At 64.3% G+C, this 54,864-nt stretch carries 56 protein-coding genes and 4 tRNA genes (1 of these 60 only partly in view); 55 read left to right on the top strand and 5 right to left on the bottom strand.

What is annotated here, in order from left to right; all coding sequences use genetic code 11:
• The 3 genes from pth to ABE543_RS09070 form a co-directional block, all read left to right on the top strand.
• On the top strand, positions 1–576 hold the 3' portion of the coding sequence (gene pth / locus ABE543_RS09080; protein ID WP_346475599.1) for an aminoacyl-tRNA hydrolase. The gene continues 3 nt to the left of window position 1, outside the view; only the last 576 of its 579 coding nucleotides appear in the window; the start codon falls outside the window, past its left edge; the stop codon is at positions 574–576.
• 102 nt (positions 577–678) lie between these two features.
• Positions 679–1,770, top strand: coding sequence for a redox-regulated ATPase YchF (gene ychF, locus ABE543_RS09075; protein WP_053520317.1), 1,092 nt, complete (start codon positions 679–681; stop codon positions 1,768–1,770).
• Positions 1,771–2,381: 611 nt separating this feature from the next.
• The gene (locus ABE543_RS09070) at positions 2,382–3,077 is read left to right on the top strand and encodes a hypothetical protein (protein ID WP_193396241.1); all 696 of its coding nucleotides are present in this window, start codon (positions 2,382–2,384) and stop codon (positions 3,075–3,077) included.
• Positions 3,078–3,151: 74 nt separating this feature from the next.
• Here the strand turns inward: ABE543_RS09070 and ABE543_RS09065 are convergent, their stop codons facing one another.
• Entirely contained in the window at positions 3,152–5,890 is a 2,739-nt protein-coding gene (locus ABE543_RS09065; RefSeq protein ID WP_346475598.1) for a TonB-dependent receptor, read from the bottom strand.
• A 169-nt stretch (positions 5,891–6,059) separates the two neighbouring features.
• On the opposite strand from ABE543_RS09065, the gene ABE543_RS09060 reads away from it, so the two are divergent.
• The 47 genes from ABE543_RS09060 (at position 6,060) to ABE543_RS08830 (ending at position 42,626) form a co-directional block, all read left to right on the top strand.
• Positions 6,060–7,082 carry a cyanophycinase gene (locus tag ABE543_RS09060; RefSeq protein WP_053520321.1) on the top strand — a complete coding sequence of 341 codons (1,023 nt, stop codon included), beginning with the start codon at positions 6,060–6,062 and terminating at the stop codon, positions 7,080–7,082.
• Positions 7,083–7,170: 88 nt separating this feature from the next.
• Positions 7,171–8,187, top strand: coding sequence for an isoaspartyl peptidase/L-asparaginase (locus tag ABE543_RS09055; protein WP_065182867.1), 1,017 nt, complete (start codon positions 7,171–7,173; stop codon positions 8,185–8,187).
• A gap of 137 nt (positions 8,188–8,324) precedes the next feature.
• A tRNA-Tyr gene (locus tag ABE543_RS09050) sits at positions 8,325–8,410 on the top strand.
• Between the two features lie 25 nt (positions 8,411–8,435).
• Positions 8,436–8,509, top strand: a tRNA-Gly gene (locus tag ABE543_RS09045).
• Positions 8,510–8,557: 48 nt separating this feature from the next.
• Positions 8,558–8,633: transfer RNA gene (locus ABE543_RS09040), tRNA-Thr, on the top strand.
• Positions 8,634–8,672: 39 nt separating this feature from the next.
• Entirely contained in the window at positions 8,673–9,863 is a 1,191-nt protein-coding gene (gene tuf / locus ABE543_RS09035; protein ID WP_065176003.1) for an elongation factor Tu, read from the top strand.
• A 103-nt stretch (positions 9,864–9,966) separates the two neighbouring features.
• A tRNA-Trp gene (locus ABE543_RS09030) sits at positions 9,967–10,042 on the top strand.
• 48 nt (positions 10,043–10,090) lie between these two features.
• Positions 10,091–10,504 (top strand): preprotein translocase subunit SecE, encoded by a 414-nt coding sequence (secE, locus tag ABE543_RS09025; RefSeq protein WP_053519951.1) that lies wholly within the window; start codon positions 10,091–10,093, stop codon positions 10,502–10,504.
• Positions 10,505–10,514: 10 nt separating this feature from the next.
• Entirely contained in the window at positions 10,515–11,078 is a 564-nt protein-coding gene (gene nusG, locus ABE543_RS09020) for a transcription termination/antitermination protein NusG (RefSeq protein WP_053519952.1), read from the top strand.
• A gap of 231 nt (positions 11,079–11,309) precedes the next feature.
• Positions 11,310–11,738, top strand: coding sequence for a 50S ribosomal protein L11 (gene rplK / locus ABE543_RS09015; RefSeq protein WP_004145248.1), 429 nt, complete (start codon positions 11,310–11,312; stop codon positions 11,736–11,738).
• A 4-nt stretch (positions 11,739–11,742) separates the two neighbouring features.
• Positions 11,743–12,441: a 50S ribosomal protein L1 gene (gene rplA / locus ABE543_RS09010; RefSeq protein WP_004154350.1), complete on the top strand. Its 699-nt coding sequence runs from the start codon at positions 11,743–11,745 to the stop codon at positions 12,439–12,441.
• Positions 12,442–12,830: 389 nt separating this feature from the next.
• Positions 12,831–13,361, top strand: coding sequence for a 50S ribosomal protein L10 (gene rplJ / locus ABE543_RS09005; protein ID WP_053519953.1), 531 nt, complete (start codon positions 12,831–12,833; stop codon positions 13,359–13,361).
• Positions 13,362–13,424: 63 nt separating this feature from the next.
• The gene (gene rplL, locus ABE543_RS09000) at positions 13,425–13,793 is read left to right on the top strand and encodes a 50S ribosomal protein L7/L12 (protein ID WP_053519954.1); all 369 of its coding nucleotides are present in this window, start codon (positions 13,425–13,427) and stop codon (positions 13,791–13,793) included.
• 321 nt (positions 13,794–14,114) lie between these two features.
• Entirely contained in the window at positions 14,115–18,269 is a 4,155-nt protein-coding gene (gene rpoB, locus ABE543_RS08995) for a DNA-directed RNA polymerase subunit beta (protein ID WP_053519955.1), read from the top strand.
• Positions 18,270–18,358: 89 nt separating this feature from the next.
• On the top strand, positions 18,359–22,582 hold the full coding sequence (rpoC, locus tag ABE543_RS08990; RefSeq protein WP_053519956.1) for a DNA-directed RNA polymerase subunit beta': 4,224 nt from the start codon (positions 18,359–18,361) through the stop codon (positions 22,580–22,582).
• 333 nt (positions 22,583–22,915) lie between these two features.
• A complete protein-coding gene (rpsL, locus tag ABE543_RS08985) occupies positions 22,916–23,290 on the top strand; it encodes a 30S ribosomal protein S12 (RefSeq protein WP_004145320.1) in 375 nt (124 codons plus the stop codon).
• Positions 23,291–23,302: 12 nt separating this feature from the next.
• Positions 23,303–23,776 (top strand): 30S ribosomal protein S7, encoded by a 474-nt coding sequence (gene rpsG, locus ABE543_RS08980; protein ID WP_053519957.1) that lies wholly within the window; start codon positions 23,303–23,305, stop codon positions 23,774–23,776.
• A 138-nt stretch (positions 23,777–23,914) separates the two neighbouring features.
• Entirely contained in the window at positions 23,915–26,056 is a 2,142-nt protein-coding gene (gene fusA / locus ABE543_RS08975) for an elongation factor G (protein WP_049470847.1), read from the top strand.
• Between the two features lie 52 nt (positions 26,057–26,108).
• Complete coding sequence (gene tuf, locus ABE543_RS08970; protein WP_065176003.1) at positions 26,109–27,299, top strand: elongation factor Tu; 1,191 nt, start codon at positions 26,109–26,111, stop codon at positions 27,297–27,299.
• 333 nt (positions 27,300–27,632) lie between these two features.
• Complete coding sequence (gene rpsJ / locus ABE543_RS08965) at positions 27,633–27,944, top strand: 30S ribosomal protein S10 (protein ID WP_005408208.1); 312 nt, start codon at positions 27,633–27,635, stop codon at positions 27,942–27,944.
• 11 nt (positions 27,945–27,955) lie between these two features.
• Positions 27,956–28,606 carry a 50S ribosomal protein L3 gene (gene rplC, locus ABE543_RS08960; RefSeq protein WP_004145336.1) on the top strand — a complete coding sequence of 217 codons (651 nt, stop codon included), beginning with the start codon at positions 27,956–27,958 and terminating at the stop codon, positions 28,604–28,606.
• Between the two features lie 12 nt (positions 28,607–28,618).
• Complete coding sequence (gene rplD / locus ABE543_RS08955; RefSeq protein ID WP_053519740.1) at positions 28,619–29,224, top strand: 50S ribosomal protein L4; 606 nt, start codon at positions 28,619–28,621, stop codon at positions 29,222–29,224.
• Positions 29,221–29,520, top strand: a complete 300-nt coding sequence (gene rplW / locus ABE543_RS08950) for a 50S ribosomal protein L23 (protein WP_004145338.1) — start codon at positions 29,221–29,223, stop codon at positions 29,518–29,520. Before rplD ends, rplW begins: the two co-directional genes overlap by 4 nt.
• A gap of 10 nt (positions 29,521–29,530) precedes the next feature.
• A complete protein-coding gene (gene rplB, locus ABE543_RS08945; protein WP_053519741.1) occupies positions 29,531–30,358 on the top strand; it encodes a 50S ribosomal protein L2 in 828 nt (275 codons plus the stop codon).
• 6 nt (positions 30,359–30,364) lie between these two features.
• The gene (rpsS, locus tag ABE543_RS08940; RefSeq protein WP_005415413.1) at positions 30,365–30,634 is read left to right on the top strand and encodes a 30S ribosomal protein S19; all 270 of its coding nucleotides are present in this window, start codon (positions 30,365–30,367) and stop codon (positions 30,632–30,634) included.
• 12 nt (positions 30,635–30,646) lie between these two features.
• Positions 30,647–30,982, top strand: coding sequence for a 50S ribosomal protein L22 (gene rplV / locus ABE543_RS08935; RefSeq protein ID WP_080375339.1), 336 nt, complete (start codon positions 30,647–30,649; stop codon positions 30,980–30,982).
• An 18-nt stretch (positions 30,983–31,000) separates the two neighbouring features.
• A complete protein-coding gene (rpsC, locus tag ABE543_RS08930) occupies positions 31,001–31,735 on the top strand; it encodes a 30S ribosomal protein S3 (protein ID WP_004145350.1) in 735 nt (244 codons plus the stop codon).
• Positions 31,736–31,740: 5 nt separating this feature from the next.
• On the top strand, positions 31,741–32,154 hold the full coding sequence (gene rplP, locus ABE543_RS08925; protein ID WP_053519743.1) for a 50S ribosomal protein L16: 414 nt from the start codon (positions 31,741–31,743) through the stop codon (positions 32,152–32,154).
• The gene (gene rpmC / locus ABE543_RS08920) at positions 32,154–32,339 is read left to right on the top strand and encodes a 50S ribosomal protein L29 (RefSeq protein WP_004154487.1); all 186 of its coding nucleotides are present in this window, start codon (positions 32,154–32,156) and stop codon (positions 32,337–32,339) included. The genes rplP and rpmC overlap by 1 nt, the downstream gene beginning before the upstream one ends.
• An 11-nt stretch (positions 32,340–32,350) precedes the next feature.
• Positions 32,351–32,620 (top strand): 30S ribosomal protein S17, encoded by a 270-nt coding sequence (gene rpsQ / locus ABE543_RS08915; RefSeq protein ID WP_053519744.1) that lies wholly within the window; start codon positions 32,351–32,353, stop codon positions 32,618–32,620.
• Positions 32,621–32,632: 12 nt separating this feature from the next.
• Positions 32,633–33,001 carry a 50S ribosomal protein L14 gene (gene rplN, locus ABE543_RS08910; protein WP_010483978.1) on the top strand — a complete coding sequence of 123 codons (369 nt, stop codon included), beginning with the start codon at positions 32,633–32,635 and terminating at the stop codon, positions 32,999–33,001.
• 16 nt (positions 33,002–33,017) lie between these two features.
• Positions 33,018–33,335, top strand: coding sequence for a 50S ribosomal protein L24 (gene rplX / locus ABE543_RS08905; protein WP_053519745.1), 318 nt, complete (start codon positions 33,018–33,020; stop codon positions 33,333–33,335).
• 11 nt (positions 33,336–33,346) lie between these two features.
• The gene (gene rplE / locus ABE543_RS08900; protein WP_053519746.1) at positions 33,347–33,889 is read left to right on the top strand and encodes a 50S ribosomal protein L5; all 543 of its coding nucleotides are present in this window, start codon (positions 33,347–33,349) and stop codon (positions 33,887–33,889) included.
• 18 nt (positions 33,890–33,907) lie between these two features.
• Positions 33,908–34,213, top strand: coding sequence for a 30S ribosomal protein S14 (gene rpsN, locus ABE543_RS08895; protein WP_053519747.1), 306 nt, complete (start codon positions 33,908–33,910; stop codon positions 34,211–34,213).
• Between the two features lie 257 nt (positions 34,214–34,470).
• Complete coding sequence (gene rpsH / locus ABE543_RS08890; protein WP_005415417.1) at positions 34,471–34,869, top strand: 30S ribosomal protein S8; 399 nt, start codon at positions 34,471–34,473, stop codon at positions 34,867–34,869.
• Between the two features lie 18 nt (positions 34,870–34,887).
• Positions 34,888–35,412: a 50S ribosomal protein L6 gene (rplF, locus tag ABE543_RS08885; RefSeq protein ID WP_053519748.1), complete on the top strand. Its 525-nt coding sequence runs from the start codon at positions 34,888–34,890 to the stop codon at positions 35,410–35,412.
• A gap of 31 nt (positions 35,413–35,443) precedes the next feature.
• On the top strand, positions 35,444–35,797 hold the full coding sequence (gene rplR, locus ABE543_RS08880; protein ID WP_053519749.1) for a 50S ribosomal protein L18: 354 nt from the start codon (positions 35,444–35,446) through the stop codon (positions 35,795–35,797).
• 160 nt (positions 35,798–35,957) lie between these two features.
• On the top strand, positions 35,958–36,500 hold the full coding sequence (rpsE, locus tag ABE543_RS08875; protein WP_005408213.1) for a 30S ribosomal protein S5: 543 nt from the start codon (positions 35,958–35,960) through the stop codon (positions 36,498–36,500).
• Positions 36,493–36,684 carry a 50S ribosomal protein L30 gene (gene rpmD, locus ABE543_RS08870; protein WP_004145412.1) on the top strand — a complete coding sequence of 64 codons (192 nt, stop codon included), beginning with the start codon at positions 36,493–36,495 and terminating at the stop codon, positions 36,682–36,684. The genes rpsE and rpmD overlap by 8 nt, the downstream gene beginning before the upstream one ends.
• 6 nt (positions 36,685–36,690) lie before the next feature.
• The gene (gene rplO / locus ABE543_RS08865) at positions 36,691–37,134 is read left to right on the top strand and encodes a 50S ribosomal protein L15 (RefSeq protein WP_053519751.1); all 444 of its coding nucleotides are present in this window, start codon (positions 36,691–36,693) and stop codon (positions 37,132–37,134) included.
• Positions 37,135–37,141: 7 nt separating this feature from the next.
• Entirely contained in the window at positions 37,142–38,509 is a 1,368-nt protein-coding gene (gene secY / locus ABE543_RS08860; protein WP_005415420.1) for a preprotein translocase subunit SecY, read from the top strand.
• 347 nt (positions 38,510–38,856) lie between these two features.
• Positions 38,857–39,213: a 30S ribosomal protein S13 gene (gene rpsM / locus ABE543_RS08855; protein WP_004154500.1), complete on the top strand. Its 357-nt coding sequence runs from the start codon at positions 38,857–38,859 to the stop codon at positions 39,211–39,213.
• 11 nt (positions 39,214–39,224) lie between these two features.
• Complete coding sequence (gene rpsK, locus ABE543_RS08850) at positions 39,225–39,614, top strand: 30S ribosomal protein S11 (protein WP_004145443.1); 390 nt, start codon at positions 39,225–39,227, stop codon at positions 39,612–39,614.
• Positions 39,615–39,629: 15 nt separating this feature from the next.
• Complete coding sequence (gene rpsD / locus ABE543_RS08845) at positions 39,630–40,259, top strand: 30S ribosomal protein S4 (RefSeq protein WP_004145446.1); 630 nt, start codon at positions 39,630–39,632, stop codon at positions 40,257–40,259.
• Between the two features lie 55 nt (positions 40,260–40,314).
• Positions 40,315–41,313 carry a DNA-directed RNA polymerase subunit alpha gene (rpoA, locus tag ABE543_RS08840; RefSeq protein ID WP_004145453.1) on the top strand — a complete coding sequence of 333 codons (999 nt, stop codon included), beginning with the start codon at positions 40,315–40,317 and terminating at the stop codon, positions 41,311–41,313.
• A gap of 191 nt (positions 41,314–41,504) precedes the next feature.
• Complete coding sequence (gene rplQ / locus ABE543_RS08835; protein WP_053519752.1) at positions 41,505–41,888, top strand: 50S ribosomal protein L17; 384 nt, start codon at positions 41,505–41,507, stop codon at positions 41,886–41,888.
• A 231-nt stretch (positions 41,889–42,119) separates the two neighbouring features.
• The gene (locus tag ABE543_RS08830) at positions 42,120–42,626 is read left to right on the top strand and encodes a disulfide bond formation protein B (protein WP_053519753.1); all 507 of its coding nucleotides are present in this window, start codon (positions 42,120–42,122) and stop codon (positions 42,624–42,626) included.
• Positions 42,627–42,689: 63 nt separating this feature from the next.
• Here the strand turns inward: ABE543_RS08830 and ABE543_RS08825 are convergent, their stop codons facing one another.
• Complete coding sequence (locus tag ABE543_RS08825) at positions 42,690–44,816, bottom strand: TonB-dependent receptor (RefSeq protein ID WP_346475597.1); 2,127 nt, start codon at positions 44,814–44,816, stop codon at positions 42,690–42,692.
• A gap of 219 nt (positions 44,817–45,035) precedes the next feature.
• Between ABE543_RS08825 and ABE543_RS08820 the strand changes: the two genes are divergently transcribed.
• Together ABE543_RS08820 and ABE543_RS08815 are read left to right on the top strand one after the other, a co-directional pair.
• Positions 45,036–46,427, top strand: coding sequence for a 3-deoxy-7-phosphoheptulonate synthase class II (locus tag ABE543_RS08820; protein ID WP_053519755.1), 1,392 nt, complete (start codon positions 45,036–45,038; stop codon positions 46,425–46,427).
• A 515-nt stretch (positions 46,428–46,942) separates the two neighbouring features.
• Complete coding sequence (locus ABE543_RS08815) at positions 46,943–48,085, top strand: mechanosensitive ion channel family protein (RefSeq protein WP_053520335.1); 1,143 nt, start codon at positions 46,943–46,945, stop codon at positions 48,083–48,085.
• A 61-nt stretch (positions 48,086–48,146) separates the two neighbouring features.
• Here ABE543_RS08815 and ABE543_RS08810 read toward each other — a convergent pair whose 3' ends face one another.
• The 3 genes from ABE543_RS08810 to typA are packed head-to-tail and all read right to left on the bottom strand — an operon-like array spanning position 48,147 to position 52,134.
• On the bottom strand, positions 48,147–49,769 hold the full coding sequence (locus ABE543_RS08810; protein WP_346475596.1) for an amidase: 1,623 nt from the start codon (positions 49,767–49,769) through the stop codon (positions 48,147–48,149).
• 41 nt (positions 49,770–49,810) lie between these two features.
• Positions 49,811–50,278, bottom strand: coding sequence for a DUF2127 domain-containing protein (locus tag ABE543_RS08805; RefSeq protein ID WP_065176006.1), 468 nt, complete (start codon positions 50,276–50,278; stop codon positions 49,811–49,813).
• An 8-nt stretch (positions 50,279–50,286) separates the two neighbouring features.
• Positions 50,287–52,134, bottom strand: coding sequence for a translational GTPase TypA (gene typA, locus ABE543_RS08800; protein ID WP_053520332.1), 1,848 nt, complete (start codon positions 52,132–52,134; stop codon positions 50,287–50,289).
• Positions 52,135–52,383: 249 nt separating this feature from the next.
• On the opposite strand from typA, the gene ABE543_RS08795 reads away from it, so the two are divergent.
• The 3 genes from ABE543_RS08795 to ABE543_RS08785 all read left to right on the top strand — a co-directional run bounded on the left by ABE543_RS08795 (position 52,384) and on the right by ABE543_RS08785 (position 54,685).
• Positions 52,384–52,875: a peptidylprolyl isomerase gene (locus ABE543_RS08795; RefSeq protein ID WP_053520333.1), complete on the top strand. Its 492-nt coding sequence runs from the start codon at positions 52,384–52,386 to the stop codon at positions 52,873–52,875.
• Between the two features lie 118 nt (positions 52,876–52,993).
• The gene (locus ABE543_RS08790) at positions 52,994–53,980 is read left to right on the top strand and encodes a malate dehydrogenase (RefSeq protein ID WP_005415428.1); all 987 of its coding nucleotides are present in this window, start codon (positions 52,994–52,996) and stop codon (positions 53,978–53,980) included.
• A 90-nt stretch (positions 53,981–54,070) separates the two neighbouring features.
• Positions 54,071–54,685: an RluA family pseudouridine synthase gene (locus tag ABE543_RS08785; protein WP_111187031.1), complete on the top strand. Its 615-nt coding sequence runs from the start codon at positions 54,071–54,073 to the stop codon at positions 54,683–54,685.
• The last annotated feature ends 179 nt before the right edge of the window (positions 54,686–54,864 follow it).

Raw genomic sequence — 54,864 nt, 5'->3', positions numbered from 1 at the left:
GCAGGACTGCGACTGATCGTCGGTCTGGGCAATCCCGGATCGGAGCACGCCCGGACCCGGCACAATGCCGGGTTTCATTTCGTTGAGGCCCTGGCGGAAAAGGCAGGGGCGCGATGGAACGTGGACAGCAAGCTGTTCGGCGAGACCGCCAAGGTCGAGATCGCCGGGCAGACGGTATGGCTGCTCAAGCCTGCCACTTTCATGAACCTCAGTGGCAAATCGGTCACCGCCGCGCAGCGGTTCTGGAAGATCGAGCCCGAGGAAACCCTGTTGGCGCATGATGAACTGGACCTCCCGCCCGGTGTGGCGCGGCTCAAGTTCGACGGCGGTCATGGCGGCCAGAATGGCCTGCGTGACACCATCCGCCTGCTGGGTCACGGCAAGTTCCATCGCCTGCGCGTGGGCATCGGCCATCCCGGCCACAAGGATCGCGTGGTGGGCTGGGTGCTGGGCCGCCCGTCCAAGGACGACGACCTGCTGATCGCGCGCGCCATCGACGATTCGATCGACGTGATGCCGCTGGCCGTGCAGGGCGATTTCAATGAAGCGATGAAGCGCCTGAACACCCCGAAGTAGCTGCCAACCCCGGTTGGCACCCGCAATGATCGATTGAAACAGCTTGGGAAAGCGGCGCGCGCGCTGTTTTCCCAATCAATTTCACCCCAGAGGTTGTCAAAGATGGGTATCAAATGCGGCATCGTCGGCCTGCCCAACGTCGGCAAGTCGACCCTGTTCAACGCGCTGACCAAGGCGGGCATCGCCGCGGCGAACTTCCCGTTCTGCACCATCGAACCGAACGTCGGCATCGTGCCGGTGCCGGACCCGCGCCTGAACGAGCTGGCAGCGATCATCAACCCGCAGAAGGTCATTCCGACCGCCGTGGAATTCGTCGACATCGCCGGCCTGGTCGCCGGTGCTGCCAGCGGCGAAGGACTGGGCAACAAGTTCCTCGCGCACATCCGCGAAGTCGATGCGATCACCCACGTGGTGCGCTGCTTCGAGAACGCCGACGTCATCCATGTCAACAACAAGGTCGATCCCATTTCGGATATCGAAACCATCGATACCGAACTGGCCCTGGCTGATCTGGACAGCGTCGAGAAGGCGCTGAACCGCGCCGAGCGCGCTGCCAAGGGTGGCGACAAGGAGGCCGCCGCGCGCAAGCCGGTGCTGGCCAAGCTGCAGGCTGCGCTTTCTGACGGCAAGTCCGGCCGTTCGGTGGGTCTGGACGAGGAAGAGAAGGCGCTGGTGCGCGACCTGTTCCTGCTGACCCTGAAGCCGGTGATGTACATCGCCAACGTGCTGGAGGACGGGTTCGAGAACAACCCGCACCTGGAAGCCGTGCGCGCGCACGCTGCCGCCGAGGGCGCGCAGGTGGTACCGGTGTCCGCCGCGATCGAGGAAGAACTGTCGCAGCTTGACGACGAGGATCGCGACACGTTCCTGGCCGACCTGGGCCTGAGCGAGCCGGGCCTGAACCGCGTGATCAACGCGGCTTACAGCCTGCTGGGCCTGCAGACCTACTTCACCGCCGGCGTGAAGGAAGTCCGCGCCTGGACCGTGCGCAAGGGTGCCACTGCCCCGCAGGCCGCCGCGGTCATCCACACCGACTTCGAGAAGGGCTTCATCCGCGCCGAAACCATCGCGTATGACGACTTCATCAAGTACAAGGGCGAAGCCGGTGCCAAGGAAGCCGGTCGCCTGCGCCTGGAAGGCAAGGAGTACCGCGTGCAGGAAGGCGACGTGCTGCACTTCCGCTTCAACGTCTGATCCAGCGGCATCGGATCGACCCCGGACGCCCCGCCCCGAGCGGGGCGTCCGCGTTTCCGACATCCGTCTCTGCGCTGGACAAAAATTGACCATGCTCTGAAACGCCTGCGGCGCAACGTTCGCACACACTTGTCCACATCAAACCCCCACCGCTTTCCACGCGCGGTGTGGAAAACCCAGCGTGCCGCTGTAGCGCCGAGCCCATGCCCGGCTGATGCGAGCCGGAGCCGAGCATGGTCTCGGCTCTACAGAAGCTTGTCCGCACGCCGTGGACAAAATTTCACCGCGCTTGGAAACGCCTGCGCGACAACGCTCTCACCCACTTGTCCACATCAAGTTCCCATTGCCTTCCACGCGCCGTGTGGAAAACAATCGCGGCCGTGGACAAAAAATAACCACGCATGGAAACGCCTGCGGTACAAGGCTCGCACCTACTTGTCCACACCAAGCCCCCATCGCTTTCCACGCGTGGTGTGGAAAACCACGGCCAACAGCAGATTCCGATTTCGGACTTGTTGCATGGTGCGCGGCGCGGTGCTGCTTCAGGCTGGCCTCCGGCCCTTCCACTGACACGGGCGGCGCCATGCCTGTTCGCTATCCGGAGAGTTGCGATGACGACGCGAACGTATGGGTGGGTAGTGGCGATCGCGGCCCTCGGATTGCTTCTGGCCTACGGCTGCCAATACATGGTCGTGCGGCCTGCACGAGGGAGTGCATCAGCCCCGGAGTGCAGTGCCGTCAGCCTGTTGAGTGCCATGCGCGAGCGGCTGCGACCCGAAGCGGACTTCAGCGAAAGCGGAGGTATCTACCTGGACTCTGTTGACCCGGAGGATCCAGAGGCACTGATCGCCTATGCAGCACTGGGCCGTTTCTGCCAGGAGCCAGCAGGACGACGCACCGATGAGGGGCAGGCCCTTGCCAGACGGCTTGCCCGGATCGCATCCAGCTTCATCGTCGGGGGAAGGCTTGAGCCCGGTCGCTACGTCCTGACCGCGGCCACGGATGGCTCCCGGGGCGATGAAGTGGTGGCAGTGTCACCGGAACACCTTGCACTGCTGCGGAGCATGAACACCCGCACGCTGGGGAGAGCAGTGATGCTGATGGACAGCAAGCGTCCCTACGGTGATATGCATTATTTCTACATCGACATGGCCCGCGCGCTGGGGGAGCCGGTTCCGCTGGACGCGAATGGTAATGCGACGTTCGCGCCGGGGGTGATTGCCCGGTACGACGAACTGCATGGACAGATGCTTGATGTGGTCCGTGTTTTCTGGCGCTTTGCGGAGCCGGTGCAGTCTGCGTCCTGAGCGGAACTGCACGCGGAAGGGGACGGAGGCCTGCGCCCCCGTCTTCCCGCCTGAGTTCAATGCAGCGGCACGCCTTACAGCGCGCTGCCGCCGAACTTGTGCGTGTACTGCAGATTGATCGTGCGGCCCACGCTGTCGAACCAGGAGACGTCGTAGTACGGGTACGCCGTGTATGTGGCGTCCTTCGGCGGCATCTTGTTGAACACGTTGACCACAGACAGAGACAGGCGCGAGTGGTCGTCGAAGCGATACTGCACCGACGCGTTGTAGCGGTACGTGGCCCTGATGTACGGGCTGTCGCCGCTGTCCCAGTCGAACACCTGGTCGTAGCTGTCCGAGGTGGGCAGCTTGCCCAGTCGCGAACCGTACACGGTGGCCGACCACGCATCCTTTTCCCACGTCACACTGACGCTGCTCTTGGTGCGTGGGATGTCGAAGCCGCTGTTCACCGCGAACTGGTCCTCGATCGTATCGCCGGTGTAGCGCTGGAAATCGTGCTTCTTCACCCAGGTGTGGCTGCCGTTGAAGATGAAGTCACCGATACCGGTCTGCAGGCGGTAGCGCAGGCCCGCATCGATGCCTGAGGTCGACTCGCGTGCCACGTTGATCGGATTCACGTGCACCCCGTACAGGCGGCCGTCGGCGGTCCGGGTCACCCGCGCCAGTGCGTCCACGCAGGTCGGTGACGTGATCTCGGCGTCGCCCAGGCGGCAGTTCGCTTCACTGGCCAGGATCGTGCGCACGTCCATGTCCTGCACCTGCCTGCGCATGTCGATGTCGAACCAATCCACCGAAAGATCCAGCCCTGCGGCTGGCGACCAGACGAAGCCTGCGCTCCACGAGTTGCTGGTCTCCGGGTCCAGCTCGCGGTTGCCGCTGCGGCTGCGGATGACGTTGCGCTCGTAGTCCGAGCAGTCGTCGGCCTGTTCGGCGCGGCAGCTGTACAGGTCCTCGGCGCTGGTCTCGTCGTTGCCGGGGCCGGCAAACACGTAGTGCAGGTCCGGGGCGCGGAAGGCCGTGCCGTACGAGCCGCGCACCAGCAGGCTCTCGACCGGGCGCCACTCAAGGCCGCCGCTCCAGGTCGCCTTGCCGATCGTGTGGCCGGAGTAGCGGTACTGGTCATAGCGACCGGCCACGCTCAGGTTGATCGTCTCGTGCAGCGGCATGCGCAGCTCGGCGGCCGTTGCCCAGCGGTTGCGCGAACCCTTGCCGTCGGAATCCTTCCAGCTGTAGTAGTAGTACTGGGTCGCCAGCGGATCGGGATTCAGCGCGTAGGCCTGCTGGCCCACTTCCACGGTCGCGGCAAAACCGGCATCGCCGCCGGGCAGGGCGAACAGCGAGCCGTTGGTCAGGGTGAGGGCGGCCGTCTCGGTGCGGGACTTCGGGGTATAGGTGGTGCGTGCGGCGATCGCGTCGTACTCGGCGCGGGTCAGCGGGCGGTACAGCCGCGACGGGTCAGCGTTGTAGATCGGGAAGCCGTCATCGTCCTCGCCCAGCTGCGGGCCCAGGAACAGGTCGTTGGCCCTGCCGGCGATGATCTGCGGCCAGCTGATCCGCGACTGGTACTGCGAATGGCTCAACGCCGCTTCGTAATCCCAGTTGCCGGCCAGGTTGCCCTTGAAGCCGGTGGTCACGCTGAAGGTCTTCTGCGTGCTGCGCACCATCGCGTTGCGCAGGCCACCCATTTCCTCGGGCGAGAACTGACGCTGCCAGAACTCGATTTCGCCGGTGGCTTCGTTGCTGAAGTAGCCCGACTCGTCGCCGTCGGCGGCCATGCGGCCCCACGACGTCACGTCGCGCATCAGCGCCAGCGTGTGGTAACCCATCTGCACGTCGGCGAACCACTGCTGGCCGTTGTCGAAGTCATAGCTCAGCGAGGCATAGCCGTTGGCGCCGCGGCGCTTGCTGAGGATGGTGCCGTAGCCGATCGACGCGTCGCTGCCGCAGTAGTAGCCATAGCGGGGGCGGAAGGCATGGTAGGTGCTGCCCTGGTTCTGTCCGCTCAGGGCATCGCAGGTGGCCGCGCCCGGATCCAGGTAGTCATCGTTGTAGTCGGTGCGCAGGTAGGCACGGCGGGCGATGCGCGAGCCCTCGGTCGGCCCGTCCTGGGTCGAATCCTGGATGTCGCGCTCATAGGCCCACAGCGGCGTCTGCGACTGCAGCTCCACGCTGTACACCGCATTGAAACGGCCCGTGCTGAACCCGCTGGACAGGCTCATGTCGAAGGAATCGCCACCGCCTTCACTGGTGGTACCCATGCGCACGTCGACCGTGGTGCCGTCGGCCTTCTTCTTGAGGATGAAGTTGACCACGCCGGCGATCGCGTCCGAACCATAGATGGCCGAGGCGCTGCCGGTCAGCACTTCGATGCGGTCGATCATGCCCAGCGGAATGTTGGACACGTCGGTGAAGTTGCTGCGGCCCTGGAACGGCATCGGGAAATCGGCGATGCGGCGGCCGTTGACCAGCACCAGGGTGTGGTTGGGCCCCAGCCCGCGCAGGTCGACCTGCTGCGCACCCGGCGAGAAGTCGGCGCCGCTGGAGGATTGCTGGCTCTGCGTCTCGCCGCCGTTCTGGGTCATTGCCCGCAGCACGTCGGGCACGGTGGTGAAGCCGCTGGAACGGATCTGTTCGGCGTCGATCACCGTGATCGGGGCGGGGCCCTCGACCTGGGCGCGCGGAATGCGTGAGCCGGTGACCTGTACCGCATCGAGCTGCCGTACCGGAGAGGAGGCCGGAGCCTGGGCCGCCGCAGAAGCGGCAAGGCCCATCAACGCCAGCTGGATCGACCACGCCATCGCCTGTCTACGCATGAGAAGTTCCCGGAAGTAATGCCGGCCCGCAGAGGAGGGGCCCATCCCCCATTCAGATTTCCGCAATGGGCGCCGGCATTTAACGCCTTTTTCATGCCCTTGACTACTGATGACCCATCTGGCAAAGAGTGAAAACGCTTGCAGGTCGTTTCTGTTCAGGGAGATCAAGATGCGACGGTTCCATCGAAGGCTGCGTCACGTGCTTGCCGGCCTGGCAGTGCTGGTTCTCCTGGGCTCGCCGCTGGCCGCGTCCGCGCAGGACCTGCAGGGGCCGGGATTCGCCTATTACGAGACCGGCGATCTCGATGCCCCGCGACCGGGGCCGAGGGCGCCGGCGATGATGCTGATGGGCGGCGGAGAGTGGGTGCCGGAGGCGTTCCAGTGGTGGTTGAAGCAGGCCGGCAATGGCCGCGTGCTGATCCTGCGCGCCTCCGGCAGCGACGAGCTGCAGGAGCGTCTGCACCATGACATCGGCGGCACCACCGCCGTGCAGACCCTGGTGTTCGACAGCCGTCGTGGCGCCGACGACCCGGCCGTACTGCGGGTGGTGGCCGCGGCCGACGCCATCTTCATCGCCGGCGGCGACCAGTCGCGCTACATCCGCTTCTGGAAGGGGACCGCACTCAACCGCGCGCTCAATGCCCACGTCCGTGCCGGCAAACCGATCGCCGGCACCAGTGCCGGATTGGCGATCCTCGGTGGCTATGCCTACGGCGCGCTTGACGGTGGCAGCGTCACCTCCGCCGCCGCGCTGGCCGACCCGATGGGCAGCGCGGTGACGATGGACAGTGGCTTCCTGCAGATGCCCTATCTGCAGCGGGTGGTCACCGACACCCACTTCGACCGGCGTGATCGTCTCGGTCGCCTGATCGTGTTCGTTGCCCGTGCCGCGCAGGACAGTGGCGACCCGGACATGATCGGCATCGGCGTGGACGAAGACACCGCGCTGTGCGTGGAGCCTGACGGACGCGCGCAGGTCTACAGCGCCGATGGTCATGGCAGGGTCTGGGTGGTCCGCCCGGGCCGTGGCGCGGACCGGCTGACGCAGGGCGAACCGCTGCGTTTCCATGCTGTGCCGGTTACCGTGGTGGCAAGCGGTGGCCGCATGCGGCTGGACGACTTCCAGGCCGACGCCGACTATCACGCAGCGGTCGATGTTGACGGTGGCCGGATTGAACTGATCCGTCGCTGACCGCTGCTGCCGGCCGCGCGCCGGCGCTTCCCTTCGGGCATCTCGTCGAGCCTGCTCGATGCCATCGCTTCCATTTCCGGAGATATCGATGAAGCTTCATCTGGCGCTGTCTGCGCTGCTGTCCCTGCCGTTGCTCGCCCATGCTGCGCCGGATGCGTCGCCCCTGCTGGTCATCCATGGCGGTGCCGGCGTCGAGCGCAAGGATCTGTCCGCCGCCGAGGAGAAGGCGGCACGTGCGGCACTCCGTGCGGCGCTGCTGAAGGGGCATGCCGAGCTGGCAGCCGGTCGCCCTGCACTGGCGGCGGTCACCGCAGCGATCACCGTTCTCGAGGACGATCCCACGTTCAATGCCGGCAAAGGCGCGGTGTTCACCCACGACGGGCGCAACGAGCTGGACGCGGCCGTGATGGATGGCGCCACCCAGGCTGCCGGCGCGGTGGCCGGCGTGCAGCGCGTACGCAACCCGATCCTGCTGGCAACGGCCGTGATGCAGGAATCGAAACACGTGATGATGGTCGGGCAGGGCGCTGAGGCGTTCGCCGTCGAGCAGGGCATGACCCTGGTCGATCCTTCGTACTTCCGCACCGACAAGCGCTGGCAGCAGCTGCAGCGCGCACTGAAGGAGGAGGCCGGCGGCCAGGCCCACGCCGACCTGGAAACGGCCCGGCACTTCGGCACGGTCGGTGCGGTTGCGCTGGATGCGCAGGGGCGCCTGGCAGCGGGGACCTCCACCGGAGGAATGACCAACAAGCGCTACGGGCGTGTCGGCGATTCGCCGATCATCGGCGCCGGCACCTGGGCCGATGCACGCTGTGCGGTGTCGGGGACCGGGTGGGGCGAGTACTACATCCGCACCGCTGCCGCGCACGAGATCTGCGCGCGTATCCGCTACCAGGGCCAGTCGCCGGCGGAGGCGGGCAGGGGCGTGATCAACGAGGCGATTCCGCAGATGGGTGGGGATGGCGGTGCGATCGTGCTCTCCGCCGATGGAAAAGCGGCCACGCCGTTCAACACGCAGGGCATGTACCGCGGCTGGATCGGTGCCGACGGCGTTCCGCATGTGGCGATCTTCGCCGACGAGGCCTTGGCACTGCCCGGGCAATAGGCTTGCGTATCAAAGGGTTTGCGACGCATGTGAAAAAAAGTGAAAAAAAGCGTTGACAGGCCCCCGCTTCATCTCCAGAATTGCGGGCTCACCACCACACACCGCAACGCTTCGGCGGCACGGGATGGGGTTGAAACGGAGGGATACCCAAGCGGCCAACGGGGGCAGACTGTAAATCTGCTGGCTTACGCCTTCGGTGGTTCGAATCCACCTCCCTCCACCAGCTTCACGTTGTGGCACTTCCCGGTGCGGGAGTAGTTCAATGGTAGAACCTCAGCCTTCCAAGCTGATGGTGCGGGTTCGATTCCCGTCTCCCGCTCCATTGAATGAACTTTGAATATTATCGAGTTCATGCCATAATGCAAAACTCGCTCACGTAGCTCAGTCGGTAGAGCACTTCCTTGGTAAGGAAGAGGTCGAAGGTTCGATTCCTTTCGTGAGCACCATCTTCAGCACCACACCAGACGAATTCGAGATAAGCAGCCATGGCCAAGGGTAAGTTCGAGCGCACCAAGCCGCACGTCAACGTCGGCACCATCGGTCACGTCGACCACGGCAAGACCACGCTGACCGCCGCGCTGACCAAGATCGGCGCCGAGCGCTTCGGTGGCGAGTTCAAGGCGTATGACGCCATCGACGCCGCACCGGAAGAAAAGGCTCGTGGCATCACGATCTCGACCGCGCACGTCGAATACGAATCCCCGACCCGTCACTACGCCCACGTTGACTGCCCGGGCCACGCTGACTACGTCAAGAACATGATCACCGGTGCCGCCCAGATGGACGGCGCGATCCTGGTGTGCTCGGCCGCTGACGGCCCGATGCCGCAGACCCGCGAGCACATCCTGCTGTCGCGTCAGGTCGGCGTGCCGTACATCGTGGTGTTCCTGAACAAGGCTGACATGGTCGACGACGCCGAGCTGCTCGAGCTGGTCGAAATGGAAGTGCGCGAACTGCTGAGCAAGTACGAGTTCCCGGGCGACGACACCCCGATCATCTCGGGTTCGGCCCGCCTGGCGCTGGAAGGCGACCAGAGCGAGATCGGCGTGCCGGCGATCCTGAAGCTGGTCGACGCGCTGGACACCTGGATTCCGGAGCCGGAGCGTGCGATCGACAAGCCGTTCCTGATGCCGGTGGAAGACGTGTTCTCGATCTCGGGCCGCGGCACCGTGGTGACCGGTCGTATCGAGCGCGGCGTGATCAAGGTCGGTGACGAAATCGAAATCGTCGGTATCCGTCCGACCCAGAAGACCACCGTGACCGGCGTGGAAATGTTCCGCAAGCTGCTGGACCAGGGCCAGGCAGGTGACAACGCCGGTCTGCTGCTGCGCGGCACCAAGCGTGACGACGTCGAGCGCGGCCAGGTTCTGGCCAAGCCGGGTTCGATCACCCCGCACACCGAGTTCGAAGGCGAAGTGTACGTGCTGTCGAAGGACGAGGGCGGCCGTCACACCCCGTTCTTCAACGGCTACCGCCCGCAGTTCTACTTCCGCACCACCGATATCACCGGCGCTGCCAAGCTGCCGGAAGGCGTGGAAATGGTGATGCCGGGTGACAACGTCAAGATGACCGTGACCCTGATCAACCCGGTCGCGATGGACGAAGGCCTGCGCTTCGCCATCCGCGAAGGTGGCCGCACCGTCGGCGCCGGCGTGGTCTCGAAGATCATCAAGTAAGCCTGCAGTACCGGCGGTTGCATAGCGCTGCCGGTCGCGCGAGTGGCGGGCCGGGAACCTCGGTCCGCCTTCGCCGTCTAAGGGAAGGCAAGTTTCAAAACGTACGCCAGTAGCTCAATTGGCAGAGCAGCGGTCTCCAAAACCGCAGGTTGGGGGTTCGAGTCCCTCCTGGCGTGCCATCTGCCCACCTTATCCAGCGGCTCTTGCCGCTAAAGCAGACACACCGGATGAATAGCAAGATCGAACATTCCAAGGACACCTCCGCCAGCGGTGGAGATATCGTCAAGTACGTTGCCGCATCCCTGCTGGTGCTGGCGGGTCTGTTCGTCTGGTTCTGGTTCTCCGCCGACTCCGGTCGCGCCGCCCAGCTGGGCGCGTGGGCGGGTCAGCTGCGTGCGTTGGCGGTCGTGGTCGGTCTGGTTGGCGGTATCGGCGTGTTCATGCTGACCGGCAAGGGGCGCGACACCCGCGAATTCCTCTCCGAGTCGCGCTTCGAACTGCGCAAGGTGGTCTGGCCGACGCGCCAGGAAGCCGTTCGCATGACCTGGGTCGTGATTGTCGTGGTGCTCATCCTCAGCCTGCTGCTGGGTGGCTTCGACTTCCTGATCCAGAAACTGACTCAGTGGTTCCTGAGCCGCTAAGGAGAATTGCATGAAGCGTTGGTACGTCGTTCACGCCTATTCGGGCTTCGAGAAGTCGGTGGCGCAGGCTCTGCGTGATCGCATCGTCCGTGATGGCATGGAAGAGCGCTTCGGCGACGTCCTGGTTCCGACCGAGGAAGTGATCGAGATGCGCGCCGGCCAGAAGCGCCGGTCCGAGCGCAAGTTCTTCCCGGGTTACGTGCTGGTCCAGATCGAGACCCACGAAGAGGCCGGTATTCCGCGCATCGACAACGAAAGCTGGCACCTGGTCAAGGAAACCCCGCGCGTGATGGGCTTCATCGGCGGTACCGCCGATCGTCCGCTGCCGATCGCCGATTCCGAAGCCGAGTCCATCCTGAACCGCGTTCAGGAAGGTGTCGAGAAGCCGCGTCCGAAGGTGCTGTTCGAGCCGGGCCAGATGGTCCGCGTCACCGATGGCCCGTTCAACGATTTCAATGGTGTGGTCGAAGAAGTCAACTACGAGAAGAGCCGTCTGCGCGTCTCGGTGCTGATCTTCGGTCGTGCCACCCCGGTCGAGCTCGAGTTCGGCCAGGTCGAGAAGCAGACCGGCTGATGCCCGGTGATGCTGCCGGCCACGGGCTGGCAGCCTTCAGGTCGCCCTCCCTGTTCAGACAGGGCGCCCAAAATCTGATATAGTGCGCGGCTCCCCGCTGGGAAGCCAGCAGGACGAGGCCGCCGAAAGGTGGCCTTCGGCATGATTTCAAAACGCGATGCCGGGACGCGTGATTCCCGGTCCGATGGGGAGCCTGTTGTCGAAAGGCGCTAGCACCCGGAGAGTACTCACATGGCAAAGAAAGTTGTCGGTTACATCAAGCTGCAGGTGAAGGCCGGTCAGGCCAACCCCTCGCCGCCGGTCGGTCCTGCGCTGGGTCAGCGCGGCCTGAACATCATGGAATTCTGCAAGGCGTTCAACGCTGCCACGCAGAAGCTCGAGCCGGGTCTGCCGGTTCCGGTGATCATCACGGCCTACTCGGACCGTACGTTCACCTTCATCACCAAGAGCACCCCGGCCACCACCCTGCTGAAGAAGGCCGCTGGCATCTCGTCGGGCTCCAAGCGCCCGAACACCGAGAAGGTCGGCAAGGTCACCCGTAAGCAGCTGGAAGAGATCGCCAAGGCGAAGGAACCGGATCTGACTGCCGCCGACCTGGACGCCGCCGTGCGTACCATCGCTGGCTCTGCCCGTTCCATGGGCCTCGTGGTGGAGGGTTAAGAAGATGGCACAGACCAAGCGTGAGAAGGCCATCAAGGCCGCCGTCGTTCCGGGCAAGGCTTACGCCTTCGAGGACGCGATCAACATCCTGAAGAGCGCCACCAAGGCCAAGTTCGTCGAGTCGATCGACGTTGCTGTGCGCCTGGGCGTCGACGCGAAGAAGTCCGACCAGCAGGTCCGTGGCTCCACCGTCCTGCCGGCCGGTACCGGCAAGTCGGTCCGCGTTGCCGTGTTCGCTCCGGCCGGTGCCAAGGCTGATGAAGCCCTGGCCGCTGGCGCCGAAGCCGTCGGCATGGATGACCTGGCCGAGAAGATGCAGGCCGGCGATCTGAACTACGACGTCGTCATCGCGACCCCGGACGCCATGCGCGTTGTCGGTAAGCTGGGCACCGTGCTGGGCCCGCGCGGCCTGATGCCGAACCCGAAGGTCGGCACCGTTTCCCCGAACCCGGGTGAAGCCGTGAAGAACGCCAAGTCGGGCCAGGTCCGTTACCGCACCGACAAGGCTGGCATCATCCACTGCACCATCGGCAAGGCCGACTTCGCCGAAGACGCGCTGAAGTCGAACCTGACCGCGCTGCTGCTGGACCTGATCAAGGCCAAGCCGGCCACCTCGAAGGGCACCTACCTGCAGAAGGTTTCGGTCAGCTCGACGATGGGCCCGGGCGTCACCGTCGACCAGTCGTCGCTGACCCTGAAGTAATTGTTTCAAGCGGTCACGGTACTTTCGGGTGCCGTGACCGTGACATTTGAAGGCATCGCAGGCAGCCCACCGCCTGCGGTAGCCGTCAAAGACCGCAGGCGCGGTCGTGGCAGGGCCGGCGACGGGCACGGAAGCTCGATATGGCAGGGAGTCGCCGCCGGAACAGTCATGAACGCTTAATCGATTCCCCGGAATCACCCTGCGTAGATGGTGCCCTTCTGGAGTTTTTCTGGTTCACGCACGTCTGGGTTTCCCAGGTTGGCCCACTCCAGGTCTAGAACGGCCCACCCCCCCGGAACATCATCCTGGTGTTCCCGGCGTCCAGGACGGATGCCGCACAGGACCGCACACGGCAGGAGCCGTAAGCGGAGTTCAATTGGAGGAGTGCAATGGCTCTCAATCTGTCCCAGAAGCAAGAAGTAGTCGCCGAGCTGGCAGACGTCGCCGCCAAGGCCCACTCCTTGATCGCAGCCGAATACGCTGGCACCACGGTCGCCCAGATGACCGCGATGCGCAAGCAGGCTCGTGAAACCGGTGTTTTCTTGAAGGTTGTCAAGAACACCCTGGCTTCGCGCGCCGTTGAAGGCACCGAGTTCGCCGTGGCCCAGGACCAGATGGTTGGTCCGCTGCTGTACGCGTTCTCGCTCGAGGAGCCCGGCGCTGCCGGTCGCCTGATCAAGGAAGCCGCCAAGGGCAACGACAAGCTGAAGGCTAAGGTCGTCGCCATCGGTGGCGAAGTGTTCCCGGCAAGCCACGTCGACGTGCTGGCCTCGCTGCCGACCCGCGATCAGGCCCTGGCCATGCTGGCCCGCGTCCTGACCGAGCCGGTCACGATGTTCGCCCGCGCCATCAAGGCTGTTGGCGAGAAGCAGGGTGGTGGCGAAACCGCCGCTGCCGAGCCGGCCGCCGAGACCGCCTGAGTTTCGACTTACCGTGGTTCCTGACGGAACCTCAACCCAGAAAATCATCCAAAGGTATTAATCATGTCCCTTACCAACGAACAGATCGTCGACGCCATCGCCGAGAAGTCCCTGATGGAAGTGATGGAGCTGGTCAAGGCCATCGAAGAGAAGTTCGGCGTCTCCGCCGCTGCTCCGGTTGCCGTGGCTGCTGCCGCTGGCCCGGCCGCTGCTGTTGAAGAGCAGACCGAGTTCACCGTCACCCTGAAGTCGGCCGGCGAGAAGAAGGTCGAAGTCATCAAGGCCGTCCGCGCCATCACCGGCCTGGGCCTGAAGGAAGCGAAGGACCTGGCCGAAGCCGGTGGCGTCCTGAAGGAAGGCGCTTCGAAGGACGACGCCGAGAAGATGAAGAAGGACCTGGAAGCTGCTGGCGCGACTGTCGAAGTCAAGTAAGCACTTCCTTTGCATCGTCATCGATTCTCGGCGATGCAGCCAAGGCTGGGGGCGTAAGCCCCCGGCCTTTGGTCGTTGTTGCAGGCCCGCGTACTGCGCGGGTGGAATCAGGCGGTAGAAAGCCCAACACGGGCTGCGGTCAAATCCCGGCACGCCCGCGCATCGCGCGGCAGCAGGGAAGTAGATGCAGACGAGTTGGCAGTTGGAAGTAGCGGGAGAAGGCGTGCTGGTGCCGGCAATACCAGCGACTTCCAACTGACAATTTCAAAGTTCCCTTCAGGGTCGTGGACGCACGGCCCGCACAACAAGGTGGAAGACCTCATGACGTCCTATTCGTTCACCGAAAAGAAGCGTATCCGCAAGGATTTCGGCAAGCAGCGCTCGATTCTCGAAGTGCCGTTCCTGCTCGCGATCCAGGTGGATTCCTACCGTGATTTCCTGCAGGAGAACATCGATCCGGCCAAGCGTGCCGATCATGGCCTGCACGCCGCGCTGAAGTCGGTCTTCCCGATCGCCAGCTACAGCGGCAATGCCGCCCTGGAGTACGTCGGCTACAAGCTGGGCGAGCCGGTCTTCGACGAACGTGAATGCCGCCAGCGCGGCATGAGCTACGGCGCTCCGCTGCGCGTGACCGTGCGCCTGGTGATCTACGACCGCGAGTCGTCGACCAAGGCCATCAAGTACGTGAAGGAGCAGGAGGTCTATCTGGGCGAAATCCCGCTGATGACCGAGAACGGCACCTTCATCGTCAACGGCACCGAGCGCGTCATCGTCTCGCAGCTGCACCGCTCGCCGGGCGTGTTCTTCGACCACGACCGCGGCAAGACCCACAGCTCGGGCAAGCTGTTGTACAGCGCCCGCATCATCCCCTACCGCGGTTCCTGGCTGGACTTCGAGTTCGACCCGAAGGACGCGCTGTTCACCCGTATCGACCGCCGCCGCAAGCTGCCGGTGTCGATCCTGCTGCGCGCGCTTGGCTACAGCAACGAAGAGATGCTGGCCGAGTTCTTCGAGATCAACACCTTCCACATCAACCCGGATGAAGGCGTCCAGCTGGAGCTGGTGCCGGAGCGCCTGCGTGGCGAAACCCTGGGCTTCGACCTCGCCGACGGCGACAAGGTCATCGTGGAAGCCGGCAAGCGCATCACCGCGCGCCACATCAAGCAGCTGGAAGCCTCGGGCATTGCGGCCCTGGCCGTGCCGGACGACTACCTGGTCGGCCGCATCCTGTCGCACGACGTGGTTGATGCCTCGACCGGCGAACTGCTGGCCCAGGCCAATGACGAGATCAGCGAAGAGCAGCTGCAGAACTTCCGCAAGGCAGGCGTCGATGCGGTCGGTACCCTGTGGGTGAACGACCTGGATCGTGGTCCGTACCTGTCCAACACCCTGCGCATCGATCCGACCAAGACCCAGCTGGAAGCACTGGTCGAGATCTACCGCATGATGCGTCCGGGCGAGCCGCCGACCAAGGACGCCGCGCAGAACCTGTTCCACAACCTGTTCTTCACCTTCGAGCGCTACGACCTGTCCGCGGTCGGCCGCATGAAGTTCAACCGTCGCGTGGGCCGCAAGGAAACCACCGGCGAAGCCGTGCTGTACGACAGCAAGTACTTCGGTGAGCGCAACGACGAAGAGTCCAAGCGCCTGGTCGCTGCCCATGGCGACAGCTCCGACATCCTGGACGTGATCAAGGTCCTGACCGAGATCCGCAATGGTCGCGGCGTGGTCGACGACATCGATCACCTGGGCAACCGTCGCGTGCGTTCGGTCGGTGAAATGGCCGAGAACGTGTTCCGCGTCGGCCTGGTCCGCGTCGAGCGCGCGGTCAAGGAACGCCTGTCGATGGCCGAGTCCGAAGGCCTGACGCCGCAGGAACTGATCAACGCCAAGCCGGTCGCTGCCGCCATCAAGGAGTTCTTCGGCTCCTCGCAGCTGTCGCAGTTCATGGATCAGAACAACCCGCTGTCGGAAGTGACCCACAAGCGTCGCGTCTCGGCCCTGGGCCCGGGCGGCCTGACCCGTGAGCGCGCCGGCTTCGAAGTGCGCGACGTGCACCCGACCCACTACGGCCGCGTCTGCACCATCGAAACGCCGGAAGGCCCGAACATCGGTCTGATCAACTCGCTGGCCGTGTACGCCCGCACCAACCAGTACGGTTTCCTCGAGACCCCGTACCGCAAGGTCGTGGACGGCAAGGTCTCCGACGAGATCGAGTTCCTGTCGGCGATCGAGGAAAACGAGTACGTCATCGCCCAGGCCAACGCCCTGACCGATGCCAAGAGCATGCTGACCGAGCAGTTCGTGCCGTGCCGCTACCAGGGCGAGTCGCTGCTGAAGCCGCCGGCGGAGGTCCACTTCATGGACGTCTCGCCGATGCAGACCGTGTCGATCGCGGCCGCGCTGGTGCCGTTCCTGGAGCACGATGACGCCAACCGCGCACTGATGGGCGCGAACATGCAGCGTCAGGCCGTGCCGACCCTGCGTTCGCAGAAGCCGCTGGTCGGCACCGGCATCGAGCGCGCCGTGGCGCGTGACTCCGGTGTGACCGTGAACGCCCGTCGTGGCGGTGAGATCGTGCAGATCGACGCTGCCCGCATCGTGGTCAAGGTGGTCGAGGAAGAGATCGTCGGTGCCACCGACGCCGGCGTCGACATCTACAACCTGGTCAAGTACACCCGTTCCAACCAGAACACCTGCATCAACCAGCGTCCGCTGGTCCAGGTGGGTGACGTCATCGCCCGCGGCGACGTGCTGGCCGACGGTCCGTCCACCGACATCGGCGAACTGGCCCTGGGCCAGAACATGCTGATCGCGTTCATGCCGTGGAACGGCTACAACTTCGAAGACTCCATCCTGCTCTCCGAGCGCGTGGTGGAAGAGGATCGCTACACCACGATCCACATCGAAGAGCTGACCTGCGTCGCGCGCGACACCAAGCTGGGGCCGGAGGAAATCTCCGCTGACATCCCGAACGTTTCCGAGCAGGCGCTGAACCGCCTGGACGAGAGCGGCGTGGTGTACATCGGTGCGGAAGTCCGCGCCGGCGACATCCTGGTCGGCAAGGTCACGCCGAAGGGCGAGAGCCAGCTGACCCCGGAAGAGAAGCTGCTGCGCGCGATCTTCGGCGAGAAGGCTTCGGACGTTAAGGACAGCTCGCTGCGCGTTCCGCCGGGCATGGACGGCACCGTCATCGACGTGCAGGTCTTCACCCGCGACGGCATCGAGAAGGACAAGCGTGCGCGCCAGATCGAAGAGTCGGAGATCAAGCGCGTCAAGAAGGACTTCGACGACCAGTTCCGCATCCTGGAAGCCGCCATCTACATGCGTCTGCGTTCGCAGATCGTCGGCAAGGTGGTCAACGGCGGTGCCGGCCTGAAGAAGGGTGACGTCATCACCGACGCGTACCTGGACGGCCTGAAGAAGGCTGACTGGTTCGTGCTGCGCATGAAGGACGAGGACGCTTCGGAAGCCATCGAGCGCGCCCAGAAGCAGATCCAGGCGCACGAGAAGGAATTCGAGCGTCGCTTCGCCGACAAGCGCGGCAAGATCACCGCAGGCGACGACCTGGCTCCGGGCGTGCTGAAGATGGTCAAGGTGTTCCTGGCCGTGAAGCGCCGCATCCAGCCGGGCGACAAGATGGCGGGTCGCCACGGCAACAAGGGCGTGGTGTCCAACGTGGTGCCGGTCGAGGACATGCCGTACATGGCCTCGGGCGAAACCGTGGACATCGTGCTGAACCCGCTGGGCGTGCCGTCGCGTATGAACATCGGCCAGATCCTGGAAGTGCACCTGGGCTGGGCCGCCAAGGGCCTGGGCCGCAAGATTCAGGCAATGCTGGAAGCCCAGGCGGCCGTTGCCGACCTGCGCCGGTTCCTGGACGACATCTACAACCACGATGACACCAACGTGGCCAACCGTGTCGACCTGTCGCAGTTCAGCGACGAGGAGCTGCTGCGCCTGGCCCGTAACCTCACCGACGGCGTGCCGATGGCCACCCCGGTGTTCGACGGTGCCACCGAAGCGGAAATCAAGCGCATGCTGGAACTGGCCGATCTGCCGAGCAGTGGCCAGACCCAGCTGTACGACGGCCGCACCGGTGAAGCGTTCGATCGCCACACCACCGTGGGTTACATGCACTACCTGAAGCTGAACCACCTGGTCGACGACAAGATGCACGCGCGTTCGACCGGTCCGTACTCGCTCGTCACCCAGCAGCCGCTGGGCGGCAAGGCGCAGTTCGGTGGCCAGCGCTTCGGTGAAATGGAAGTCTGGGCGCTGGAAGCCTACGGCGCGGCCTACACCCTGCAGGAAATGCTGACGGTGAAGTCCGATGACGTGCAGGGCCGCAACCAGATGTACAAGAACATCGTCGACGGTGAGCACGAGATGGTCGCGGGCATGCCGGAATCCTTCAACGTGCTCGTGAAGGAAATCCGCTCGCTGGCCATCAACATGGAACTGGAAGACAACTGATCCATGCCGGCGCGGCGGCTCTCTCCGCCGCGCCGCTGGCAGTGACCTGAAAGCCCATCGACACAGCATTCCTCCTTCTGGAGAACACCATGAAAGACCTGCTCAATCTCTTCAACCAGCAGCGCCAGACGCTGGACTTCGACGCGATCAAGATCGCGCTGGCTTCGCCGGACCTGATCCGCTCGTGGTCCTTCGGCGAAGTGAAGAAGCCGGAAACCATCAACTACCGTACCTTCAAGCCGGAACGCGACGGCCTGTTCTGCGCCGCCATCTTCGGCCCGGTCAAGGACTACGAGTGCCTGTGCGGCAAGTACAAGCGCATGAAGCACCGCGGCGTGGTCTGCGAGAAGTGCGGCACTGAAGTGACCCTGGCCAAGGTGCGCCGCGAGCGCATGGGCCACATCGACCTGGCCTCGCCGGTCGCGCACATCTGGTTCCTCAAGTCGCTGCCGTCGCGCATCGGCCTGATGCTGGACATGACCCTGCGCGACATCGAGCGCGTGCTGTACTTCGAAGCCTACGTGGTGACCGAGCCGGGCCTGACCGCCCTGGAGCGCCGCCAGCTGCTGACCGAAGAACAGTACCTGCAGGCCCGCCAGGAGCACGGTGACGACTTCGACGCCGCCATGGGCGCCGAGGCCGTGTACGAACTGCTGCGCACGATCGACCTGCAGTCGGAGATGACCCGTCTGCGCGAGGAGATCGCCGCGACCGGTTCGGAAACCAAGCTGAAGCGACTGACCAAGCGCATCAAGCTGATCGAGGCCTTCCTGGAGTCGGGCAACCGTCCGGAATGGATGGTGATGACCGTGCTGCCGGTGCTGCCGCCGGACCTGCGTCCGCTGGTGCCGCTGGACGGTGGCCGCTTCGCGACCTCCGACCTGAACGACCTGTACCGCCGCGTCATCAACCGCAACAACCGCCTGCGCCGCCTGCTCGAACTGAGCGCGCCGGACATCATCGTGCGCAATGAAAAGCGCATGCTGCAGGAATCGGTCGATGCGCTGCTGGACAACGGTCGCCGTGGCCGTGCCATCACCGGCACCAACAAGCGCCCGCTGAAGTCGCTGGCCGACATGATCAAGGGCAAGCAGGGTCGCTTCCGTCAGAACCTGCTGGGCAAGCGCGTGGACTACTCGGGCCGTTCGGTCATCGTGGTCGGTCCGTACCTGCGCCTGCACCAGTGCGGCCTGCCGAAGAAGATGGCGCTGGAGCTGTTCAAGCCGTTCGTGTTCGCCAAGCTGCAGCGTCGTGGCCTGGCCACCACCATCAAGGCCGCCAAGAAGCTGGTCGAGCGCGAAGAAGCCGAAGTCTGGGACATCCTGGAAGAGGTCATCCGCGAGCATCCGGTGATGCTGAACCGCGCGCCGACCCTGCACCGTCTGGGCATCCAGGCGTTCGAGCCGGTGCTGATCGAAGGCAAGGCCATCCAGCTGCATCCGCTGGTCTGCACCGCGTTCAACGCCGACTTCGACGGTGACCAGATGGCCGTCCACGTGCCGCTCTCGCTGGAAGCCCAGCTGGAAGCGCGTGCGCTGATGATGTCGACCAACAACATCCTGTCGCCGGCCAACGGCGAGCCGATCATCGTGCCGTCGCAGGACGTCGTGCTGGGTCTGTACTACATGACCCGCTCGCTGGAGAACAAGAAGGGCGAGGGCATGGCCTTCGCCAACATCGCCGAAGTCAAGCGCGCCTACGACAACCGCGTGGTGGAACTGCACGCCAAGGTCAAGGTCCGCATCACCGAAGTGGTGACCGACGAGGAAGGCAACAAGCAGAACAAGACCTCGATCGTGGATACCACGATCGGTCGCGCCCTGCTGGCTGAAATCCTGCCGGAAGGCCTGCCGTTCGCGCTGGCCAACACCGAGCTGACCAAGAAGAACATCTCGCGCCTGATCAACTCCAGCTACCGTCAGCTGGGTCTGAAGGACACGGTCGTGTTCGCCGACAAGCTGATGTACACCGGCTTCGCCTACGCAACCCGCGCCGGCGTGTCGATCGGTATCGACGACATGCTGATCCCGGACGAGAAGCGCGGCATCCTCACCGAGGCCGAAGCCGAAGTGCTGGAAATCCAGGAGCAGTACCAGTCGGGTCTGGTCACCGCTGGCGAGCGCTACAACAAGGTGGTCGACATCTGGTCGCGCACCAACGAGCGCATCGCCAAGGCGATGATGGACACCATCGGTACCGAGAAGGTCGTCAATGCCAAGGGTGAGACCATCGATCAGAAGTCGATGAACTCGCTGTACATCATGGCCGACTCCGGTGCACGAGGCAGCCAGGCGCAGATCCGTCAGCTGGCCGGCATGCGCGGCCTGATGGCCCGCCCGGACGGCTCGATCATCGAGACGCCCATCAAGGCGAACTTCCGCGAAGGCCTGAACGTGCAGGAGTACTTCAACTCCACCCACGGTGCCCGTAAGGGTCTGGCCGATACCGCGCTGAAGACCGCGAACTCGGGTTACCTGACCCGTCGACTGGTCGACGTGGCGCAGGACGTGGTGATCACCGAGGTGGATTGCGGTACCACCGAAGGCCTGATCATGACCCCGATCGTGGAAGGCGGTGACGTGGTCGAGCCGCTGAAGGACCGCGTGCTGGGTCGCGTGGTTGCCGAGGACGTGTTCCTGCCGGGCAACGACGAAGATCCGATCGTCACCCGCAACACCCTGCTGGACGAGCAGTGGGTCGCCAAGCTGGAAGATGCCGGCGTGCAGAGCATCAAGGTGCGTTCGACGATTTCGTGCGAATCGGCCTTCGGTGTCTGCGCTCGCTGCTACGGCCGCGATCTGGCCCGTGGCCATCTGGTCAACATCGGTGAAGCGGTCGGCGTCATCGCCGCCCAGTCCATCGGTGAGCCGGGTACCCAGCTGACCATGCGTACCTTCCACATCGGTGGTGCGGCGTCGCGAGCTGCTGCGGTCGACAACATCACCGTCAAGACCACCGGCTCGGTCAAGTTCAGCAACCTCAAGTCGGTCGAGCATGCCAACGGCTCGCTGGTGGCAGTGTCGCGCTCGGGCGAAATCTCGGTGCTCGATGCCCACGGCCGTGAGCGTGAGCGTTACAAGCTGCCGTACGGTGCGACCATCACGTCCAAGGACGGCGATGCGATCAAGGCTGGCCAGACCGTGGCCAACTGGGATCCGCATAACCACCCGATCGTGTCGGAAGTGGCCGGCTTCATCCGCTTCATCGATTTCGTCGACGGCATCACCGTCATCGAGAAGACCGACGAGCTGACCGGCCTGGCCTCGCGCGAAATCACCGATCCGAAGCGTCGTGGTACCCAGGCCAAGGACCTGCGCCCGATCGTGCGCATCGTCGACGCCAAGGGCAACGACCTGTCGATCCCGGGCACCGATCTGCCGGCGCAGTACCTGCTGCCGCCGCGCTCGATCGTCAACCTGCAGGATGGCGCCCCGGTGGGCGTGGGCGACGTCGTCGCCAAGATCCCGCAGGAAGCCTCGAAGACCCGCGACATCACCGGTGGTCTGCCGCGCGTGGCCGACCTCTTCGAAGCGCGCAAGCCGAAGGATCCGGCGGTGCTGGCCGAGCGTTCGGGCATCATCAGCTTCGGCAAGGACACCAAGGGCAAGCAGCGCCTGATCATCAAGGACACCGATGGTTCGGAGCACGAAGAGCTGATTCCGAAGTACCGCCAGGTCATCGTGTTCGAAGGCGAGCATGTCACCAAGGGTGAAACCATCGTGGACGGCGAGCCGAGCCCGCAGGACATCCTGCGCCTGCTGGGTGTCGAACCGCTGGCGGCCTACCTGGTCAAGGAAATCCAGGACGTGTACCGCCTGCAGGGCGTGAAGATCAACGACAAGCACATCGAGGTGATCACCCGCCAGATGCTGCGCAAGGTCGAGATCACCGATCAGGGCAGCAGCAAGTTCCTGAACGGCGAGCAGGTCGAACGCCAGCGCGTTATCGAGGAGAATGCCCGCCTGTCGACCCGCAACGAGCTGCCGGCGCGGTTCGATCCGGTCCTGCTGGGCATCACCAAGGCCTCGCTGGCCACCGAGTCGTTCATCTCGGCGGCGTCGTTCCAGGAGACCACCCGTGTGCTGACCGAAGCGGCCGTGCGCGGCACCTCGGACAACCTGCGTGGCCTGAAGGAAAACGTCATCGTCGGCCGTCTGATTCCGGCCGGTACCGGTCTGGCGTACCACAGCCAGCGCCGTCGTGGCGCGTCCGGCCTCACCGAGTCGGAGATGCAGACCCTGGCCGGCACCCCGGCGGCGGTCGAGGCTCCGGCAGTGGAAGCCGAGACCGAACAGGCTGCGGGCGAGGAATGAGGTGACCGGTCCGGCCGCAAGGCCGGACCCACCTTTGCGGTAACGCCCGGGGACATGCCCGGGCGGGCTTGAAGGGCAGGGCGGCGCAGGCCGTCCGACCTGGCTGTAGCGGCAGGCGGCTCCATCCGTGGAGGGCCGGTCGAACCTGAACGGGGTACATGGAGGCCCCCCAGTAACGTTCCGGGATCAGGGACGGGCTTGACAGGGCGCGTTTGACGTCGTTCCTGGCAGGTTGCTACAATCGTCTGTCTCAGCAGGCCAGAATTTTGGCCTGCTTTAACATTTCCGCATCTCTGGCCGGATTTTCCGGCCACCAATCAGAAGAACCTACTGATGGCGACGATCAACCAGCTGGTCCGCAAGCCGCGGCAAGCGACCACCTACAAGAGTGCCTCGCCGGCGCTCGACAAGTGCCCGCAGCGCCGTGGCGTCTGCACCCGTGTCTACACCACCACTCCGAAGAAGCCGAACTCGGCCCTTCGCAAGGTTGCCAAGGTCCGCCTGACCAACCAGGAAGAAGTGATTTCCTACATCGGTGGTGAAGGCCACAACCTGCAGGAGCACTCCGTGGTCCTGATCCGCGGCGGTCGCGTCAAGGACCTGCCGGGTGTGCGTTACCACACCGTTCGTGGCTCGCTCGACGCCGCCGGCGTTGCCAAGCGTCGCCAGGCCCGTTCCAAGTACGGCGCCAAGCGTCCGAAGGCCTAAGGAGAGAGCACTATGTCGCGTAAGGGTAATACTCCGCAGCGTTCCGTCCTGCCCGATCCGAAGCACGGAAGCGAAACCATCGCCCGCTTCATCAACATGGTCATGCAGAGCGGCAAGAAGTCCGTCGCCGAAAAGATCGTGTACGGCGCCATGGACGTGATCACCGAGAAGAACAGCAGCGCCAACGCCATCGAGCTGGTGCAGAAGGCGCTGGACAACGTCGCTCCGGCGGTCGAAGTCAAGTCGCGTCGCGTCGGCGGTGCCACCTACCAGGTGCCGGTCGAAGTGCGTGCCTCGCGCAAGATGGCTCTGGCCATGCGCTGGCTGATCGACTCCGCGCGCAAGCGTGGTGAGAACACCATGCCGAAGAAGCTGGCTGCTGAACTGATCGACGCCTCGGAAAACCGTGGTGGCGCCATCAAGAAGCGCGAAGAAACCCACCGCATGGCCGAAGCCAACAAGGCATTCGCCCACTACCGCTGGTGAGTTTGACGGCCTTGCAAAACAGGCAGGGCAGCACCACCTAGGTGCTGCCTCGCGGTCCCAGAAGGACTGCGCCAACCCGAAGGCCGCCGAAAGGCGGCGTTCGGCCATCCGAAATCCAAGAAATCTGAGAGGCTCCCCGTGGCCCGTTCCACTCCCATCGAGCGTTACCGTAACTTCGGCATCATGGCTCACATCGATGCCGGCAAGACCACCACGTCCGAGCGCATCCTGTTCTACACCGGCAAGAGCCACAAGATCGGTGAAGTGCATGACGGCGCCGCCACCATGGACTGGATGGAGCAGGAGCAGGAGCGTGGCATCACGATCCAGTCCGCTGCCACCACCGCGTTCTGGAAGGGCATGGACAAGTCCCTGCCGGAGCATCGCTTCAACATCATCGACACCCCCGGGCACGTCGACTTCACCATCGAAGTGGAGCGCTCGCTGCGCGTGCTCGACGGTGCGGTGTTCGTGCTGTGTGCCGTCGGTGGCGTGCAGCCGCAGTCGGAAACCGTGTGGCGCCAGGCCAACAAGTACCACGTGCCGCGCATCGCGTTCGTCAACAAGATGGACCGCACCGGTGCCAACTTCCAGAAGGTCGTCGGCCAGCTGAAGGCCAAGCTGGGCGCGGTTGCCGTGCCGATGCAGCTGCCGATCGGCGCTGAAGACAACTTCAAGGGCGTCGTCGACCTGCTGAAGATGAAGGCCATCCACTGGGATGAAGCCTCGCAGGGCATGAAGTTCGAGTACAGCGACATCCCGGCTGAACTGCAGGCGGCTGCTGAAGAAGCCCGCCAGTTCATGGTCGAGACCGCTGCCGAAGCCAGCGAAGAGCTGATGGAGAAGTACCTGGGCGGCGAAGAGCTGGCCGAGGCTGAAATCATCAACGCGCTGCGTACCCGCACCCTGGCCACCGAGATCGTGCCGATGTACTGCGGCTCGGCGTTCAAGAACAAGGGCGTGCAGGCCATGCTGGACGGCGTGATCCAGCTGCTGCCGTCGCCGGTCGATGTGCCGGACGTGAAGGGCGTGGACGTCGACGACGATACCGTCGAGATGACCCGCAAGTCGGACGACAAGGCGCCGTTCTCGTCGCTGGCCTTCAAGATCATCACCGACCCGTTCGTCGGCGCGCTGACCTTCTTCCGCGTCTACTCGGGCACGCTGAACGGTGGTGACACCGTGCTGAACTCGGTGAAGGGCAAGAAGGAGCGCATCGGCCGCATCCTGCAGATGCACTCGAACAACCGCGAGGAAATCAAGGAAGTTCTGGCGGGTGACATCGCTGCGGCCGTGGGCCTGAAGGACACCACCACCGGTGACACCCTGTGCGCCGTGGACGCCCCGATCATCCTGGAGCGCATGACGTTCCCGGAGCCGGTGATCTCGATGGCCGTCGAGCCGAAGACCAAGTCGGACCAGGAAAAGATGGGTCTGGCCCTGGGTCGTCTGGCGCAGGAAGATCCGTCGTTCCGCGTCAAGACCGACGAAGAATCCGGCCAGACCATCATCTCCGGCATGGGCGAGCTGCACCTGGACATCATCGTCGACCGCCTGAAGCGCGAGTTCAACGTTGAAGCCAACGTCGGTGCGCCGCAGGTGGCCTACCGCGAAACGATCACCCTGGCCGACGTCAAGTCGGACTACAAGCACGCCAAGCAGTCCGGTGGTAAGGGTCAGTACGGTCACGTCGTGATCGAGCTGTCGCCGATCACCGCTGAAGACCGTGCCGATCCGAAGCTGGCTCCGGCCATCAAGGACGACTTCCTGTTCATCAATGACATCACCGGCGGCGTGATCCCGAAGGAATTCATTCCGTCGGTCGAGAAGGGCCTGCGCGAAACCATCACCAGCGGCCCGCTGGCTGGCTTCCCGGTCGTGGACGTCAAGGTGAAGCTGGTGTTCGGTTCGTACCACGACGTCGACTCCTCGGAAATGGCGTTCAAGCTGGCTTCGTCGATGGCCTTCAAGCAGGGCTTCGCCAAGGCCAAGCCGGTGCTGCTGGAGCCGATCATGAAGGTCGAGATCGTGACCCCGGAGGATTACCAGGGTGACGTGATGGGCGACGTCAGCCGTCGTCGCGGCGTGCTGCAGGGTTCCGACACCACCGGTGACGGTTCGGCCAGCATCATCAACGCGATGATCCCGCTGGGTGAAATGTTCGGCTACGCCACTGCGCTGCGTTCGCAGACCCAGGGCCGCGCCACCTTCACCATGGAATTCGATCACTACGAGCCGGCTCCGACCAACATCGCCGAAGCCGTCATGAAGAAGGGCTGAGCCTCGCTCAGCCTCTCTTGAAACCACTTACGAACAATCAAGGTATATAACAATGGCAAAGGGTAAGTTCGAGCGCACCAAGCCGCACGTCAACGTCGGCACCATCGGTCACGTCGACCACGGCAAGACCACGCTGACCGCCGCGCTGACCAAGATCGGCGCCGAGCGCTTCGGTGGCGAGTTCAAGGCGTATGACGCCATCGACGCCGCACCGGAAGAAAAGGCTCGTGGCATCACGATCTCGACCGCGCACGTCGAATACGAATCCCCGACCCGTCACTACGCCCACGTTGACTGCCCGGGCCACGCTGACTACGTCAAGAACATGATCACCGGTGCCGCCCAGATGGACGGCGCGATCCTGGTGTGCTCGGCCGCTGACGGCCCGATGCCGCAGACCCGCGAGCACATCCTGCTGTCGCGTCAGGTCGGCGTGCCGTACATCGTGGTGTTCCTGAACAAGGCTGACATGGTCGACGACGCCGAGCTGCTCGAGCTGGTCGAAATGGAAGTGCGCGAACTGCTGAGCAAGTACGAGTTCCCGGGCGACGACACCCCGATCATCTCGGGTTCGGCCCGCCTGGCGCTGGAAGGCGACCAGAGCGAGATCGGCGTGCCGGCGATCCTGAAGCTGGTCGACGCGCTGGACACCTGGATTCCGGAGCCGGAGCGTGCGATCGACAAGCCGTTCCTGATGCCGGTGGAAGACGTGTTCTCGATCTCGGGCCGCGGCACCGTGGTGACCGGTCGTATCGAGCGCGGCGTGATCAAGGTCGGTGACGAAATCGAAATCGTCGGTATCCGTCCGACCCAGAAGACCACCGTGACCGGCGTGGAAATGTTCCGCAAGCTGCTGGACCAGGGCCAGGCAGGTGACAACGCCGGTCTGCTGCTGCGCGGCACCAAGCGTGACGACGTCGAGCGCGGCCAGGTTCTGGCCAAGCCGGGTTCGATCACCCCGCACACCGAGTTCGAAGGCGAAGTGTACGTGCTGTCGAAGGACGAGGGCGGCCGTCACACCCCGTTCTTCAACGGCTACCGCCCGCAGTTCTACTTCCGCACCACCGATATCACCGGCGCTGCCAAGCTGCCGGAAGGCGTGGAAATGGTGATGCCGGGTGACAACGTCAAGATGACCGTGACCCTGATCAACCCGGTCGCGATGGACGAAGGCCTGCGCTTCGCCATCCGCGAAGGTGGCCGCACCGTCGGCGCCGGCGTGGTCTCGAAGATCATCAAGTAATCTGTTAGACTCTGCGCCCCGATGTTGCCTGGGTAGGGCATCGGGGCGTATCAAAATGGGAAAGCAGGCACAGGATGTGCCTTGTGTTCCCCGGACCAGGAAGGGTCAAGGCCATTCAGGCGGCGTCAACAGGAGACTGTTGACAGCTGCCTGGCGTGCCATTATGCTTCTATGTCTGGGCAGGCCGGGAAACTGGTCTGCCTACGTTTTTGAGGTCTACGGATTGACCTTGTCGGCCTGCAGGAGTGCGGGCCGTCCGTATGCAGGAATTTCATGGGGCAAAGCAACCCAGAGGCTTTGTCTGTCGCTCTTTTAACGAAGGAACCTACCGCCATGGCGGACCAAAAGATCCGGATCCGGCTGAAAGCGTTCGATCATCGTCTGATCGACCGTTCGGCCAGCGAGATCGTTGAAACGGCAAAGCGGACCGGCGCGCAAGTGCGTGGCCCGATCCCGCTGCCGACCAAGATCGAGCGTTACACCGTTCTCGTTTCCCCGCACGTCGACAAGGACGCGCGTGACCAGTACGAGACCCGCACGCACAAGCGCGTGCTCGATATCGTTGACCCGAATGACAAGACCGTGGACGCGCTGATGAAGCTCGAACTGGCTGCCGGCGTCGACGTTCAGATCAAGCTGACCTGAGGACTACGACCATGACGAAGAAGTATTCGTTGGGCTTCGTGGGCCGCAAGGCCGGCATGAGCCGCGTGTTCACCGAAGATGGTCGTTCCATCCCGGTGACCCTGATCGAAGCCACCCCGAACCGCATCGCGCAGATCAAGACCGTCGAAACCGACGGCTACAGCGCCGTGCAGGTGACCGTCGGCGCGCGTCGCGCTGCCCTGGTCAACAAGCCGGAAGCCGGCCACTTCGCCAAGGCGAAGGTGGAAGCGGGTCGTGGCCTGTGGGAATTCCGCGTTGAAGACGCGCAGCTCGGCGACTTCGCCGTCGGCGGCGAAGTCAAGGCGGACATCTTCGAAGTCGGCCAGATCGTCGACGTCCAGGGTGTCACCAAGGGTAAGGGTTTCCAGGGCACCATCAAGCGCCACAACTTCCGTATGGGCGATGCAACCCACGGTAACTCGCTGTCGCATCGCGCGCCGGGTTCGCTGGGTCAGCGCCAGACCCCGGGTCGCGTTTTCCCGGGCAAGAAGATGTCGGGCCACATGGGCGCGGTGCAGCAGAGCACCCAGAACCTGGAAGTGGTCAAGGTCGACGTCGAGCGCGGTCTGATTGCGGTTCGCGGCGCCGTTCCTGGCGCGGCGGGTGGCGATGTGATCGTCCGTCCGGCGAGCAAGGCATAAGGAGAGATGACGATGGAACTCGTTATCACGGGTAGCAACAACAAGGTCTCGGTCTCCGACGCCGTGTTCGGTCGCGATTTCAGCGAAGATCTGGTCCACCAGGTCGTCGTTGCTTACCGCAACGCCGGTCGCGCCGGCACCAAGGCACAGAAGACTCGCTCCGAAGTGGCTGGTACCACCAAGAAGTCGAAGAAGCAGAAGGGCGGCGGCGCGCGTCATGGCGCACTGACGGCTCCGATCTTCGTCGGCGGCGGTGTCACCTTCGCGGCCAAGCCGCGCAGCTTCGAGCAGAAGGTCAATCGTAAGCAGTACCGTGCCGCCATGTGCGCGATCCTGTCCGAGCTGAACCGTCAGGGCCGTCTGACCATCGTGGAGGCCTTCGATGTCGAAGCGACCAGCACGAAGGGTCTGATCGCCAAGCTGGCCGGCCTGGAAGTGGGCAAGCGCCCGCTGATCGTCACCGAGGAAGCCTCCGAGCACCTGTACCTGTCCGCCCGCAATCTGCCGTACGTGCAGGTGCGTGACGTGCAGGGCCTGGACCCGGTGTCGCTGGTCGGTGCCGACACGGTCGTCATCACCGCTGACGCGGTCAAGAAGGTCGAGGAGTGGCTGGCATGAACAGCAACGAAAAAATCTTCAGCGTGCTGCGTGCCCCGCGTGTCTCCGAAAAGACCGCGCGCCTGCAGGAACTCTCCAACCAGTATGTCTTCGAAGTTTCGAACGAAGCCACCAAGGCCGATGTAAAGGCCGCGGTTGAGCAGCTGTTCGACGTCAAGGTCGAAGCCGTCAACGTGGTCAACGTCAAGGGCAAGAACAAGTCCTTCCGTAACCGTGCTGGCCGCCGCGGCGATTGGCGCAAGGCGTACGTTCGCCTGGCCGATGGCCAGTCGATCGATGTAACGGCCAAGGCCTGAGGTACATCCCATGCCATTGATGAAATTCAAGCCCACTTCCCCCGGCCGCCGTTCGGCCGTGCGCGTGGTTACGCCCGACCTGCACAAGGGTGCTCCGCACGCTGCGCTGGTCGAGTCGCAGAGCCGCTCGGGTGGTCGTAACCACCACGGCCGCATCACCACCCGTCACGTCGGTGGTGGCCACAAGCAGCACTACCGCATCATCGACTTCAAGCGCAACAAGCTGGGCATCCCGGCGCGCGTGGAACGCATCGAATACGATCCGAACCGCACCGCCCATATCGCCCTGCTGTGCTACGTCGACGGCGAGCGTCGCTACATCATCGCCCCGAAGGGCCTGAAGGCCGGTGATCAGGTGATCGCTGGTTCGGATGCCCCGATCAAGGCGGGCAACACCCTGCCGCTGCGCAACATCCCGGTCGGTACCACCATCCACTGCATCGAGCTGAAGCCGGGCAAGGGCGCTCAGATCGCCCGCGCTGCAGGTGCTGCCGTGCAGCTGGTCGCCCGCGAAGGCATCTACGCCACCCTGCGCCTGCGCTCGGGTGAAATGCGTAAGGTTCCGGTCGAGTGCTGCGCCACCATCGGCGAAGTCGGCAACGACGAGCACAGCCTGGAAAAGCTGGGCAAGGCCGGTGCCAAGCGCTGGCGCGGCGTCCGCCCGACCGTTCGTGGTGCTGCCATGAACCCGGTTGACCACCCGCACGGTGGTGGTGAGGCCAAGGCCGGCCAGGGTAACCCGCATCCGGTCACCCCGTGGGGTGTCCCGACCAAGGGTTACAAGACGCGCCATAACAAGCGCACTCAGCAGTTCATCGTCCGCGATCGTAGGGGCTAATCGACCATGGCACGTTCACTCAAGAAGGGCCCGTTCGTCGATCACCACCTCGTCAAGAAGGTGGAGGCCGCTGCGGGCAGCAAGAAGCCGATCAAGACCTGGTCGCGCCGTTCGATGATCCTGCCTGACATGGTAGGCATCACCATTGCCGTGCATAACGGCAAGAACCACATCCCGGTTCTCGTCAACGAGAACATGGTCGGCCACAAGCTCGGCGAATTTGCCATCACCCGGACCTTCAAGGGTCACGGTGGTGACAAGAAGTCGGGCAAGTAAGGAGAGATGACAATGGAAGCGAAAGCCATCCTGCGCACTGCGCGCATCTCCCCGCAGAAGGCTCGCCTGGTCGCTGACCAGGTGCGCGGTCTGCCGGCCGAACGTGCGGTCAATCTGCTGAAGTTCTCGGACAAGAAGGCTGCCCACCTGATCAAGAAGGTGGTGGAGTCGGCTATTGCCAACGCCGAGAACAACCAGGGCGCCGACGTCGACGAGCTGAAGGTTCAGACCATCATGGTTGATGAAGGTCCGACCCTGAAGCGTTTCATGGCGCGGGCGAAAGGCCGCGGTACCCGCATCCTCAAGCGCACCAGCCACATCACTGTGGTTGTGGGCGCCGGCAAGTAAGCGGATAAGGAAAAGACCATGGGTCATAAAGTTCATCCGATTGGTATCCGTCTCGGTATTTCCAAGGACTGGAACTCCAAGTGGTACGCCAACAAGGCCGAGTTCGCTGGTTACCTGGCAGCCGACCTGAAAGTTCGCGAAATGCTGCGCAAGAAGCTGGCTCAGGCCGGCATCAGCAAGATCCTGATCGAGCGTCCGGCCAAGACCGCGCGCGTGACGATCCACACCGCCCGTCCGGGCGTGGTGATCGGCAAGCGTGGTGAGGACATCGAGAAGCTGCGCAAGGAAGTGAGCGAGATGATGGGCGTTCCGGCGCACATCAACGTCACCGAAGTGCGCAAGCCGGAACTGGACGCGCAGCTCGTTGCCGAGTCGATCGCCCAGCAGCTGGAGCGTCGCATCATGTTCCGCCGCGCAATGAAGCGCTCGGTGGGCAACGCGATGCGCCTGGGTGCCCTGGGCATCAAGGTCAACGTGGGTGGCCGCCTCAACGGTGCTGAAATCGCCCGTTCGGAGTGGTACCGCGAAGGCCGCGTGCCGCTGCACACCCTGCGTGCCGACATCGACTATGGCTTCGCTGAAGCCAAGACGACCTACGGCATCATCGGCATCAAGGTCTGGATCTACAAGGGCGAGGTCTTCGATTTCTCCCAGGTTGGCCAGGAAAAGCAGGACGACACCCCGTCGCGCAACGATCGTCACGATCGCGGCGACCGTGGTGACCGTCAGCGCCCGGCCCGTGAAGCGAGGTAACGACAATGTTGCAACCCAAGCGAACCAAGTACCGCAAGGTACACAAGGGCCGTAACGAAGGCCTGAGCTGGAGCGCCAACGCTGTCAGCTTCGGCGAATACGGCCTGAAGGCAACCGCACACGGTCAGCTGACCGCGCGTCAGATCGAAGCGGCTCGCCGCTCGATCAGCCGCTACGTCAAGCGCGGCGGCAAGATGTGGATCCGCGTGTTCCCCGACAAGCCCATCACCAAGAAGCCCATCGAAGTTCGAATGGGTTCGGGTAAGGGTAACGTGGAATACTGGGTGGCCCAGATCCAGCCCGGCCGCATGATCTATGAAATCGAGGGTGTTTCCGAGGAAGTGGCTCGCGAGGCGTTCCGCCTGGCCGCCGCCAAGCTCTCGGTCACCACCACTTTCGTGACCCGTACGGTGCGCTGATGGATATCAAAACTCTCCGTGAAAAGTCGGCTGACGAACTCAAGGCCCACCTGATCGACCTGCGTAAGGAACAGTTCTCTGTCCGTATGCAGCAGGTCACCGGCCAGCTGCCGAAGACCCACGACATCCGCCGGGTCCGTCGCGAGATTGCTCGCGTCAAGACCCTGCTCGGCAGCACGAAGTAAGGATGGCCGCTATGAGCGACAATACTGAAAACAAGACGCTGCGCACGGTCGAAGGCCGTGTCGTCAGCAACAAGATGGACAAGACGGTTACCGTCCTGGTTGAGCGTCAGGTCAAGCACGCACTGTACGGCAAGTACATCAAGCGCTCGACGAAGCTGCACGCCCACGATGCCGACAACGCCTGCAAGGAAGGCGATGTCGTCCGCGTGACCGAGATTGCTCCGATGTCCAAGACCAAGAACTGGCGCGTGGTGGAAGTCATCACGCGTGCGGCTGAATAAGGAGTCTGAATCATGATCCAGATGCAGAGCTACCTTGACGTCGCGGACAATTCGGGTGCCAAGCAGGTGATGTGCTTCAAGGTGCTGGGTGGTTCCAAGCGCCGTTACGCCGGCATCGGCGACATCATCAAGGTCACCGTGAAGGATGCGATTCCGCGCGGCAAGGTCAAGAAGGGTGAAGTGTATGACGCCGTCGTGGTGCGTACCCGCAAGGGTGTGCGTCGCGCCGACGGCTCGCTGATCCGCTTCGACGGCAACGCTGCCGTCCTGCTGAACAACAAGCAGGAGCCGATCGGTACCCGTATCTTCGGGCCGGTGACCCGTGAACTTCGTTCGGAGAAGTTCATGAAGATCGTCTCGCTCGCTCCCGAAGTGCTGTGAGCGACAGGAGATAATCATGGCTAACCGTATCAAGAAGGGCGACCAGGTCGTCGTCAACACCGGCAAGGACAAGGGCAAGCAGGGCGAAGTCGTCCGCGTCGACGGCGACCGTGTGGTCGTCGCCAACGTGAACATCGTCAAGCGCCACACCAAGCCGAACCCGCAGGCAGGCGTTGCCGGCGGCGTGGTCGAGCGTGAAGCTTCGATCCATATCTCCAACGTGAATGTGCTGAACCCGGCTTCGGGCAAGGGCGAACGCGTTGGCTTCAAGGTGCTGGAGGATGGACGCAAACTGCGTGTGTTCCGCTCCAGCGGTGAGGCGCTCGACGCCTGAGGAATGAGAAGATGACTTCCCGTCTCGAAAAGTTCTACAAGGACGAAGTGGTGCCGGCGCTGATGAAGCAGTTCGGCTACACCAATCCGATGGAAGTGCCGAAGCTCGTCAAGGTCACCCTGAACATGGGTGTCGGCGAAGCGGCCACCAACAAGAAGATCCTGGAAAACGCCGTCGGCGACATGACCAAGATTTCCGGCCAGAAGCCGGTTGTCACCAAGTCGCGTATTTCGGTTGCGTCGTTCAAGATCCGTGATGGTTGGCCGATCGGCTGCAAGACCACGCTGCGTCGCCACAAGATGTACGAGTTCCTGGATCGCCTGATCAACATCTCGCTGCCGCGCGTGCGCGACTTCCGTGGTGTCTCTGGTCGTTCCTTCGACGGTCGCGGCAACTTCAACATGGGTGTGAAGGAACAGATCATCTTCCCGGAAATCGACTTCGACGCTGTCGACGCGATCCGCGGTATGGATATCGCCATCACCACCACTGCGAAGACCGACGCGGAAGCGAAGGCGCTGCTGGCAGCGTTCAAGTTCCCGTTCCGTAACTGATCCGTCGAGGAAACCGAAATGGCAAAGACCTCCATGGTCAACCGCGACATCAAGCGGGAAAAGCTGGCCAAGAAGTACGCTGAGAAGCGTGCTGCTCTGAAGAAGATCGTGTCCTCGGTGGACGCGAGCTACGACGAGAAGATCGAAGCTGCTGCCAAGCTGGCCAAGCTGCCGCGCGATTCGTCGCCGAGCCGCCAGCGCAACCGCTGCGAACTGTCCGGCCGTCCGCGTGGCGTCTACAGCAAGTTCGGCTTGGGCCGCAACAAGCTGCGTGAAGCCACCATGCGTGGCGACGTCCCGGGTCTGCGCAAGGCCAGCTGGTAATCCCAGCCGGTCCTGCGATCAGGCGCCCCTCCGGGGGTTCCTGAACCAGGGAGGGGAGGCATTCAGCCTCCCTTTCGCAAAAAACCCGAAGAGCCCGACGCAAGTCGGGCTCTTTTGGCGTATACTCCCGCGTCTTGCCCTGTGCAGACGGGGTTGTAGGGCGGGCCACAGGTCCGCTGCATCAAGGGACCTGGCCCGTTTCCAGGAGACAACAGATTTTCGCGAAAGCGGATATCGGTGCACTCAAAGGTACTCATATGAGCATGACTGATCCCATCGCCGACCTGCTGGTCCGCATCAAGAATGCGGCCGCGGTTGGCAAGCAGACGGTGAAAGCCCCGTCGTCCAAGATCAAGGTTGCGATCGCCCAGGTCCTGAAGGACGAGGGTTACATCACCGACCTGCGCGTTACCCAGCTGGAGAACAACAAGGCCGAGCTGGAAATCGTGCTGAAGTATTTCGAAGGCAAGCCGGTCATCGCGACCCTGAAGCGCTTCTCGCGTTCGGGCCTGCGCCAGTACCGCGGCAAGAGCGAGCTGCCGAAGGTCATGAACGGCCTGGGCATCTCCATCATTTCCACCTCCAAGGGCATCATGACTGATGCGCAGGCGCGCCAGCTGGGCGTCGGCGGCGAAGTCCTGTGCTTCGTGGCCTAAGGCGAAAGGAGTAGAACTATGTCCCGCGTAGCCAAGAAGCCGATCGACCTGGGTAAGGTTGAACTGAACGTCCAGTCGGAAAGCGTCACCGCCAAGGGCCCGAAGGGCACCCTGTCGCTGGCCAAGCCGGCCGGTATTGCCATCAACGTCGACAACGGCGTTGCCACCCTGAGCACCGAGAACGTCGAACTGGTCGCACTGACCGGTACCGTGCGTGCGATCCTGGCCAACATGGTCAAGGGCGTGTCCGAAGGCTTCGAGCGCAAGCTGGAGCTGGTCGGCGTGGGTTACCGCGCTGCCATGCAGGGCAAGGACCTGAGCCTGTCGCTGGGCTTCTCGCACCCGGTCGTGTTCGTGGCGCCGGAAGGCATCACGCTGTCCACCCCGACCCAGACCGAGATCCTGGTCCAGGGCGCGGACAAGCAGGCCGTCGGTGAAGTTGCCGCCAAGATCCGTGCGTTCCGCAAGCCGGAGCCGTACAAGGGCAAGGGCGTGAAGTACTCCGACGAAGTCATCATCCGTAAGGAAGCCAAGAAGGCCTAATAGGCGCTTCCGCTTTCATAGGAAAAACATCATGAACAAGAACATCGCCCGCCTGCGTCGCGCCAAGTCGACCCGCGCCCACATCCGTGAGCTCGGCGTCGCCCGCCTGTCGGTGCTGCGCACCGGCCAGCACCTGTATGCCCAGGTCTTCACCGCCGACGGTTCCAAGGTGCTGGCTGCCGCCAACACCACCCAGACCGACGTCAAGGAAGGCCTGAAGAGCGGCAAGAATGTCGATGCCGCCGCCAAGGTTGGCCGCATCGTCGCTGAGCGTGCCAAGGCCGCCGGCGTCGAGAAGGTTGCCTTCGATCGTTCGGGTTACCGTTACCACGGCCGTATCAAGGCCCTGGCAGAGGCTGCCCGCGAAGCCGGCCTGCAGTTCTAAGGGATCGGGGCAGGGGGCCGATGGCCCCCTGTCCGCCTGCTCGCCAGCCTGAGCGAGGCTGGACGGCGCCATTCTTCTGTAGTGGCCCACCGGAACGACGCGTCATTCCACAACCATAAGCGGCCCTGAGCCGTACATACCCAACAACCAAGGAATCAACATGGCAGAAGAGCGTCAGCAGCGGGGTCGCGATCGCGACCGTAACCGCGAAGAGAAGATCGACGACGGCATGATCGAAAAGCTGGTCGCGGTCAACCGCGTCAGCAAGACCGTCAAGGGTGGTCGCCAGTTCACCTTCACCGCCCTGACCGTGGTCGGCGACGGCGAAGGCAAGGTCGGTTTCGGTTATGGCAAGGCCCGCGAAGTGCCGGTCGCCATCCAGAAGTCGATGGAACAGGCCCGCAAGAACCTGGTCAGCGTTGACCTGAACAACGGCACCCTGTGGCACACCATCAAGGATGGTCATGGCGCAGCCCGCGTGTTCATGCAGCCGGCTTCGGAAGGTACCGGCGTCATCGCCGGCGGTGCCATGCGCGCCGTCCTGGAAGCGGTTGGCGTGAAGAACGTGCTGGCCAAGGCCACCGGTTCGCGCAACCCGATCAACCTGGTGCGTGCCACCGTGAAGGGCCTGTCTGCAGCGCAGTCGCCGGCCCGCATCGCGGCCAAGCGCGGCAAGAAGGTGGAGGAACTCAACCATGGCTAATGAGTCCAACAAGACTGTGAAGGTGCGCCTGGTGCGCGGCCTGCGTGGTGCTCAGTCGCGTCACCGTCTGTCGGTGCGTGCCCTGGGTCTGAACAAGCTCAACGATGTGCGTGAACTGAAGGACAGCCCGCAGGTTCGCGGCCTGATCAATACCGTTCACTACCTCGTCAAGGTTGAGGAGTAATCGATCATGACTCTGCGTCTCAATGAACTGAGCCCGGCACCGGGCGCCCGTACCGAGCGCACCCGCGTCGGTCGCGGTATCGGCTCGGGCCTGGGCAAGACTGCCGGCCGCGGCCACAAGGGTTCGTTCGCCCGCAAGGGTGGCGGCAAGATCAAGGCCGGCTTCGAAGGCGGCCAGACCCCCATGCAGCGTCGTCTGCCGAAGATCGGCTTCCGTTCGCCGATCGCCAAGGACACCGCTGAAGTGCTGCTGTACCAGCTGGACAAGCTGCCGGCCGGCGAGATCGACTTCGCCGCCCTGCGTGCCGCCAAGCTGGTCCCGAGCACTGCCAAGAAGGCCAAGGTCGTCGTCAAGGGCGAAGTGACCAAGGCGTTCACCCTGAAGGGTGTTGCTGCCACGGCCGGTGCCAAGGCTGCGATCGAAGCTGCCGGCGGCAGCGTAACGGAGTAAGAAAATCATGGCGCAAGCTGGCATCGGTAACCTCGCGGGCGGAATGGGCAAGTTCACTGAACTTCGCCAACGTTTGCTGTTCGTCGTCGGGGCTTTGATCGTCTATCGCATCGGCTGCTACGTGCCGGTGCCGGGCGTCAATCCCGATGCCATGCTTGCCATGATGCAACAGCAGGGCGGCGGCATCGTGGACATGTTCAACATGTTCTCGGGCGGCGCCCTGCACCGTTTCAGCATCTTCGCGCTGAACGTGATGCCGTACATCTCGGCATCGATCGTGATGCAGCTGGCCGTGCACATCTTCCCCGCCCTGAAGGCGATGCAGAAGGAAGGTGAGTCCGGTCGCCGCAAGATCACCCAGTATTCGCGCATCGGCGCCGTGCTGCTGGCAGTGGTGCAGGGCGGTTCGATCGCTCTGGCCCTGCAGGGCCAGGTCTCGCCGTCGGGCGCTCCGGTCGTGTACGCGCCGGGCATGGGCTTCGTGCTCACCGCCGTGGTCGCGCTGACCGCCGGCACCATGTTCCTGATGTGGGTCGGTGAGCAGGTCACCGAGCGCGGCATCGGCAACGGCGTGTCGCTGATCATCTTCGCCGGTATCGTGGCGGGCCTGCCGGGCGCGGTCATCCATACCTTCGATGCCTACCGCGACGGCAACATCCAGTTCATCCAGCTGCTGCTGATCGCCATCGTCGTTCTAGCCTTCACCTTCTTCGTGGTGTTCGTCGAGCGCGGCCAGCGCCGGATCACGGTCAATTACGCGCGCCGCCAGGGCGGTCGCAATGCGTACATGAACCAGACCTCGTTCCTGCCGCTGAAGCTCAACATGGCCGGCGTCATCCCGGCGATCTTCGCCTCGAGCCTGCTGGCCTTCCCGGCCACCCTGGCCATGTGGTCCGGCCAGGCGGCCAACCAGAGCAGCTTCGGCCAGGTCCTGCAGAAGGTCGCCAACGCGCTGGGTCCGGGCGAGCCGCTGCACATGATCGTGTTCGCTGCGCTGATCACCGGTTTCGCGTTCTTCTATACCGCGCTGGTGTTCAACTCGCAGGAAACCGCCGACAACCTGAAGAAGTCGGGCGCGCTGATTCCGGGCATCCGTCCGGGCAAGGCCACTGCCGACTACATCGACGGCGTGCTGACCCGCCTGACCGCAGCCGGCTCGGCCTACCTGGTGATCGTCTGCCTGCTGCCGGAACTGATGCGCACGCAGCTGAACGCCTCGTTCTACTTCGGCGGTACCTCGCTGCTGATCGTGGTGGTGGTGGTGATGGACTTCATCGCCCAGGTGCAGGCGCACCTGATGTCCCACCAGTACGAGAGCCTGCTGAAGAAGGCCAACCTGAAGGGTGGCAACCGCGGCGGTTTTGCCCGCGGCTGATTCGCCTGTTATACTTTCGTCTTCCTGACGTGATGGTCCCTCCGCTTCGCGGACTCCGGCCACACAAACGAAGGGCGGCCCCCGCAGCGGTTCCGGGTGGGGGTGTGATGAGGTGGTCCCGCGCAGGAGTAGCGCGGGCGGCCCCGGGAGACCTCCCGGGATCAACCCCATCCGGCGCCGGAGCCTGGGCACACTCCCCAGGCCGGGTTCATGAAACCTCTGGTTTCACGGGCTTCCATGTAAACCGGAACCTTGTTAGTATCGCTAGTTCACTTTTTTGATCCATCCTGCCGGATTGGCGTGCCCGAGGCGCGCTGTCGGCCATCACTCAGCTGGAGAACCGCGTCATGGCGCGTATTGCAGGCGTCAACCTGCCAGCCCAGAAGCATGTCTGGGTCGGGTTGCAAAGCATTTACGGCATCGGCCGTACCCGTTCGAAGAAGGTCTGCGAAGTCGCAGGCGTCGCTTCGACCACCAAGATCCGCGATCTGTCGGAGCCGGAAATCGAGCGCCTGCGCGCCGAAGTCGGCAAGTACATCGTGGAAGGCGATCTGCGCCGTGAGATCGGCATCGCGATCAAGCGCCTGATGGACCTGGGCTGCTACCGCGGCCTGCGTCACCGTCGTGGCCTCCCGCTGCGTGGCCAGCGCACCCGTACCAACGCCCGCACCCGCAAGGGTCCGCGCAAGGCGATCAAGAAGTAAGGGACTGAGAAATGGCTAAGCCCGCTGCTAAGACCAAGAAGAAGATCAAGCGCGTCGTCACTGACGGCGTTGCCCACGTCCACGCTTCGTTCAACAACACCATCGTCACCATCACCGACCGCCAGGGCAATGCTCTGTCGTGGGCGACCTCCGGTGGCGCTGGCTTCCGCGGTTCGCGCAAGTCGACCCCGTTCGCTGCCCAGGTGGCTGCCGAGAAGGCCGGTCGTGCTGCGCTGGACTACGGCGTGAAGTCGCTGGAAGTCCGCATCAAGGGCCCGGGTCCGGGCCGTGAGTCGGCCGTGCGTTCGTTGAACAACGTCGGCTACAAGATCACCAACATCATCGACGTGACGCCCATCCCGCACAACGGGTGCCGTCCGCCGAAGAAGCGTCGCGTCTAAAGGGAGCGATAAGAAATGGCTCGTTATATCGGTCCTACCTGTAAGCTCGCCCGCCGCGAAGGCGCCGACCTGTCCCTGAAGAGCCCGGCGCGTGCGCTGGACTCCAAGTGCAAGCTGGAGCAGAAGCCCGGCCAGCATGGCGCCACTGCCCGCAAGGGCAAGCTGTCCGACTACGCCACCCAGCTGCGTGAAAAGCAGAAGGTCAAGCGTATCTACGGCCTGCTGGAGCGTCAGTTCCGCAACTACTACAAGAAGGCCTCGACCAAGAAGGGCAACACCGGCGAGAACCTGCTGCAGCTGCTGGAAACCCGCCTGGACAACGTCGTCTACCGCATGGGCTTCGCCGTGACCCGTCCGGCTGCCCGCCAGCTGGTGTCGCACCGCGGCGTCACCGTGAATGGCAAGTCGGTCAACCTGGCTTCGTACCAGGTCAAGGCTGGCGATGCCATCGCGCTGTCCGAGAAGGCTGCCAAGCAGCTGCGCGTCCAGGAAGCCCTGACCGTCGCCGCACAGCATGACCTGAGCCCGTCGTGGGTTGAAGTGGATTCCGGCAAGTTCACCGGCATCTTCAAGGCGGTTCCGGATCGTTCGGATCTGCCTGCGGACATCAACGAAGCGCTGATCGTCGAGCTGTATTCGAAGTAATTCACATTGGAGAGCCCCCGGCGACGGCCGGGGGTTCACTAGGAGAACCCGCAACATGACGGTTACCGCCAACCAGGTTCTGCGTCCTCGCGGTCCGCAGATCGAACGCCTTACCGACACCCGTGCAAAGGTCGTTATCGAACCTTTGGAGCGGGGTTACGGGCATACGCTGGGCAACGCCCTGCGTCGCGTGCTGCTGTCGTCCATCCCGGGCTTCGCCATCACGGAAGTCGAAATCGACGGCGTGTTGCATGAGTACACCACGGTCGAAGGTCTGCAGGAGGACGTGCTCGAAGTCCTGCTGAACCTGAAGGACGTGGCCATCCGTATGCACTCCGGCGACAGCGCCACCCTGTCCCTGTCCAAGCAGGGCCCGGGCGTTGTCACCGCTGCCGATATCAAGGTCGACCACAATGTGGAGATTCTGAACGGCGACCATGTGATCTGCCACCTGACCAAGGATACGGCAGTGAACATGCGTCTGAAGATCGAGCGTGGTTTCGGCTACCAGCCGGCTGCTGCGCGTCGTCGTCCGGACGAAGAAACCCGTGCCATCGGCCGCCTGGTCCTGGATGCCTCGTTCTCGCCGGTCCGCCGCGTCGCCTATGCCGTGGAAGCGGCCCGCGTCGAACAGCGTACCGACCTGGACAAGCTGGTCATCGATATCGAGACCAACGGCACCATCGATGCCGAGGAAGCCGTGCGCACCGCCGCCGACATCCTCAGCGATCAGCTGTCGGTGTTCGGTGACTTCACCCACCGCGACCGCGGTGCGGCCAAGCCGGCCAACAACGGCGTGGATCCGGTGCTGCTGCGCCCGATCGACGATCTGGAGCTGACCGTGCGTTCGGCCAACTGCCTGAAGGCTGAAAGCATCTACTACATCGGCGATCTGATCCAGAAGACCGAAGTGGAGCTGCTGAAGACCCCGAACCTGGGCAAGAAGTCGCTCACCGAGATCAAGGAAGTGCTGGCCCAGCGTGGCCTGTCGCTTGGCATGAAGCTGGAGAACTGGCCGCCGGCCGGCGTCGCCAGCCACGGCATGCTGGGCTGATAAAGCCTCCTGCTGTACCCGAAGGCTCCACCGTCAGCGGTGGAGCCTTCACCGCAAGATGCCATGACGAACCGCAGGTTCGCGGGCAGGTCGTCCAGGACGGGCGGCCAGGACCATCCGCAGTCCGTGCAGCAACGCCAGGATGGCGACAACGATCCACACAGCCACATCATTAACCAAGGAACATCACCATGCGTCACCAGAAGTCTGGCCGTAAGTTCAGCCGTACCAGCGCCCATCGCGAAGCGATGTTCAAGAACATGGCCGCCTCGCTGTTCAAGCACGAGCTGATCAAGACCACCCTGCCGAAGGCCAAGGAACTGCGCCGCGTCGCCGAGCCGCTGATCACCCTGGCCAAGGTCGATTCCGTTGCCAACCGCCGTCTGGCCTTTGCCCGCCTGCGTGACAACGAAGCCGTGGGCAACCTGTTCACCATCCTGGGCCCGCGCTACGCGAACCGTCCGGGTGGCTACCTGCGTCTGCTGAAGTGCGGCTTCCGCGCCGGCGACAATGCTCCGATGGCCTACGTCGAGCTGGTCGACCGTCCGGCCGTGGCCGAGGAAGTGGCCGAGTAATCGGACCGCTCCAACGCGACACAGTGAAAGCCCGGCATCTGCCGGGCTTTTGCGTTCTGGTAGCGCCGGGCGATGCCCGGCGGTTACGTTTCCGCTGCACTCGCCGGGCATGGCCCGGCGCTACCTGCGAAGGGAAGTGGCCCGCACCGTTCCGACGAGCGTCACCGGCAGCGGTTCGAATGGCAGGCGCGGTCGGTTACGCTTGGCGCCTGATCCATTCGAGCATTCACGATGAATCCTCTGCGCTGGCCCTTCCGCGCCCAGTTCCTGCTGGGCTTCCTGATCTGCGTGGGCCTGCTGGGCTATGCGATTTTCCTGCAGCTGAAGATGGGGCTGGAGCCGTGCCCGCTGTGCATCTTCCAGCGGCTGGCCTTTGCCGCGCTCGGCCTGCTGTTCCTGCTGGGCGCACTGCACGGCCCGTCGAACCGGCCGGGACGGGTGACGTACGGCATCCTTGCCTTCATTGCGGCCGCCGTCGGCGTCGGCATCGCCGCGCGCCATGTCTACGTGCAGATGCTGCCGCCGGAAATGGGTGCCACCTGTGGCCCGCCGCTGAGCTTCCTGCGCGAGACCATGGGCCCGTTCGAGGTGTTCCGCACGGTGCTGACCGGTACCGGCAACTGCGGCAACATCGACTGGACCTTCCTCGGACTGACCATGCCGATGTGGTCGGGCGTGTGGTTCGTGCTGCTGGGGCTGTGGGCACTGCTGGTGCCGCTGCGCAGGGTCAGGCGCTGAGTAACTGACGCGCCCCAGCAGAGCCGGGCATGGGCTCGGCTCTGCCGGGGGCAGCGACATCGATCAGAAATCCTGTTGCAGGCTGAGATAGGCGCCGCGTCGCGGGCCCCACTGCGGGGCGAACACGCCTACGCCGCCGCCATCACGCAGCTGATAGCTGCGATCCAGCGCGTTGATCAACGCCAGCTGTGCATGCAGCGGATGGCCGCTGTCGGCGTTGAAATCGTGGCCAGCACTGAGGTTCACCTGCAGGTAGGACGGCAGCTCGCCCCCATTGGGTACGCTTTCGGTGTCCGAGCGCAGGCCACTGCCGAACACGTAGTTGGCACCGATCCGGTTGTGTCCGGCGAAGGCATAGCTGACGCCGCCCGACGAGGTCAGCTTCTGGTCGTGGTCCAGGTGGATCCAATGGTCGGCCACGTAGGCCAGGGCGTCCGGGTCGAGGTTGTACTGGCCGGTGATCACCTGGGTGCCGATCGCCTTGTTGTATGCAGCGTTGAAGTACGCGCTGAACGGTCCGTCGCTGTAGTCGGCGCTGAACTCCAGGCCGCGGATGTGGCCGCGACGATAGTTGAACGTTGAATAGAGGTAGGCGGCGCCGAACTGGCCTTCATCCTGCAGGCGGCCGACACGCCGGTCATACGCATCCACGCCGAGCGTCAGGTGCTCGCCGATCTGCTGCGAGATGCCGAGGTCGTAGTAGTCACTGCGCTCGGCCAGTGGCGTGGCGTTGCCATCACTGGGCTGCTGGTTGCTGGTGCCGTCGTACAGCGCGATGTCGTCGCGGGCGATCAGCTCGCTGGCCGGTGGTGTGAAGTAGCGCGCATAGCCTGCGTGCAGGGTGGTGCTGTCGCCGGCATTCCAGACCACGCCCAGGCGCGGGCTGATCTGGCCTTCGGTCCGCCCGAAGGCCGTGTAGCGGTCGCCGCGCAGACCATAGTTGACCGTCCAGTTGTGTCCGATCTTCCACTCGTCCTGCACGTAGAGCGCCAGCGTGCTGGCGTGGAAAGCACTGCGGTCGGGAATCAGCAGGGGCGTGGTGCTGGCCTGCTGGCCGGCGTCGTCAACCGGGAACACCCAGCTGCTGCTGTGGGCCCGCGCGGTCTCATGATTGCCGTACAGGCCATAGCGCAGCGTGTGATCGCTGCCCAGCGGGGTGGAAACGTCGGCCTGCACGGTGTTGGCGCGGTTGCTGCGCTGCACCTGTGAAGCAACACCGCTGAACACCAGATCGCCCGCGACATCGGGATTGAACCCGACATCGCTGTAGCGTTGGCCGGCCGAGAGCTGGTATGCGCTGGCGCCCAGCGTCCCCTGCAGCACCAGCATGCCGAAGCGCGTGGTCTCGCGCTGGGTCTCATCCAGCTGGCTGGAGTCGAACGTGGAGGTATCGAGGTAGCCGAACTGCGGTGTCTGGCCCGGGTTCACCGGAATCTGGAAGCGGTTGTTGGCAATGCCGGCAAACACGCTCACGCGCGTGTTCTCGTCCAGCAGATAGGTGAGGTCGGCGAACGCCTTGCCCTGGTGGGTGTCGTCGTGCAGCGGCCGGCGCGAGTTCGTCGGGTTCTCCAGGCCGACCTCGTTCTGGTCGTAGTTGCCGGTCAGGAACCAGCTCCAGCGTCCCTGGTTGCCCCACCAGGAGGCGTTGGGATTGACCTTGCCGAACGACCCGGCAGTCAGTCCGGCGCTGCCGCCGTTGCCCAGTTCGGCGCCACTGCGGGTGGTGATGTCCACCACTGCGGCGGTGCGTTCGCCGAACTGCGCCGGCAGTGCGCCATCCATCAGCCGGATGCTCCTGATGGTTCGCGTATCCAGGGTCTGGCCGAAGCCGGAGATCGATTCGGGCAGCAGCACGCCGTTGATGCGGTACTGCAGGTTGGCGTGATCACCACGCACATGGACACCGCCGTAGGAGTCCTGGACCACGCCCGGGGCCTGCAGCAGCACCTGGCTGAGTGCGGCGGAGGCGCCGAGCGGCTGCTTCTGGATGTCCTCGGCGGTGATCTGGTACTGGCTGCTGCCGATGTCCGGCGACAGCGCGTTGCGGGCCTGATCGAGGTGGGCGCTGACGGTGACCGCATCCAGGTTTTTCACTGCGGGCCCGGCGTCATCCGCGGCTGCGGCAAGGGGGGACGTGCTGGCCAGGGCCAGGGCGAAGGTGATGCTGGTAGCGAGGCGTGAGGGCTTCATGGGAGAGAGCAGGGCCTGGGGCGGGGAGGGGGCCGGTCCATGACGGTGAGTGTTACTCCGTAACAGATCATGCGCCTCTGGCGGCGCCGCCGACCATGCGGTCTGTGGCTGCTCGGCGCGTGCTTTCCCTGGCGTTCAGGCATCGGGCCGGAAGGGCTGGCCCTTTGCGGCGGCGGCCGGCTCTGCGACCATGACCGTCCCCCACCCCGGAAGTCTGCAATGAGCCTGTCCGCCGTTTCACCGGTTCCCGATCCTGCCGCAACCGCTGCGGGTGCTGCCTGGTCGCCGGAGAGCTGGCGCGGCAAGACCGCACTGCAGATGCCGACCTATCCCGACCCGGTGGCGCTGGATGCTGCCCTGCATGAGCTGAAGCGGCTACCCCCTCTGGTGACCTCGTGGGAGATCCTGGCGCTGAAGCAGCAGCTGGCGGAGGCGCAGGAGGGCAAGCGCTTCCTGCTGCAGGGCGGCGATTGCGCCGAGAACTTCAGCGACTGTGAGTCCGGCACCATCTCCAATCGGCTGAAGGTGCTGCTGCAGATGAGCCTGGTACTGGTGCATGGCCTGCGCCAGCCGGTGATCCGCGTCGGCCGCTTCGCCGGCCAGTACGCCAAGCCACGCTCGGCTGATACCGAGACCCGTGATGGGGTGACGCTGCCCAGCTACCGGGGCGATGTGATCAATGCGCCGGCCTTCACCGAAGCCGCGCGCCTGCCCGACCCGAAGCGGATGCTGCAGGCCCACGCGCATTCGGCGATGACGATGAACTTCGTGCGGGCGCTGATCGATGGCGGCTTCGCCGACCTGCACCACCCCGAGTACTGGAACCTGGACTGGGTGCGGCACTCGCCGCTCGCCGCCGAGTACCAGAAGATGGTGGCATCGATCGGCGATGCCGTGCACTTCATGGAAACCCTGGCCGGTGCCCGGGTGCACAACCTCAACCGCATCGACTTCTACACCTCGCACGAGGCCCTGCTGCTGCCCTACGAGCAGGCGCTGACCCGGCAGGTGCCGCGCCAGCAGGGCTGGTTGAACCTGAGCACGCACTATCCCTGGATCGGCATGCGCACGGCGGCGCTCGACGGCGCGCACGTGGAGTACCTGCGGGGCGTGCGAAATCCGATCGCGATCAAGGTGGGGCCGTCGGTTTCGCCGGACCAGCTGCTGCGCCTGATCGATGTACTCAATCCGGACGACGAGCCCGGGCGCCTGACCTTCATTCACCGCATGGGCGCGACGCAGATAGCCGAAAAGCTGCCGTCGCTGTTGGAAGCGGTCAAGCGCGACGGCCGCCGCGTGCTGTGGGTGTGCGATGCCATGCACGGCAACACCGAGAGTACTGCCAATGGGTTCAAGACGCGTCGCTTCGACAACGTGCGCCGCGAGGTGGAGTTGTCGTTCGATCTGCACGCCGCGGCGGGTACGCGCCTGGGCGGCGTGCACCTGGAGCTGACCGGCGAAGACGTGACCGAATGCACCGGTGGCGCGCGCGAGCTCACCGAGCGTGATCTTGAGCGCGCGTATCGTTCCACGGTCGATCCGCGGCTGAACTACGAGCAGTCGCTGGAGATCGCGATGGCGATCGTGCGCAAGCAGGAACAGGTTCGCTAAGGGTTTTCGGCAGGGCTTGCAGCCCTGCACCTGCGGAGTCAACGTCGACGTCAAATGCGGGCATTCCGTGGGATGGCGGATTCCCGGTGTCTGTCAGATCCACGCCATGCGTGGATGAATCTCTGTCCGATATCGAAATCAATCCGGGGTCAGATCCGTTTTCCGCAGGCAAACGGATCTGACCCCACGAGCCATTCCGACAGATCCCGAAAATATGTCGAAGGCGGGGTGGGTCCGGTTGCGGGGGCGTGAGCCGCATGGATGCGGCGACCGAGCCTCCATGGACGGATTCACGGCGTCCCCCGCAACCGGACCCACCCCGCCATCCCACGGAATGCCAGTTTCTGCTGCTGCTTTTGCTTTTGCTGTTGCTTCTGCAGTTTCTGTTGCTCCAGCGCTCAGCAGGTGCAGGGCTGCAAGCCCTGCAGACCAACACCCTGCTTACGAACGGCTGACGTGACGCTCATGCGCCATGCGCGAGGCTGTCCGCTGCTGTTCGAGTGGAGGTGGCAACCGTGCACTGGCAAAGCGCACAGGCATATGCATGGCCGCTGGGTCTGGCGGCACTGGTAGGCGGCATCGGCGCCTGGCTGATCCTGTGGATCTATCACCGGCTGAAAGGGCGTGATCGCCGGCGCGCGCGCATCGGTCGCGTGCTTGGTCTGCCAATGGCGACCGCATGGCCCTTGCTGCTGCTGATCCCGGCGCTGCAGGCCACGCCACTGCAGGAGCCTCTGCTGGGGCATCTGCAGCACGGGCTGCACATCGCGCTGACGGCCTGTTTCATCTGGCTGCTGGTGCGCGCGGTGGCCGCCGGCGAGCGTGCGATCCTGCGCAGTCATCCCATCGACGTCTCGGACAATCTGGAAGCCCGACGCATCCAGACCCAGACGCGGGTGCTGAGCCGCGTGCTGATGGGCGGCATCATCGTGCTCGGTGCATCGCTGGTGCTGCTGACATTCCCGATGGTGCAGAAGATCGGCGCCGCCCTGCTGGCCTCGGCCGGTCTGATCGGGCTGGTCGCGGGCATCGCCGCCAAGCCGGTGTTCGGCAACCTCATCGCCGGCCTGCAGATCGCCGTGACCCAGCCGATCCGGCTGGATGATGTGGTGATCGTTGAAGGCGAGTGGGGGCGCGTGGAGGAGATCGGCAGCAGCTATGTGGTGGTACGCATCTGGGACGAGCGGCGGATGGTGGTGCCGCTGACCTGGTTCATCGAGAACCCCTTCCAGAACTGGACCCGGCGCAGCGCCGATCTGCTCGGCACGGCATTCCTGTGGCTGGACTACCGTGCGCCGATCGCGGCGATCCGCAGTGAACTGGAGCGCATCTGCCGCGGCGAGGCGCTGTGGGATGGACGGGTCTGCGTGACCCAGGTGACCGAAACCAGCGAGCGGGCAATCCAGGTGCGCCTGCTGGTCAGTGCACGCAGCTCCGGCGATGCCTTCGATCTTCGCTGCCTGGTGCGCGAGCGCATGCTGGATTTCCTGGCGCGAGAGCATCCGCAATCACTGCCGCAGCTGCGCGCGCGGTTGCAGCGCGAGGATGAGCTGGACATGCCACGCGCACCGCGTGCACGTACGGCAGATGTACGTTCACCCGGGGCGGAGGACGGCGAGGCCGCGATCGCGCCGGTGGAACCGGACCCCGACCGCTAGCGCCGGGACGTGCCCGGCGAGCGCAGCGGTACCCCCGGTCCGCCGGGCAACCCGGGGCCGATCAAGGCTCGCCAGTGTCGATCAGGGTGTCGGTTTCGAAATGAGGCGGGCGACGCGCACGTGTGCGTTGCTCGTAGGCATAGGCCATTTCGATCAGCTTCGGCTCGCTCCAGGCTGTGCCCATGAACAGCAGGCCGACCGGCAGGCCGTTGATCTGTCCCATCGGCACGCTCAGGCTGGGGTAACCCGCGACCGCTGCCACGCTGTAGCTCTCACCCGGGAAATCGTCGCCTTCGCGGCGGATGGGCCAGGCTGTGCCGGTGGTCGGTGCAACCAGCGCATCCAGCTGGTAGGCAGCCAGGACGGCGTCGATGCCTTCCGGCCCGGCCAGGCGCCGTGCATCGCTGCGCGCACGGATGTAGGCAGGGTCGGCCAGTCCGGCAGTGGCGTTGGCCTCCAGCAGCAGTTCCTGGCCGAACAGGCCCAGTTCCTGCGGCGCCTGGGCCTGGTTGAAGGCGATGAGTTCGCCAAGACTGCGCAGGGGCGCGCGGTAGGTCTTGAAGTAGCGCTCCAGCCCGGCCTTGAACTCATGCAGCAGCACGACCCGCTCGGCTTCGGCCCAGGCACCCGGGTCGGGCAGTTCCACCGGCACCACCACCGCGCCCGCACGGCGCAGTTCGGCGGCGGCCTGATCGATCAGCGGTGCCATGCCACGGTATGTCAGCAGAGGGGGCTGCAGCAGGCCGATGCGCTTGCCGCGCAGGCCTTCGGGGTCCAGGCGCGCGGTGTAGTCGTAGACCGCGCGGCCGGGCATGGTGGCCGTGGCCGGGTCGGCATCGTCCCGGCCCGCGATCGCCGTCAGTACGGCCGCGGCGTCGGCGACGCTGCGCGTCATCGGCCCGGCGGTGTCCTGGCTGAAGGAGATCGGGATGATGCCTTCGCGGCTGACCAGGCCGACCGTCGGTTTCAGGCCGACGATGCCGTTGATCGCGGCCGGGCAGACGATGCTGCCGTCGGTCTCGGTGCCGATCGCCACACTGGCCAGATTGGCGGCCACCGCCACCGCGCTGCCGCTGCTGGAGCCACAGGGCGAATGGCTGAGACGGTACGGATTGCGGGTCTGGCCACCGCGCGCGCTCCAGCCCGACACCGAATCGTTGCCGCGGAAGTTGGCCCACTCGCTGAGGTTGGTCTTGCCCAGCACGACCGCGCCGGCCTCGCGCAGGCGTCTTACCAGATAGGCATCGGCGGGGCGGAAACCCTGCAGCGCGAGCGATCCGGCGCTGGTGGTCATGGGCGCGGCGTTGATGTTGTCCTTCAGCAGGACCGGAATGCCATGCAGCGGCCCGCGCAGATGGCCGTCCCGGCGCTCGCGATCGCGTTCACCGGCTTCCCGCAGGGCATCCGGGTTGAGTTCGATGACGGCACGCAGGCGCGGCCCGGCGCGATCCAGCGCAGCGATGCGCTGCAGGTAGGCGTGGGTCAGCGTGGTGCTGTCCAGTTCGCCGGCCACCATGCGCGCCTGCAGGTCGGCCAGGTCGGTCTCGGCGTAGGGGAAGGGCACGTTGCGGCTCGCGGGTTCGGCGGCGTGGGCGCTGGTCGTGGCCGGGCTGCAGCCAACAATGAACAACGCGGGCAGCGCGATGAGCAGGCAGGTCAGCAGAGGCGGCAAGGACGGGCGCATGGGGCGGCTTGGTCGGCTCCAATGCCCAGTGTAGCTGCTGCTCAGTGGTGGCGCTTGCGCAGGTCGCGGGCCAGGACGTAGACCACGAGCAGGTTGATCGCCAGGATCGTCCAGGAGGGCCAGCCGGGGTGGCGGACGATGGCGAAGACATCGAAGGGCAGATACAGCGCGGCGGTCAGGCAGCCCAGCCAGGAGGCCCAGGCCCTGGCCCGCCAGAGGCCCCAGGCTTCCACCAGGTGCAGCAGGCCGTAGCCGATCATCGCCGCCGCCGCCAGGTGCACGGCGTCGGGATTGATCATGTTCAGGAGGGAGGGCAGGGTGCCGTGATCCGGGTCCAGGCTGAAACGCCGGATCAGGGCATTGACCCCATCGCGGAGCGGCTGCGGACCGAGCACTTCAAGCCCGGTCGCAGCCAGCAACGCCAGCACCGCCTTGCTCGCTTCGAGCAGGGCGATGACGTGGAGGCCCGGATGCCGGTGTGGATCCGGGTTGTAGCCGCTCTGGCTCACGGTCCGGCTCAGCCGCCGCGCGAAGCCTTCTTGCGGTCGCTTTCGGTCAGGAACTTCTTGCGCAGCCGGATTTCCTTCGGAGTGATCTCGACCAGCTCGTCGTCCTCGATGAAGTCCAGCGCCTGTTCCAGCGAGTACTTGATCGCCGGGGTCAGCTGGATCGCATCGTCCTTGCCCGAAGCGCGCATGTTGGTCAGCGGCTTGGTCTTGATGGCGTTGACGGTCAGGTCGTTGTCCTTGGAGTGGATGCCGACCAGCTGGCCTTCATACACATTGTCGCCTTCAGCAGCGAACAGCTTTCCGCGTTCCTGCAGCGGGCCCAGGGAGTAGGCCGGAGTCACGCCCGGGGCATTGGCGATCATGACGCCGTTGATGCGCTTGGCGATTGCGCCCTGTTCCTTCGGACCGTAATGGTCGAACACGTGGAACAGCAGGCCCGAACCCTGGGTCAGGGTCTTGAATTCGTTCTGGAAGCCGATCAGGCCACGGGCCGGGATCGAGTATTCCAGGCGCACGCGGCCCTTGCCGTCCGGTTCCATGTTCTTCAGCTGGCCCTTGCGGGTGCCCAGCTTTTCCATCACGCCGCCCTGGTGCACTTCTTCCACGTCCACCACCAGCTGTTCGATCGGCTCCATCTGCTGGCCGTCGATTTCCTTGATGATCACTTCCGGACGCGACACGGCCAGTTCGTAGCCTTCACGACGCATGTTCTCGATCAGCACCGACAGGTGCAGTTCGCCACGGCCGGAGACCAGGAACTTGTCGGCGTCCTCCAGCTGTTCGACCTTCAGCGCCACGTTGTGGACCTTTTCACGGTCCAGGCGGTCCTTGATCTGGCGGCTGGTCAGGAACTTGCCACCGGACAGGTCCTTGTTGCCCGCGAACGGCGAGTTGTTGACCTGGAAGGTCATCGAGATGGTCGGCTCGTCCACGGTCAGCGCCGGCAGCGCTTCCGGGGTGTCCGGGTGGCAGAGGGTGTCGGAGATGGTCAGCTCCGGAATGCCCGAGATCGCCACGATGTCGCCGGCTTCAGCGGTGTCCTGCTCGATGCGCTCCAGGCCCAGGAAGCCCAGCACCTGCGCGACCTTGCCGTTGCGCTTCTTGCCTTCACGATCGATCACCGTGACCTGCATGTTCTTCTTCAGGGTGCCACGCTGGATGCGGCCGATGCCGATCACGCCCACGAAGTTGTTGTAGTCCAGCTGGCTGATGCGCATCTGGAAGGCACCTTCCGGATCCACTTCGGGCTTCGGCGCGTGCTTCATGATCGCTTCGTAGAGCGGGGTCATGTCGCCATCGCGGACGGTGTCTTCCAGGCCGGCATAGCCGTTCAGGGCCGACGCGTAGACGATCGGGAAGTCCAGCTGCTCGTTGGTCGCGCCGAGCTTGTCGAACAGATCGAACACCTGGTCGATCACCCAGTCCGGACGCGCGCCCGGACGGTCGATCTTGTTGACCACCACGATCGGCTTGAAGCCCATCGCGAAGGCCTTCTGGGTGACGAAGCGGGTCTGCGGCATCGGGCCGTCCATCGCGTCGACCAGGATCAGCACGGTGTCGACCATCGACAGCACGCGCTCGACCTCACCGCCGAAGTCGGCGTGGCCGGGGGTGTCGACGATGTTGATCCGGTTCTTGATGCCGGTCTTCTTGTCTTCCCAGGTGATGGCCGTGTTCTTGGCCAGGATGGTGATGCCGCGTTCCTTTTCCTGGTCGTTGCTGTCCATCACGCGCTCGGCGAGGACGGTACGCTCGGACAGGGTGCCGGACTGCTTCAGCAGCTGGTCGACCAGGGTGGTCTTGCCATGGTCGACGTGGGCGACGATGGCGATGTTGCGAAGATTTTCGATGGACATACGAAAGGGGGCCAGTCGGCGCCGGATTTGGAAAAAGAAGTCCAACATTATACGTCGAACTTGACGATTCGCGAAAAGCTGGATTCCGGCTCGCCCGGGAGCCCCATTCAGCTGGCCGTCGGGGCCCCGCCGGCGGCGCCCCTCCAGAGCCTGAAGCGTCGCCCTGCGCCGATGGTCGAAGCCGCCGCCGCCACGAGCCGGGTGTAAACTAGGTGGCTAGACGCCTTTCCCTTTGCAACAAGGATCTTCATGTCCCTCATCGCCACTTTCGACACCACCCAGGGCCCGATCAAGGTCGAGCTGTTCGCTGACAAGGCGCCGCTGACCGTTGCCAACTTCGTGAACCTGGTCAAGCACGGCTTCTATGACGGCCTGATCTTCCACCGCGTGATCGCCGACTTCATGATCCAGGGCGGTTGCCCGCAGGGCCGTGGTACCGGTGGCCCGGGCTACAAGTTCGAAGACGAGAAGAACGGCGTGAAGCATGAGGTCGGCTCGCTGTCGATGGCCAACGCCGGCCCGAACACCAATGGCAGCCAGTTCTTCATCACCCACATCAAGACCGATTGGCTGGATGGCCGCCACACCGTGTTCGGCAAGGTTCTGGAAGGCCAGGCCATCGTCGATTCGGTCAAGCAGGGCGACGTGATCCATTCGATCACCCTGGAAGGCGACGTCGACGCCGCGCTGGCCGCACAGGCCGACCGCGTGGCCGAGTGGAACAAGATCCTCGCCGCCTGACCCCCTTCCGAGACGGCCACCCATGGGTGGCCGTTTCCCTGTTCTCCGCCGCCTGCCAGGCCCGCCGGGCCACGCCCGCGGCGTCCCATCAAACGCTTGCAAGCAAGAGGAAACCCCCATGAAAGCACCCGTTCGTGTTGCCGTGACCGGCGCCGCCGGCCAGATCGGTTATGCCCTGCTGTTCCGCATCGCCTCCGGCGAAATGCTGGGCAAGGACCAGCCGGTCATCCTGCAGCTGCTGGAGCTGCCGGTGGACAAGGCCCAGGCCGCCCTGAAGGGCGTGATGATGGAACTGGAAGACTGCGCCTTCCCGCTGCTGGCCGGCATGGTCGGCACCGACGACGCTGAAGTGGCGTTCAAGGATGCCGACATCGCCCTGCTGGTCGGCGCGCGTCCGCGCGGCCCGGGCATGGAGCGCAAGGACCTGCTGCTGGAAAACGCCAAGATCTTCACCGCGCAGGGCGCGGCGCTGAACAAGGTCGCCAGCCGTGACGTGAAGGTGCTGGTGGTCGGCAACCCGGCCAACACCAACGCCTACATCGCCATGAAGTCGGCACCGGACCTGAAGCCGGAAAACTTCACCGCCATGCTGCGCCTGGACCACAACCGTGCCCTGAGCCAGCTGTCGGCCAAGCTCGGCAAGCCGGTCGGTGGCATGGAAAAGCTGGTGGTGTGGGGCAACCACAGCCCGACCATGTACCCGGACTACCGTTTCGCCACCGCCGATGGTGCTTCGATCGCCGATGCGATCAACGACCAGGAGTGGAATGCCAACACCTTCATTCCGACCGTCGGCAAGCGCGGCGCGGCGATCATCGAAGCCCGTGGCTCGTCCTCGGCGGCTTCGGCGGCCAATGCCGCGATCGACCACGTGCGTGACTGGGTGCTGGGCAGCAACGGCAAGTGGGTCACCATGGGCGTGCCGTCCGATGGTTCCTACGGCATCCCGGAAGGCGTGATCTTCGGCTTCGCCGTGACCACCGAGAACGGCAAGTACACCCTGGTCAAGGATCTGCCGATCGACGACTTCAGCCAGAAGTACATCGACAAGACCCTGGCCGAGCTGGAAGAAGAACGCGCCGGCGTTGCCCACCTGCTGGGCTGATGCCGCGGGTGCCGGTCTGGCCGGCACGCAGCTGACAGAAACGGGGAAGCTTCGGCTTCCCCGTTTTCATATGGAGTTCCGCAGAACCGCATGATCCACCTGCATTACATCGATGACGCGCTGCTGGTGGTGGAAAAGCCCGCTGGCCTGCTGTCCGTGCCTGGCCGTAGCGCGGAGAACCAGGACTGCGTGGTGGCCCGCCTGCAGGTGCTGTACCCGGACGCGCTGACCGTGCATCGGCTGGACCAGGTCACCTCCGGTCTGCTGCTGCATGCACGGGGCAAGACGACGCAGGCCGCGTTGTCGATGCAGTTCGAGCAGCGCAGGGTGGGCAAGTGCTACGAAGCCGTCGTGCAGGGTGTGATCGAAGGTGAAGCCGGTGAAGTGGATCTGCCGCTGATCGTGGACTGGCCGAACCGGCCGAAACAGAAGGTCGACCATGAACACGGCAAGCCGGCGCTGACGCGCTGGCGCGTGCTGGCCCGCGATGTTGAAGCGCAGCGCACGCGCGTGGCGCTGGAGCCGGTGACCGGGCGCAGCCATCAGTTGCGCCTGCACATGGCCAGCCTGGGTCATCCGATCGTCGGCGATGTGCTGTATGGCGCCGCACCGGCGCAGCGCGTGCATCTGCATGCGCGCAGCCTGCACTTCACCCACCCGGTGACGGGCGACGCGCTGGCGTTCGAGTCCGCCACTCCGTTCTAAGCAGGGCAAGGGGGCGGCAGGGCTGCGCCCTGCACCTGCTACGAGCCAGGGCAACGTCAGATTCAACGTCAAAAGCGCGCTGTCCGTGGGGTGGCGGGGCGGGGTCGGAGGGCGGGGACGCCGCACGTACGGCCCTGTAGGCTTGGCCGCGGCATCCATGCCGCGGACACCCCCCACTC

Source organism: Stenotrophomonas sp. TWI169 (assembly GCF_039674705.1).
Taxonomy (GTDB): Bacteria; Pseudomonadota; Gammaproteobacteria; order Xanthomonadales; family Xanthomonadaceae; genus Stenotrophomonas; species Stenotrophomonas maltophilia_P.
This window is presented reverse-complemented; position numbering and strand designations above follow the sequence as displayed.

What these genes read in the sequence shown, in the direction of transcription:
- ychF (WP_053520317.1), top strand. Translation starts at nt 679, where the DNA reads ATGGGTATCAAATGCGGCATCGTCGGCCTGCCCAACGTCGGCAAGTCG.
- ABE543_RS09070 (WP_193396241.1), top strand. Translation starts at nt 2,382, where the DNA reads ATGACGACGCGAACGTATGGGTGGGTAGTGGCGATCGCGGCCCTCGGA.
- ABE543_RS09065 (WP_346475598.1), bottom strand. Translation starts at nt 5,890, where the DNA reads ATGCGTAGACAGGCGATGGCGTGGTCGATCCAGCTGGCGTTGATGGGC.
- ABE543_RS09060 (WP_053520321.1), top strand. Translation starts at nt 6,060, where the DNA reads ATGCGACGGTTCCATCGAAGGCTGCGTCACGTGCTTGCCGGCCTGGCA.
- ABE543_RS09055 (WP_065182867.1), top strand. Translation starts at nt 7,171, where the DNA reads ATGAAGCTTCATCTGGCGCTGTCTGCGCTGCTGTCCCTGCCGTTGCTC.
- tuf (WP_065176003.1), top strand. Translation starts at nt 8,673, where the DNA reads ATGGCCAAGGGTAAGTTCGAGCGCACCAAGCCGCACGTCAACGTCGGC.
- secE (WP_053519951.1), top strand. Translation starts at nt 10,091, where the DNA reads ATGAATAGCAAGATCGAACATTCCAAGGACACCTCCGCCAGCGGTGGA.
- nusG (WP_053519952.1), top strand. Translation starts at nt 10,515, where the DNA reads ATGAAGCGTTGGTACGTCGTTCACGCCTATTCGGGCTTCGAGAAGTCG.
- rplK (WP_004145248.1), top strand. Translation starts at nt 11,310, where the DNA reads ATGGCAAAGAAAGTTGTCGGTTACATCAAGCTGCAGGTGAAGGCCGGT.
- rplA (WP_004154350.1), top strand. Translation starts at nt 11,743, where the DNA reads ATGGCACAGACCAAGCGTGAGAAGGCCATCAAGGCCGCCGTCGTTCCG.
- rplJ (WP_053519953.1), top strand. Translation starts at nt 12,831, where the DNA reads ATGGCTCTCAATCTGTCCCAGAAGCAAGAAGTAGTCGCCGAGCTGGCA.
- rplL (WP_053519954.1), top strand. Translation starts at nt 13,425, where the DNA reads ATGTCCCTTACCAACGAACAGATCGTCGACGCCATCGCCGAGAAGTCC.
- rpoB (WP_053519955.1), top strand. Translation starts at nt 14,115, where the DNA reads ATGACGTCCTATTCGTTCACCGAAAAGAAGCGTATCCGCAAGGATTTC.
- rpoC (WP_053519956.1), top strand. Translation starts at nt 18,359, where the DNA reads ATGAAAGACCTGCTCAATCTCTTCAACCAGCAGCGCCAGACGCTGGAC.
- rpsL (WP_004145320.1), top strand. Translation starts at nt 22,916, where the DNA reads ATGGCGACGATCAACCAGCTGGTCCGCAAGCCGCGGCAAGCGACCACC.
- rpsG (WP_053519957.1), top strand. Translation starts at nt 23,303, where the DNA reads ATGTCGCGTAAGGGTAATACTCCGCAGCGTTCCGTCCTGCCCGATCCG.
- tuf (WP_065176003.1), top strand. Translation starts at nt 26,109, where the DNA reads ATGGCAAAGGGTAAGTTCGAGCGCACCAAGCCGCACGTCAACGTCGGC.
- rpsJ (WP_005408208.1), top strand. Translation starts at nt 27,633, where the DNA reads ATGGCGGACCAAAAGATCCGGATCCGGCTGAAAGCGTTCGATCATCGT.
- rplC (WP_004145336.1), top strand. Translation starts at nt 27,956, where the DNA reads ATGACGAAGAAGTATTCGTTGGGCTTCGTGGGCCGCAAGGCCGGCATG.
- rplD (WP_053519740.1), top strand. Translation starts at nt 28,619, where the DNA reads ATGGAACTCGTTATCACGGGTAGCAACAACAAGGTCTCGGTCTCCGAC.
- rplW (WP_004145338.1), top strand. Translation starts at nt 29,221, where the DNA reads ATGAACAGCAACGAAAAAATCTTCAGCGTGCTGCGTGCCCCGCGTGTC.
- rplB (WP_053519741.1), top strand. Translation starts at nt 29,531, where the DNA reads ATGCCATTGATGAAATTCAAGCCCACTTCCCCCGGCCGCCGTTCGGCC.
- rpsS (WP_005415413.1), top strand. Translation starts at nt 30,365, where the DNA reads ATGGCACGTTCACTCAAGAAGGGCCCGTTCGTCGATCACCACCTCGTC.
- rplV (WP_080375339.1), top strand. Translation starts at nt 30,647, where the DNA reads ATGGAAGCGAAAGCCATCCTGCGCACTGCGCGCATCTCCCCGCAGAAG.
- rpsC (WP_004145350.1), top strand. Translation starts at nt 31,001, where the DNA reads ATGGGTCATAAAGTTCATCCGATTGGTATCCGTCTCGGTATTTCCAAG.
- rplP (WP_053519743.1), top strand. Translation starts at nt 31,741, where the DNA reads ATGTTGCAACCCAAGCGAACCAAGTACCGCAAGGTACACAAGGGCCGT.
- rpmC (WP_004154487.1), top strand. Translation starts at nt 32,154, where the DNA reads ATGGATATCAAAACTCTCCGTGAAAAGTCGGCTGACGAACTCAAGGCC.
- rpsQ (WP_053519744.1), top strand. Translation starts at nt 32,351, where the DNA reads ATGAGCGACAATACTGAAAACAAGACGCTGCGCACGGTCGAAGGCCGT.
- rplN (WP_010483978.1), top strand. Translation starts at nt 32,633, where the DNA reads ATGATCCAGATGCAGAGCTACCTTGACGTCGCGGACAATTCGGGTGCC.
- rplX (WP_053519745.1), top strand. Translation starts at nt 33,018, where the DNA reads ATGGCTAACCGTATCAAGAAGGGCGACCAGGTCGTCGTCAACACCGGC.
- rplE (WP_053519746.1), top strand. Translation starts at nt 33,347, where the DNA reads ATGACTTCCCGTCTCGAAAAGTTCTACAAGGACGAAGTGGTGCCGGCG.
- rpsN (WP_053519747.1), top strand. Translation starts at nt 33,908, where the DNA reads ATGGCAAAGACCTCCATGGTCAACCGCGACATCAAGCGGGAAAAGCTG.
- rpsH (WP_005415417.1), top strand. Translation starts at nt 34,471, where the DNA reads ATGAGCATGACTGATCCCATCGCCGACCTGCTGGTCCGCATCAAGAAT.
- rplF (WP_053519748.1), top strand. Translation starts at nt 34,888, where the DNA reads ATGTCCCGCGTAGCCAAGAAGCCGATCGACCTGGGTAAGGTTGAACTG.
- rplR (WP_053519749.1), top strand. Translation starts at nt 35,444, where the DNA reads ATGAACAAGAACATCGCCCGCCTGCGTCGCGCCAAGTCGACCCGCGCC.
- rpsE (WP_005408213.1), top strand. Translation starts at nt 35,958, where the DNA reads ATGGCAGAAGAGCGTCAGCAGCGGGGTCGCGATCGCGACCGTAACCGC.
- rpmD (WP_004145412.1), top strand. Translation starts at nt 36,493, where the DNA reads ATGGCTAATGAGTCCAACAAGACTGTGAAGGTGCGCCTGGTGCGCGGC.
- rplO (WP_053519751.1), top strand. Translation starts at nt 36,691, where the DNA reads ATGACTCTGCGTCTCAATGAACTGAGCCCGGCACCGGGCGCCCGTACC.
- secY (WP_005415420.1), top strand. Translation starts at nt 37,142, where the DNA reads ATGGCGCAAGCTGGCATCGGTAACCTCGCGGGCGGAATGGGCAAGTTC.
- rpsM (WP_004154500.1), top strand. Translation starts at nt 38,857, where the DNA reads ATGGCGCGTATTGCAGGCGTCAACCTGCCAGCCCAGAAGCATGTCTGG.
- rpsK (WP_004145443.1), top strand. Translation starts at nt 39,225, where the DNA reads ATGGCTAAGCCCGCTGCTAAGACCAAGAAGAAGATCAAGCGCGTCGTC.
- rpsD (WP_004145446.1), top strand. Translation starts at nt 39,630, where the DNA reads ATGGCTCGTTATATCGGTCCTACCTGTAAGCTCGCCCGCCGCGAAGGC.
- rpoA (WP_004145453.1), top strand. Translation starts at nt 40,315, where the DNA reads ATGACGGTTACCGCCAACCAGGTTCTGCGTCCTCGCGGTCCGCAGATC.
- rplQ (WP_053519752.1), top strand. Translation starts at nt 41,505, where the DNA reads ATGCGTCACCAGAAGTCTGGCCGTAAGTTCAGCCGTACCAGCGCCCAT.
- ABE543_RS08830 (WP_053519753.1), top strand. Translation starts at nt 42,120, where the DNA reads ATGAATCCTCTGCGCTGGCCCTTCCGCGCCCAGTTCCTGCTGGGCTTC.
- ABE543_RS08825 (WP_346475597.1), bottom strand. Translation starts at nt 44,816, where the DNA reads ATGAAGCCCTCACGCCTCGCTACCAGCATCACCTTCGCCCTGGCCCTG.
- ABE543_RS08820 (WP_053519755.1), top strand. Translation starts at nt 45,036, where the DNA reads ATGAGCCTGTCCGCCGTTTCACCGGTTCCCGATCCTGCCGCAACCGCT.
- ABE543_RS08810 (WP_346475596.1), bottom strand. Translation starts at nt 49,769, where the DNA reads ATGCGCCCGTCCTTGCCGCCTCTGCTGACCTGCCTGCTCATCGCGCTG.
- typA (WP_053520332.1), bottom strand. Translation starts at nt 52,134, where the DNA reads ATGTCCATCGAAAATCTTCGCAACATCGCCATCGTCGCCCACGTCGAC.
- ABE543_RS08795 (WP_053520333.1), top strand. Translation starts at nt 52,384, where the DNA reads ATGTCCCTCATCGCCACTTTCGACACCACCCAGGGCCCGATCAAGGTC.
- ABE543_RS08790 (WP_005415428.1), top strand. Translation starts at nt 52,994, where the DNA reads ATGAAAGCACCCGTTCGTGTTGCCGTGACCGGCGCCGCCGGCCAGATC.
- ABE543_RS08785 (WP_111187031.1), top strand. Translation starts at nt 54,071, where the DNA reads ATGATCCACCTGCATTACATCGATGACGCGCTGCTGGTGGTGGAAAAG.